The sequence below is a fragment of the Treponema medium genome, from assembly GCF_017161265.1.
In the GTDB taxonomy this organism is placed as follows: Bacteria; Spirochaetota; Spirochaetia; order Treponematales; family Treponemataceae; genus Treponema; species Treponema medium.
This window is the reverse complement of record NZ_CP031393.1, coordinates 288,358-346,028: the sequence shown is the minus strand read 5'-3', so window position 1 is coordinate 346,028 and position 57,671 is coordinate 288,358. Positions and strand designations below refer to the sequence as shown.

The window sequence follows — 57,671 nt, the reverse complement described above, 5'->3', positions numbered from 1 at the left end:
ATACAAGCCGACAGGCTACTAAACCGTCGCAGACAGATAAACCGGTAAACTTTTTCATAAAATCATTATAGAAAAAATGATGAGGTTTGCATATATAACGGAACAGTACGGGTAAAAAGAGAACCGGTCCCTACGGGAATCGAACCCGTCTTTTAAGATTGAGAATCTCATGTCCTAACCGATAGACGAAGGGACCAAAACAGAGCATCGGTTGCTCTACTAAGCGAAAACCTCTAAAAATAATCATTTTTAGAGGTTTTCGGAGTATTCCCCAGGGAGGATTCGAACCCCCACAAGCAGAACCAGAATCTGCGGTGCTACCATTACACAACCGGGGAAAGTTGACGAAAGAAATACTATCATATATTGCTATTCCGTGTCAAGAATACGCATTGCATCACATTAAATCTAATCGAAAAAGATGTATTCGCTCTGATTCGCTCTTACATAGAACAAACTGCATCTTATTGCGTTTTTTATTAAAAATCGGTATCGTTATCGTGAAGAGATAAGGCCGGCCGGCAGTAATATCGACAAACTGACGCTGATGCGCAGTTTTAAAAGCCGAATCAACAATCTCGACGCAGAGCGTTCCTATGTAACTGCTTATCCACAGAGCACATCTCTTAACAGCGGTACAATTGAATGAGCAAACTGATATTCAAAGATTCATACGTAATCGTAGAACCGTCGTATCGGAATACGGATTTTCACAAACACAGTATGCTGCACATATTTTTAAGTCGCAGTCCGCTGTCCCTTTTATCGGGTTTGGAGAGTTATACCGGCAATGTTATTTTTTTAAAAGACAATGTTTTGCATAAAAGTCCTGAAGGAACGATAAACTATATTTTCCTTGTCGATCCGACCTCTTCGATTGCAGACGATATACGAGCCTTAATTCCAACCGGACAAACCGGCGTTTCCTTTCAAAAAGATATTGTACCTTCTGATTTTTTCGAACCGCATACAAATGACAGAATCGCCTTAAAGCTTGAAAGTTGTTTATCGGATATGGGAATTCATTTTTCCGGCAAAAAGATTATGGATAAACGAATTGAAAACCTTATTCTTGAAATTAAAACTTTTAAGCACTTGGGTAAACAAGTCAGCGATATCGCAAAAGAAAAACAGTATTCGGAAAGCTGGCTCACCCATCTATTTAAAAGAGAAGCGGGCATTTCGCTTAAAGGTTATCTTTTAATGAGACAGCTTGAGTATGCATGGAAGTTAATTTATTCCGGTCAAAGCATAACGACAGCATCCCTTGATTCAGGATTTTCCAGCCCCTCGCACTTTGCTTCGGTATGTAAGCGGATGACAGGAATATCCATTTCAAATGCATTATAAAGCAGATTTTTGAAAGCGTCGTATTTGAAAGCCTGATATACTAAATTGAAAATCATAAAGGAGGCATGATAAAAAACGGCGCCTGTTATAGCGTCGCCGCTTTTTATATCGAGTTTGCGTTGCAAACTCGTCAATTTTATGCGCTTTCTCAACCGGTGTTTGCGAAAGCGCGACTAAAAACTTTTTCGGAAGCGCAAGCTTCCTGCAAAAGTTTTTATAGGAGGCGCTTATATGAAACTGATGTATTTATTTGACAATAAAATAAAACCGTATCTGTCGAGAGGAAAAAAATATTGCAATCCTGCACATACGGGAGTTTTGCCGGATGGAATAAGCTGTATCAAAGAAAGCGATGTCAACATCTGGTTTTATACAAAAGACGGCGTTAGCATTGCCGTTGATTCGGGGCATTTGAATTTTCCGGACATTCAGGCACGTTTTGATAAGATCGGCATAAACCCGAATAATATACGGCATGTTTTTATTACTCATGCCGACGTTGACCACTGCGGAGGAATTGATTCAACGGGTACAAATATATTCCCGAATGCCCAAGTTTATTTGGGAAGCCAAGAAGAAGCGTATCTGAATAGATCCGTTTATAGAATAAAAAAGTTCGGCATTAAAATCAAAAATTGTGTTCAACTTGATAAAGGCTATAGAAAGCTTGAAGACAGGGAAATCGTAACGGCAGGCACTATAAAGGTGCAAGCATTTCACATTCCGGGGCATACGATAGGACATATGTGTTATATTGTCGATGATTTTATATTGTTCAGCGGGGACTGTCTTGCTGTTAACGATGACGGCGGCTATAGTTTCTTTGATTTTTTCACGCAGTATCCCGATATGAACAAGCGCTCGTTAATCAAACTTAAAAATATTGTAAAAGACAGTCACATAAAATACGTGTGCACGGGACACAGCGGAATACGAACGAACATTGAAAAGGTATTTAGTCATATTGACAAATCGGCAACATTCAGCAAAAAGCACCCGTTTGATGAAAAGGCGCCATGGGATTTTAGAGACAGTTAATCAACATACCCGGAAGCAGAGCGTTCGTCAAAACTATACATCCGTGTATAGTTTTGACTGCAATGATGTGGCTCTGTTACACCATTGCTACCGCGTGGAACAACCGCTATCCGTGATAGAACAAACTGCATCTTATTGCGTTTTTTATCAAAAACTGTTATTGTGTGCAAACAAAAGAAGTCTCATCAGTAAAACTGACGGCGGATTTTAAGTATGACGATAAGCGAGGTACTATATGTTTTCAAATAAATGGGTTGCATTCGGTGTAGGCGTTGCAGCAGGATTTGCTGCTGCGGCTCTTGTTCGGACTCCGGCATTCCGCAAGGCCTGTGTAGCAGTTACGGAAAAGGGTTTGCAGCTCAAACAGGATGCGGTTGCCTTTATGGAAGCGGTGAAAGAGGACGCACAGGATATCGCAGCCGAAGCTGCATATAACCAATCGCAAAACGCATAAGAACTTTTTATCAATTCATCGATGAACGTAACTGTTAAACACTCTCTCCCCGGCAGAATAAGACTGCATTACAGTGCCGCTGAAATTTTGCCGCAGCAAGCCGTTCTTGCACAAACCCTCATCGCGGTACAAGACGGCATAATCGACATTCAAGTTAATCCCAAAGTTTGTTCCTTCTTGGTTTACTACGACGTAAAAACGCTTGCAGAAGCTGAGGTGCTCGCCTTATTCCGAGTACTCTCCGATAAATACCTGTCTGATGAAAGTCTGCTCGCATCCGTTGCAAAAATTCCTGCACCCGAAAGCATATTTGACGTGTTAGCATCTACGCTCTTTGACGTTACCGTACGATCGCTTCTCCCGATGCCGATACGCAATCTGTTGCTCTACAAAAGGATTGTACCGCGCATCATGAAAGCGGCACAGTCTATTTTTGCAGGAAAATTCTTTAGCACGGATTTACTGGATGCAACGGCGCTGACAGTTGCCGTTCTTGACGGTAAGGCGCAGACTGCTCGCTTTGTCGCAACATTGCTCGATATGGGGGAAGAAATTGAAGAACTGACCCGTCGGCAATCGTACAATAATCTGGCACAAACGCTTTTGATTTCAAACGAGCCGGTACATCTTATCGAAGCTGATCAAGAACGGACAATCCCTCCTTCCGCACTTAAAAAAGACGATCTTATCGTTGTCCGTGCCGGCAGCCAAATTCCCGCAGACGGGAATGTTGAACGGGGAGAAGGGCTTGTAAACCAAGCGAGCATTACCGGGGAATCGTTGCCGGTAGAAAAAAAAAGCGGAACCACGGTCTTTGCAGGTACCATCCTTTTAGAGGGAGAACTGTATATCCGCGTGCGCACGGTCGGGTCGGAAACAAAAGTGAATAATATCATCGCGATGATCGATCGCTCGCAATCTTTAAAGGCAGCTGCTCAAAAGCGGTCGGAACGTATCGCAGAAAAAGTAGTCCCCTTCAATTTTTTGCTGACCGGTTTAACGTACTTATTCACACGGGATATCACCAAGACTATTTCAACATTGATGGTCGATTATTCCTGCGCGATGAAACTGGCTGCGCCGATTGCCGTTCTTTCCGCAATGAAGGAAGCGGCGGAGCACGGTATTTCGATAAAAGGCGGAAAATATTTGGAAGCGGCGGCGCTTGCCGATACCGTCATTTTCGATAAAACGGGAACTCTTACCTATGCGGAACCGGTCTTAGCTGGAGTCCATCCGTTTGGCGCTTTTACAAAGGATGAAGTGTTGCGGCTTGCCGCCTGCCTTGAAGAGCATTTTCCACATCCGCTCGGGAGAGCCGTTGTACAAGCCGCCCAAGAGCAAAATCTTGTACATCCCGAACGCCACGCAAAGGTTGAATATATTGTCGCACACGGTATTGCTTCTTCGTTAGAGGGCAAACGGCTCTGTATCGGAAGCGCTCATTTTATTTTTGAAGATGAAAAGGTTCCGACCACCAAAGCAATAGCCCGCGTGCAGAAGTCTGCCGAAAAGTCCGGTTATTCGTTACTCTACTTGGCGGTTGATGGACAGCTTGCCGGTATTTTGACTATTGGAGATCCCGCTCGGGAAGGCTCAGCGGAAACCGTTTCCGAGCTAAAACGCTTGGGTGTGCGTAATTGCGTTATGATTACCGGAGATGCCGAACAAGCGGCGGCAAAGGTTGCGTCGCAGGCCGGTATTACGGAATATCATGCGCAAACGCTGCCGGAAGATAAGGTGCGGTATGTTCAGGAAGCTCGAGATGCTGGACACAAGGTGATTATGATCGGTGACGGAATCAACGACGCGCCTGCACTTTCCGCCGCGGATGTTGGCATTGCAATGGATAACTGTTCTTCCATTGCAGGCGACACCGCCGATATTGTACTGGCCGACGATGGACTTTCCGGTTTAATTACGGTGCGGAGGCTCGGTCAAAAAACGCTGTCACGGATAGATAAAAACAACAAGTTGATTATCGGCGGCAATTCACTGCTCTTGTTTGCCGGTATGTTCGGTCTTATCCCGCCCGCACTCGCGGCGACGCTGCATAATTCGCTGACCATTGCCGTCAGTATCGAATCCATGCAAAAGCTGTTAAAGGAGGCGCGATGATTACCGGCTTTTTCCCCGGCCGCATACGGCTGCGGGCGCCTGTCTTTAAAGACACCGCAATCACCGAACGGGCATTATCCATTCTGAAAGCTCCGGCGCTTTCATCAATCGTCAAAGATATTGAGCATAATCCCGTTACCGGAAGCGTATTGATAAAGTACCATCCGACCAAGGTTCCCATAGCAAAGTTGACTTCATTGCTTCCATTTTTTAAAAAGCTGGAGAAAGAAGCTGAAAATTATTCTGAAAAAAATAAAACCGTCATTCTTGCAATGCTTGATGAGCTGGAAGGATATGTAAAAAACTGGGAAACGGCTTAACTGCTTTGGCAGCATTTAGAACACAGGGCAACCGCATTAAAAGTATTTTGAGCGGTTGCCCTCGTGTGTGTGAAAAAACTGTAGGGTTGGTTTAATAAATAGCGGCAGTTCCTTTTATCACGACACCTGTTTTTCCGTTCAGCGTGATAATATCGCCTGTTTTTAATACAGTCGTTGCTTCTGAGGCTCCAACGATGGTAGGCTTCGATAAGTTCATCCCCATCAGGGCGGCATGTCCGCTTAAATTTCCGTTTTCGGTAATGACGGCTCCTGCCCGTTCGATAAAGGAATTCATTAAATCGTTGGTCGCTTGGGTTACGATAATATCTCCGTCTGCAAAGTCGGTCAGCAAGTCTTGTTCGGTACGGATGACCTTTACTCGTCCGGTTACAACCGAGTGAACTCCGGTGCCCTTGCCTTTCAGCAATATCTTTCCGACGGTTTCAACCTTCAACAAGTTTGTCGAACCGGCAAGTCCGATTGGAACGCCCGCTGTCAGCACGGCAAGTTCTCCCTCTTGTACAAACCCTTGTTCTTTTGCAACGTTGATACACTGTTCGAACATCTCGTCGGTTGATTTAAAATAGGATGTTACAATCGGGTAGACACCCCAGTTAAGCGATAACCGGCGTGCAGTTGCTTCAAAGGGGGTTACTGCAACAATCGGCGCCTTGGGTTTGTATTTTGAAAGCGCCCGCGGCGTTTCCCCCGAAGACGTTGCAGTAACGATAACCTGTGCATTCATTTCCAACGCCATAGAACAGGTCGCGTGCGCGATGGCATTCGTAATGGTCAAAGAATGCTCCCGTGCAACCGCCCCCATAATCTTGTCGTAGTTCAACGAGTTTTCGGTTGTAACGGCGATGCGGTGCATCATCTTGACGGTTTCCACCGGATATTTTCCCGCAGCTGTTTCTCCGGAAAGCATAATGGCGCTCGTTCCGTCAAAGATAGCGTTTGCAACATCGGTAACCTCCGCCCGCGTCGGACGCGGATTATGCGTCATCGATTCGAGCATTTGGGTTGCCGTGATTGCCGGTTTGCTTGCTCGCAGTGTTTTACGGATAATCATCTTTTGCACGAGCGGAATTTCTTCCGGCGGAATTTCGATACCTAAATCGCCGCGGGCAACCATAATACCGTCGGCAACTTCAAGGATTTTGTCGATGGCATCGACGCCCTCTTGGTTTTCGATTTTCGCAATAATATGGATGTTGTTCCCGTTCTCTTCCTCCAAGACCTTGCGGATACTTAAAATATCCGCCGGGCCGCGGGTAAACGAGGTCGCCACAAAATCGACCTCGTTTTGAGCACCGAATTTTAAATCGGAAATATCCTGTTCGCTCAGGAATGGGAGATTGATTTTTACTCCGGGAATATTGATGCCTTTGTGATTCGATACGGGGCCGTCGCTGAGGACGGTACAGATAATATCGGTACCATCCGCAATCCGCTCGACACGCAGTTCGATTAAGCCGTCATCTATAAGAATCCGATTTTTAGGCTGTACTTCCTGTGCAAGGTTCTTATAGGTTACGCTACATATTTTTTCATCGCCGACAATATCGCGTGTGGTGAGTGTAAACTCCTGCCCCTTACTCAGCTGTACGGAATTGCAGCCGAAATTTTTTAGCCGTATTTCCGGTCCTTTGGTGTCCAGCATAATTGCAATCGGCAAGTTAAGTTCCTGTCTAATCTTTTTGATACGGTCGATACGGATCTGGTGCTCTTCATGCGTACCGTGCGAAAAATTAAGGCGGCATACGTTGAGCCCTGCCTTAAATAATTCGCGCAGTATTTCTTCCGAGTCGGAAGCGGGACCGATAGTACAGACAATTTTTGTCTTTTTCATATTTTCTCCTATCGAATGAAAGACCTATCGTTACTCCTTCTTTTTATCCTTCGAGATGGCGTCAACCAGAATAGCGATTGCACCGTCTCCGGTTACGTTACATGCGGTTCCGAAGCTGTCCTGTGCAATATAAAGTGCGATAATCAATGAACACATCGTGTCGTTAAAGCCGAGAATTGACTGCACAAAGCCGAGCGCTGCCATAACTGCGCCGCCGGGAATACCGGGTGCGGCAACCATTGCAACACCCAAGATCGCGATAAACGGAAGCATAACGCCGGCGCTTGCTGTTTGTCCGTGAAGAATCAAGATAGCCATTGCACAACTGGTAAGGGTGATGGTACTTCCTGCAAGGTGAATGGTCGCGCAGAGCGGAATAACAAAGTCCGCAATTTTTTCTTGAATACCGATTTTCTTCGCAGAAGCAAGGGTAACCGGTATGGTCGCCGCAGAAGATTGCGTTCCCAATGCGGTAACATACGCCGGCAGCATTGTTTTAATCGATGTAAAGGGATTTCGTTTTGCAATGGTACAGGCAATTATATACTGGATGAGTATCATTATGATGTGCAGCGCAATAACGATCGCAAATACTTTGATAAATACCTTGAGAATGAGCCCGACTTGTCCTGCATGGGTCATGTTGGTAAATACACCCAAAATATGGATAGGTAAAAGCGGAATAATGACAACTTCGATAACTTTTGTAACGATGCTCTGAAATTCGCGGGCGACATTTTTTAATGTTTCCGAACGGGTTACCGCAATACCGATACCGAGAACAAAGCTCAGTATTAAAGCGGTCATAACACCCATCAGCGGAGGCATATCGATACCGAATAAGCCGGGTAGAAGTGCATCTTCGGGGTTCGCATGAGAGAAAATATCCGCATGGGAACTTAAAAAGAGCGGGAAGAACATCGTGTCGGTTAGAAAGGCTAACGTACCGGCAAGTAGCGTTGAACCGTAGGCGATACCGGCAGTGATGGCAAGCAGCTTCCCTGCATCGGCGCCCAAATCCGCAATACCCGGAATAACGAATCCGAGGATGATGAGCGGAATAATGAAGCTCAGGAAGTTTCCGAATATTCCGTTAAAGGTTGCCAAAATCTGAACAGGCAACGGCAAATGGGTGGAGCGCGTCAGGGTACCGAGTAAAATACCGGCAACGATTGCAATAATGAGACGCGGCAAGAGACCTAATTTTTTTGTACTCACAATTAACTCCTTCTTAAAAGTATCCGGGCATCTCTAAAAGCTGACCGTTTTTTTAGAGATGCCCATCTTTCTCTTTATAGTGTAACTGACTTTCTGACAGTTGTCCAGTTTTTTTTAATATTCTGAAACCGGCGGCTCCTCTTCTACAATCTTCTTCAATAGTATATACTGCTCCATCTGATGAAAATTCAATAAGAAGGTACACTATGGAACTCACGTATAAAGCAAAAACGGCATGGGAAAATCTTACCGAAAACGAACTTGCTGAAATGCAAACGCTTTCTCAACACTACATCTCGTTTTTAAACACCGGAAAGACCGAACGCGAATGCGCCGCTCATATCATACGGCAGGCAAAAGAAGCCGGTTTTAAACCGCTTGAAGAGGTTATAAAGAGCGGTGCGGCGCCGGCGGGGACAAAGGTATATCTCAACAATAAGGATAAGTCCGTTGTGATGATGGTGCTTGGCGAGGATATCATGCAAGGGATGAATATTGTCGGCGCTCATATCGACAGCCCGCGCCTTGATGTCAAGCAGATGCCGCTCTATGAAGATTCAAACCTCGTGTTTTTAAAGACCCATTATTACGGCGGTATTAAAAAGTATCAGTGGACTGCAATTCCGCTCGCTATTCACGGGGTCATCTTTACAAAAGAGGGCAAGAAGGTTGAAATATGTATCGGTGAAGATGAAAACGATCCGGTGCTCTTTATCAATGACCTGCTCATCCACCTTTCAAAAAAGCAGCTGCAGGAAACTTTAGCGGAAGGCATTACCGCCGAGCAGCTTAACGTACTGGTCGGTAATATGAAACCGGCAACGCCGGATGAATCGGATGATAAGAAAAAAGACAAATCTAAAGAGGATAAAAAAGGAGATAAGGCATCTCCGGTTAAAGAAAATATCTTAAAAATCTTGAATCAAAAATACGGCATTACCGAAGAAGATTTCCGCGTTGCGGAGCTTGAAATTGTCCCCGCAGGAAAAGCGCGGAATGTCGGGCTTGATAACTCGATGATTGCAGGGCACGGCCATGATGACCGCGTATGCACATATACCACACTGAAAGCGATGCTCGAAGTTTCGGGGATTCCTGCAAAGACCGCTGTCGCCCTCTTTGCCGATAAAGAAGAGATCGGTTCGGTCGGTAATACCGGCATGACAGCGCTCTACTTTGAAAACATGGTCGCGGAGATTGCCGCCCTGCAAAAAGCTCCCTGCGATTTAGGCGTGCGCCGCGCATTTGCCAATTCCTGTATGCTGTCTGCCGATGTGTCCGCCGGTTATGACCCCGCGTTTACGTCCGTATTTGAAAAGCTCAATTCGGCGTTTATCGGCAACGGTATCTGCATCAACAAATACACCGGCTCCGGCGGCAAGGGCGGCTCAAATGATGCAAACGCCGAATATCTCCAAAAGATCAGGCATTTATTCGATACCAACAATGTTGTCTGGCAGACGGCGGAACTTGGTATGACCGACGCCGGTGGAGGAGGCACGATAGCCTACATCCTTGCCAAGTACGGAACGGAAGTCGTGGACTGCGGCGTACCGGTATTGTCGATGCACGCCCCCATCGAATTGATCAGTAAAGCGGATCTTTTGATGGCATACCGAGCATACAAGGCGTTTTTAAAAGGCTGAGTATCTCTAAAAAGCCGGTTAGATTTTTAAATTAATCGATTTTGGGATGGAGAATATATGAATACGGCATACCCTGAATTACAGCAGGCTTTTGAAAAGATGATCCTATCGGCGTCGGGTTGGCGGAAAGTTTTTGCACAATCCGGAAACGAAAACGACGGAACTCCGGAGATTTCCGCCGCTGACTGCGATATCGTCTTTCTTGCCGCGCAATCTTTTGCGGAGTTCTTACACGCGGAATTCCCGGCAATCCGCACGGTAATCGTAGCGCGCGACAGCCGCCCCACCGGAGCCGCGCTGTTAAAAGAGGCGGTAACGGCGCTTGCAGCTTCCGCCGCAGCAGGTTCAACAGCCATTACGGTGCAATCCGCCGGAATAACCGCAGCGCCGGAAATTATGGCTTATGCACGCACTATCGGGGCGGCTTTTATGTATATTTCTGCAAGCCACAACCCCATCGGGCATAACGGCTTTAAGTTCGGGCTGGATAGCGGCGGCGTACTGGACGGGAACCAATCAGCGCGGCTGATAGCCCTCTTTACACAGAAGTGCAAGGCTGCGCACCCGGATGCCGTAAACCTCTTGCGTAAAGATGCCGATCCGGCACAACTGCGCACGGTGTTTGAATCGGAGGCGGCGCACAAGCAAGCGGCGCTTACGGCCTACAAAAACTTTTTACGGGAAGTTATTGCCGATTCACAAGACACGACGGAACAAGCACGTTTTTTTGCCAGCCTTAAACAGCAATGCGCCGCGCTGGCCGAAGCGGGTAAACCGTTCACGCTGGTTGCGGACTTTAACGGCAGCGCCCGCGCCGCCTCGGTAGACAGGATATTCTTTGAACAATTAGATATGCAGCTTACCGGCATCGCGGAAAAAGCCGGGACCATTGTCCACGGCATTATTCCCGAAGGGGGGAACCTCGCAACTTGTGCTGCAAAGATCGAAGAACTGCACCGGAGCAATCCCGCACAGGCGGAGAATACGTTGTTCGGCTATATGCCCGACTGCGACGGAGACCGCGGCAATATCATTTACTGGGATGAGGTACAGCAAAAAGCGCTGATCCTTGAAGCGCAGGAAGTCTTTGCCCTGTCGGTCATCGCGGAACTGAGTTATCTGCACTACAGCGGTAACATCAGCGCGCCTCTCGCGGTTACCGTCAACGGGCCGACATCGCTCCGCATTAACGAAATCGCAAAAGCCTTGGAAGCGGAAGTGTTTTATGCGGAGGTAGGCGAAGCCAATGTAGTGAACCGAGCGGAAGATGCGCGCCGGTACGGTTACAAAGTACGCATACTCGGCGAAGGCTCCAACGGGGGGAATATCACGTACCCCGCCGCCGTGCGTGACCCGCTGAATACGCTCTTTGCAATCAGCAAGCTCTTGCTCATAAAAGATACCCCTGACCGCTCCTGCCCGTTCCGTATCTGGTGCGAGCGGTCGGGGCAAACGGCAAAGTACCGGAAAGACTTTACTTTTGCGGATATTATCGCAACACTTCCCCGCTATTGGACTACCCCGACGCAGGAAGCACGGGCGCTGATGCACATCCATACTACCGACCATACCGCATTGAAATCGGCATATCAGAAGATTTTTATGCAGGAATGGGCGGATAAAAAACAGCTGCTGAAAGACCGGTTCGGTATAGTAGCCTGTAAAGTATTTGCGTATAATGGAACGGTTTGCTCAGAAAACCTCAGGGATTTTGCGGTTTCCGCAAAGGGCGGTCTCAAGGTGCAGTTCTATAATGCAAGCCATACGCCGATTGCCTTTATCTGGATGCGCGGTTCCGGTACCGAACCGGTATTCCGCATTATGGCGGACATCAAAGGCTATGATCAGGCAGTGGAAGAATATCTGGTTCAGTGGCAGGGAGATATGGTACGCAAAGCCGATGCGGTGGTATCGGCAAAAAATTAAGGGAAGGTGGTATAACTTCGGCAGCCGCAGTAAGGCTGCCTCGTTAACCGTCAAGTTTTCTTTCGAAAACTTGCTTATTGATATGTGCGCTTTTCGCGCACGAATTCGCCTGCCTCCAAAATTGATATTTTGTTCGGCTGTCGAATTTATGGGAAGGATAACAGAATGGGAATTCGAGGAGAATTATTTACCACTCAAATTCCGGTAGAGAACCGGACATATTTTTTTAATGTGAAAGAGAATCGGCTGGGCGATGTGTTCTTGCAGATTGTTGAAAGCAAAAACACCGACGGCGCCGGTTTTGACCGCCATGCAATCGTCGTATTTCAAGATGAAATGCAGACCTTTTTGCAGGGGCTTAACGAAAGCCTCGAATTTATCGAAAAAAAGCGGAAAGAGCAGCTCAAAGCAAAACGAGAGAAAAAACAGCGAACTATTTCCGCGGAGACAGCTGACGGAGAAAAAAAGAAAATCATCAATAAACGGAACACAAGCACAAAATCGGCGCGAAAGGTACGCATCGTCAAAAAAGACGATGCAGAATAGGAAGTTTCTAAAAATCTCAGTTTTTTAGAAGTTTACCTCGATGGCTTTGTTCCTTTATTCGTTTATTAAAGAAAAGAGCTGGGAATATCGAGCGCATAGTTTGCATCTTGCATTTAGCCTGTACTTAGTGTATATTTCCATCGTTTCGGTTATCAGCTTTATGCGGAATGGAGCCTGTTTCGGCGGCACAGAAAGCAGCGGCGGTCATTTTTGTTGATTGGTATACTGCATATTTAAAATTGAGAGCAGTTGTGTGAATGGGTGAGGTGTGTTCTCATCTCTTTACGGAGGCTTTAATAATGTCGTTAGAAAAATTTATGACCTATACTATGCGGTGTATATCAATTTGTATCGCTGTTGTTATATTTCTCCTTTCTGCGCAGTCAAAGCTGCCTATTCCGGAGACCGTTTCTTTTCCCGGACTGGATAAGTTCTTACATGCGTGTGCTTTCGGGAGCCTCGCTTTTACGCTTTCTTATTGGTTTTCTACCGATAAGTGGCTTGGAGAACCGCTCAAATACTGTACGATTGTCTGCTGTATTGTTGCTTGCTACGGTATTTCCGACGAAATACACCAAATCTTTGTTCCCGGGCGTGATGCTTCTCTATATGACTGGTTTGCCGACTGTACCGGTGCGGTTTTAGCGATATTTGTACGTTTGGGGATGGTAAAATTCTACGTGAAAACTTGATTTTTAGGAAAAAAAGGGCGTGAATGAATACCGCAATTATAGAAAAGCTTACTGCCTTTTTTGACGCTAAGCCCGAAGTTATCCTTGCAATGCTGTATGGTTCGTACTCTCGCGGAACTGAAACTGACAAAAGCGATGTTGATATTGCCGTAGCGATGTCTGAAGCTTTGCATCTCGATGATCGGTTATCGTTACAGTTGGAGCTTTCCTTGCTTTTGCAGCGAGAGGTTGATCTGGTCGATATACGGAAGATAGCGGGATTGCTGCATTATAAGGTGTTTACGGAAGGCGTATGTGTAAAAAAGAAGCAAGGTGAAGGAAACGCTTTGCTGCATAGGCATGCTATGACTGCCCTTTACTGGTATGAAGATTATTATCCCATCTATAAACGCGGACAAAGGTATATTCTTGAACATGCTTTTAAACAAAATCTTATCGGTAATGTACAATGAGCATTGATAAAAAGGTAATCGGTGAAAAACTGTTGTCTCTTAACCGATGTTTAGAGCGTGTAAAACTGCACACGCCTGCAAATGTTGAGGCGTTGCAAAGCGATTTTGACACACAAGATATTATTTGTTTGAATATACAGCGTGCGGTACAAATTTCAGTTGATATTGCCGCTCATATTTTGGCTGAACAATTGCATGAACAAACACCGACAATGGCTGAAACTTTTTTAGCGCTTTCTCGACACGGATTGCTTGATAGTCAGCTTGCTTCACGTTTAGCAAAAGCAGTCGGTTTTAGGAATATCGCCGTGCATGAGTATAATACACTTGATATGAATATACTGTATTCAATTATTACAAAAGAAATAGGGTGCTTTTACGAATTTTCGGATGCGGTGTTAAGAATAGTCAGTTGATACTGTGAAAAAGGAGATGGAGTTCTGCGTTCCTTTGGCGTCTAATGTAGCATACTGTCGGTTATGCTATTATGATCGACATATATATGCTAATAGTGTTGACATATTATACCGGTTATTGATATATTCTTCTTACAATGTTACAGGCGGAATTAAAGAAAATATATCTTACACAACTTGAAAAATTGCGGAAAACCGATGACGGCATATATCGAGATGCATTAGCTGATATCCCCGATATAACAACCCATGCGTTTGTGGTATGCGGCGTTCGGCGGTGCGGGAAAAGCACCCTGTTACAGCAGTTTGTAAAAAAACTCAATAAGCCGTTTTTTTATCTGAATTTTGACGATTTACGGCTATTGGAATTCTCCGTTTCCGATTATGCAATACTGGATGCGGTTATTGAGGAATCGAAAAGCCGTCTTATTTTTTTTGATGAAATACAAGCCGCAGCGCATTGGGAGCTGTATGTGCGGCAAAAGCTGGATCAAGGCTTTCAAGTTGTATTAACAGGCTCTAATGCTTCTCTTTTAAGCCGCGAACTTGGAACAAAACTGACCGGACGGCATATCGCTAAAGAGCTGTTTCCGTTTTCTTATTCCGAGTATCTGCGTTTTGCAGATACACAAAAAGGTATTCAATCGTTTGAAAGCTATTTTCAAACAGGCGGTTTTCCCGAATATCTCAAGCTGAATAATGCCGAAGTTGTTATGCAGCTTCAAAAGGATATATTATATCGGGATATAGCAGTGCGCTACAATGTCAGCGATGATAAATCGCTGCAGCGGCTGTATGTGTATCTTGCTTCCAATGCCGCATCACTGATTTCTCCTAGTAAGTTAAAAACAGTCGCCGGAGTAAAGTCGCATACGACTATTCTTGATTATTTTTCATATTTTGAGAATGCGTATTTGTTGAGCTTAGTGCCGAAATTTGCGTGGTCGCAAAAAGCACAGAGCCTTGCCCCAAAAAAAGTTTATTTTACCGATATCGGATTGATACGAACGGCAGGACTTACGTTTAGCGAAAATGCAGGTCATATTTTAGAAAATTTTGTGTTTAACGAACTCCGCCGAAAGTACGGAACTTTTGACGATAAGCAAATCTACTATTATAGTGATGATACGTGCGAGTGCGATTTTGTCGTTAATCCACTTTTTGCACCGCAATGCATTCAGGTGTGCTTAGACTTGAACCTCGATAACACTGAACGGGAGTTGAATGGTCTTTTGGCAGCGATGGACTTCTTTAAGGTGCAGGAAGGGCTTATCCTTACGAGGAATGCTTACGATCTTTTTGTGAAAGAAGATAAAAAGATAACCATAATGCCTGCATGGGATTGTTTTGGGTGATAATGCGCCTATCTAATAGTACTGAAAGCTGTCGTTTTGAAGATTTGAAGAAAATTTTACTGTTTTATTTTATGAATGATACGGGTGCGGTAAATCATAAAAATGAGAGGTATATGAAATGAAATATAAGATTGCGTTAATCGGCTGCGGCCGAATTAGTTTTAAGCATATTGAAGCCTTTGTTGCGATGCAGGATAAGGTTGACTTAGTTGCTGTCTGCGATCCTGTGGCGGAACGGGCAGAAGAAAAAAGAGCTGAGTACACTAAAGCAGTGCCGGATGCTTCGGTAAAAGTTTTTTCCGACTATAAAGAAATGCTTGAGACATGTAAACCGGAGATTGTAACGATTGCAACCGAGTCTGGTAAGCATAAGGATATTGCGGTACATTGTTTGCAAAATGGCTCGCATGTAATCTGCGAAAAGCCGATGGCTCTTTCTACGGCTGATGCACAGCAGATGATCGATACAGCAAAGCAGTACGGTAAAACATTGGCAGTGTGCTTTCAGAACCGCTTTAATGCACCGGTTGTAAAAGCTCGTGAAGCATATCAAAAAGGCCGTTTCGGTAAAATGTTACACGGAATGATCCAAGTGCGTTGGAATCGGAATAAAAGTTATTATGATCAGGCAAAGTGGCGCGGTACTTGGGAGCAGGACGGCGGTACCTTGATGAACCAGTGTACGCACGGGATAGACCTTTTGCAGTGGATGATGGGCGAAGATGCCGTCCGTGTGCAGGCGCAAACTCGCCGGTTTATCCGTCCGATTGATGCGGAGGATTTTGGCTGCGCTATTGTAGAATTTGCCTCTGGTGCTGTCGGTATAATAGAAGGAACTGCCGATGTATATCCGAAAAATTTAAACGAAACATTGAGTTTATTCGGTTCCGAGGGGTCTGTTGTGATTGGCGGGCTTGCTGTTAATAAAATGGAAACATGGCGTTTTGCCGATGCGGAACAGGTTGGCGATACGGAAGAGAAGGTGCTCAATCCCAATGAAAAAGACCCACCGACGGTGTACGGCTTTGGGCATACGGCTCTTTTTAGAGATGTTATCGATGCAATCGAGCATAATCGTGAACCGCTTGTTTCGGGTGAAAAAGGTAAGAAAGCCTTAGAGATTATCTTGGCTATTTATAAATCCCAAAAAACCGGATTGCCGGTAACGCTGCCCTGCGATTTTTCAACGCTGGAAATGAAGGGGATTTTTAATTAATGAGGAGAGAAAAATAATGGATGTACCTTTTTATACGGCAACGAGAGAATATAAGAATCTGAAAAATGAATTTGATACTGCTTTATCCTCCGTGCTTGAAACGGGTGACTTTATTTTGGGGAAAGCCGTTGCAGATTTAGAAGAAGGAATAAAACAGTATACCGGTGCAAAATATGCGGTCGGCGTTGCTAACGGCAGTGATGCGCTGGTGATTGCTTCCGATATCCTCGGGTTTAAAGACGGTGCAGAGGTTATAACCCCTGCTTTTACATTTTTTGCGTCAACCTCCTGTATTGCCCGCTTAGGCGGTAAGCCTGTCTTTTGCGACATTGATGAAGATACCTTTTGTATGGATATGCGGGACGTGGAAAAACGTATAACAAAAAATACGGTCGGACTATTGCCCGTGCATTTGTTTTTGCAGACGGCAGATATGGAAGCTTGCATGACGCTTGCAAAAAAGCATAATCTCCGAGTGTTGGAAGATGCCGCAGAAGCCTTTGGTATGCAGGATGTGTATAGCGGCGCTTTGCATCAGTCCGGGACTATCGGTGATATGGGGATTTATTCATTTTTTCCGACCAAGACACTCGGCGGCTATGGTGACGGCGGTATGATAGTCACGAATAGTGAAGAATATTATTTACAAGCGAAAAGTTTGCGTGTCCACGGAGCAACAAAAAAGTACCACCATGACTATATCGGCTATAACTCTCGGCTTGACAGTTTGCAGGCTGCCGTTTTGAATGTTAAACTCAAACATATTGATGAGGCTATTGCAAAGCGAGCGGCACATGCAGCTCAATATCGGACTTTGTTAAAAGATATCGGACAGGTGAAACTCCCTGTCGTAAAAACGAAAGGAAAAGAAGTGTACTATGTGTTCAATATCCTTGCCGAGAAACGAGATGAACTGCAAGCATATCTCGCCGAAAAAGGTATAGGTACAACGGTGTATTACCCCAAGTGTTTGCATGAGCAGGAGTGCTTTAAGTATCTCGGCTACAAGAAAGGTGATTTCCCTGTTGCAGAAAAACTCTGTGCTTCCGTACTTGCTCTACCGATGTATCCTGAGCTGACTCAAGATGAAATTACCTATACCTGCGACGCAATAAAGGCGTTTTATAAGCGGTAGAGCGATTCTTTAAAAAAAGATGCCGCACTGCTTGCATCAGATTGCTTTGAAGAATAATGCGTTTAACCGAAGAAAAAGATATAATACTTTTATGCTTATACCTATAAAAATACTGTTTTTTTTCTGAGTTTTATAGCTATGGCTATAAAAACTTGTTTCTGTATTGACTTCTTATGCTTATATCTTTAAATTTATTTCAATAATTGAGGGAATTATGGATGTAAGCGCAAAAAATACAGTTAGACGATTGGATTATCTGCAGGAGATGTCTCCTTTTATCGGAAAGCCTTTTATAAAGGTCTTATCGGGGGTGCGCCGCTGTGGAAAGTCCAGCATTTTATCTTTACTGCGCGATGAGCTTATTGCTCAAGGTGCCGAAGCGGCGCATATTATTTTTATCAATTTTGAAAGCTTTGCCTTTTCTACGCTTAAAACCGCTGAGGATTTGTACCGGTATATTGTTGAACGGGTTCAGCCGAAACAGCGTGTTTATTTGTTGTTTGATGAGATTCAAGAAGTAGAGGGCTGGGAAAAGTGTCTCAATTCCTGTCTTGTAGACTTTGATGCGGATATTTATATTACCGGTTCCAATGCACGGCTTTTATCCTCGGAATTGGCGACCTATCTTGCCGGTCGGTATATTGAAATTCCGATATATACGTTGTCATTTGCGGAATATTTGCAGTTTCAAAACTGTTATTTTCCACAGCGGGATGTAACGCAGCGGGACGCTTTTTTCGCCTATTTGCGGAAAGGCGGTTTCCCAGTTATCCATACCGCGGATTACGGAGAGCAGGAAGCGTATAAGATTGTGGCAGACATTTACGCTTCGGTACTGCTCCGCGATACTATCCAACGGTTTAATATTCGTGATATTGAACTGCTGGAGCGGGTGGTAAAATATACCTTTGATAATATCGGCAATAGCTTTTCCGGTAAAAATGTTGCTGACTATTTTAAAAATCAGAAGCGTAAGCTTGATGTGAATACAATATATAATTACTTGAATGCGCTTGAAGCGGCATTTGTTTTGTATCGGACTTCCCGTTATGACATAAAGGGAAAAGAGCTGCTCAAAACACAGGAGAAATTTTATTTAAGTGATGTATCGCTCTTGTATGCTATTTTAGGATATACCGATCAAAAAATTTCCGGCATATTGGAAAATATCGTTTTTTTGGAATTAAAGCGTAGGCGATATAATGTATATATCGGTAAGCTCGGTGCAAAAGAGATTGATTTTATTGCAGGAAAACACGGCGCAAAGCTCTATATCCAAGTTGCATATAAATTAGAAAGTCAAGAGACCGTCAGCCGTGAGTTTTCTCCTCTTTTGGAAATCCGCGATCAATATCCTAAATTTGTCGTAACCATGGATGAGTTTTGGCAAGAAAATGTAGAAGGTGTGAGGCATTTTTACATTGCTGATTTTTTATTGAGTAAGGAATATTAAAGATTAATGGAAAAGAATTATTTTGTGCACGAATCAAGTTATGTTGATGAAGGTGCGGAGATAGGTGAGGGTACCAAAGTTTGGCATTTCACGCATATTATGAGCGGCGCTAAGGTTGGTAAAAAGTGTTCGATCGGGCAAAATGTCAATATTGGGGGTAAGGCAATTATCGGTAATGGTGTAAAGATTCAAAATAATGTTTCGCTATACGATGATGTTGTAATAGAAGATGATGTGTTCTGCGGCCCCTCCTGTGTGTTTACCAATGTCATAAATCCTCGTGCCTTTATTGAACGCAAACACGAATACAAACAAACTTTGATCAAAAAAGGTGCATCCATCGGTGCAAATGCTACGATTGTCTGCGGGGTAACCGTTGGCGAATATGCGTTAATCGGTGCAGGCAGTGTGGTGACGAAGGATGTTCCGCCGTATGCGCTTGTTTATGGTAACCCTGCACGGATGCATGGCACGGTGAATGAGGCGGGGGAGAAGGAGTAGAGGGGGAGAATGAAAGGAATTATTTTAGCAGGCGGTAGTGGTACTCGATTAAACCCGTTGACAAGATCTATCTCAAAACAGATATTGCCGCTTTATGATAAGCCCATGATATACTATCCGTTGTCTACGCTTATGTTGGCGCGTATCCGCGAGATTCTTATTATATCGACGCCGCGGGATATACATCTATTTAAAGAATTACTTGGTGATGGCAGCTGGCTTGGTATGCAGTTTGAGTATGCTGTACAGGAGAGTCCCCGCGGTCTTGCTGATGCTTTCATTGTTGGAGAAAAATTTATCGATAATGACTCTTGCGCATTAGTTTTAGGTGATAATGTTTTTTACGGACAAGGTTTTGGAAGCACTCTCGTGAACGCTGCTTCTGTCGTCTCTCAAGATTCCGGGGCTATGATTTTTGGCTATTATGTGCGTGATCCTTATTCTTATGGAATAGTTGAGTTTGATGAGAGTGGAAAAGCAATTTCAATCGAAGAGAAGCCCAAGCAGCCTAAGTCAAATTATGCGGTACCGGGATTATATTTTTATGACAATGATGTGATTGAAATTGCGAAAAATGTAAAGCCTTCACTTCGGGGTGAGATAGAAATAACGTCTGTTAATACTGCTTATTTAGCTGCTAAAAAACTAAGGGTAGAAAAACTTGGGCGCGGGTTGGCTTGGCTTGATACGGGTACCTTTGATGGTCTATTAAATGCCGCTAATTTTATTGCTACCATACAAAAGAGACAAGGTTTGTATGTGTCATGCGTTGAAGAAATTGCTTATCGGCGAGGCTGGATTACGGCATCGCAGTTATTCAGTCTTGCCGATTTATATAACAACGAATATGGCGAGTATCTAAAATACCTTGCCGAAACAGCAAATTAGGCTTATATGAATTTATTTTAACAGGAGAATAATGTTATGATTAGTTTTAATGTACCTCCCTATGTTGAGAAATCAGTAGATTATATAAAAAAAGCTATCGCTAATAGGAAAATATGCGGCGATGGAGAGTTCACTAAGCTCTGTTCTCAATGGTTTGAACAGAAAATTAAAGCTCCAAGGGTTTTGCTTACCACATCGGGGACAACAGCATTGGAGATGGCCGCAATTTTATGTGATATTCAACCCGGTGACGAAGTGATTATGCCTTCCTATACTTTTTGCTCGACGGCCAATGCTTTTGTACAGCGAGGTGCTAAAATTGTTTTTGTTGATATTCGCCCTGATACAATGAATATTGATGAAACTAAAATTGAGGCAGCTATTACTGAGAAAACAAAAGCCATCGTACCTGTCCATTATGCTGGTGTTTCATGCGAAATGGATAAAATTACAGCTATTGCAAAAAAATATAGTCTTTTTGTGGTAGAAGATGCTGCACAGGGTGTGATGTCTGCTTATAAAGATAAACCTTTAGGGACAATAAGCAATTTTGGGTGTTACAGCTTTCACGAAACAAAAAATTATAGTATGGGGGAAGGTGGGGCTATTGTAATAAACAATCCTAAGTACATTGAAAAAGCTGAAATAATCCGTGAAAAGGGTACCAACCGTAGTCAGTTTTGGCGCGGGCAAGTAGATAAATATACTTGGGTAGAATACGGTTCATCTTTTTTGCCGAGTGAGCTGAATGCTGCGTATTTATGGGGACAGCTTGAAGTTGCGGAAGAAATAAACAATAACCGGCTTGCAAATTGGAATATCTATTATACTAAGCTCAAACCTTTGCAAGATAACGGTTTGATTGAATTACCTGTTGTACCGGCTGATTGTATACACAATGCTCATATGTTTTATGTAAAAGCCAAAGACATAGAGGAGCGAACCGATCTAATCGCATTTTTAAAATCAAAAAATATCGGTTCTGTGTTTCATTATGTGCCTTTACATTCGGCACCCGCAGGATTAAAGTACGGTATGTTTAGTGGTGAAGATGTATATACGACAAAAGAAAGTGAGCGTTTACTACGATTGCCAATGTATTATGGTTTAACAAGCGCTGAGGTTGATTATGTTTGTGATTGTGTCTTTGAGTTTTATTCGAAGTAAATTTGATGCGGTAATTTTGAGGAGGATGGTTGAAGTATAACTGGCTGAAATATAATGATTTATGTAAAAATTATTTGATATGAAGATAGTTGCTTAAAACTGGATAACGAGTTTTCTGGGTGTGGTGTTAGATTGTACTAAATTCAAGGCGGTTGATATGAAAGAGAAATTGGTTATTATTGGTGCAAATGATTTTCAAGCACAGCTTATAAAAAAAGCAAAAGACTTAGGATATGAAACGCATGTGTTTGCGTGGGAAGATGGTGCTGTTGGGAAAACTATAGCGGACTATTTTTATCCGATTAGCATTGTTAATAAGGATGAAATTTTAGCAATTTGTAAAAAAATAAAACCAAGTGGCGTGTGTTCTATTGCGTCTGAAGTCGCAAATATTACGGTTAATTATCTTGCACAGAACTTAGGCTTGGTATGTAATTCTGCTGAATGTGTATTATTATCTACCAATAAGCACGAAATGCGTAAGGCTTTTGAGCGGAATGGTGATCCTTCCCCTAAAAGCTTTCTTGTTGATCAAACAACAGACTTAACGGTATTGCCGCTCGAATTTCCTGTTTTGGTGAAGCCGACCGACCGATCCGGTAGTAGAGGTATTACAAAGGTTTTATGTAGTGCTGATCTTGAAAATGCTGTTGTGTTCGCTTGTGAAGAATCTTTTGAAAAAAAAGCTCTTGTGGAAGAATTTGTTGAAGGTAAAGAATATAGCGTTGAGTTTATTTCTTATAAAGGGCAACACACTTTTTTGGCATTAACGGAAAAATTTACAACAGGTTCTCAGTATATTGAATATGCCCATAAAGAACCTGCAATAGTAAGTGAGCTAATGCTTAATAAGATTAAAAATATAATTTGTAAGGCTCTTACAAGTCTGCAAATACAGTACAGTGCATCCCATTCTGAAGTTAAAGTAGATAAAAATGGTAATGTTAAAATCATTGAGATAGGATCCCGTATGGGAGGTGCCTGTATTGGCTCAGATTTGGTGCCTTTATCGACTGGATATGATTTTATGAAAATGGTGATAGATATTAGTGTTGGTAAAACTCCTGATTTTTCGATTAAACCTCATTATAAACACGCCCTTATCCGATTTATTGTATCTAAAAATGATTTTAAGAGAATGTGTGATTATAAAATGCGGCATAGTGGTGCTGTGATTAGAGATGCAGTTATTCTTGATGAATTTCCAGATAACATAAAGGATAATTCTGGGCGCTATGGGTATACGATTTTTGGGTTTGATTCTGAAGCTATTGATCAAAGTATTTTTGGTGTGGACTAGGAAATATAATGCGGGAATACGGTGGATATTTACCATTGGAATTAACGCCGCTGCATAGTGATTTAGCATCTCTATGGAACGGTGTCAAGTCTGATAATATTTTAGCATTGAATAGTGGACGGGCTGCCATATATTATGCGCTACAAATGATGAAGCCAGAAAAAGTATATGTTCCGCACTATATTTGTAAAACAGTCGTTGATGTTGTAGAGAGATTGGGGATACCATATAAAAAATATTATATAGCAGAAGATTTGCGATGTCCATCTTTATCTCTTAAAGAAAATGAATGTATTTTAGTTGTAAATTATTTTGGAATATTGGATTCGTATATCGCTGAGTATATACGGCAATATAAAAATATTATCATCGATAATACACAAGCTTTATTTTGCCCTCCTGTTTTAAAAGATGGAGTGTATAATGTATATTCTTATAGAAAATTTGTTGGAGTATCTGATGGAGGCGCTTTAGTTGCTTCCTGTTTGAGACCGCTTGCCAATCTACAAAAAGATACTTCATATTCAAGAATAAATTTTTTAATAAAAGCTATTGAGTGTGGAACAAATGCTGCGTATATGGATTATCAAGCGGCTATAGCTTCTTTTGCCGATGAGTATCTTGAGATGTCTCTTTTTACACGCCGTTTGTTATTGTCCGTAAATTATAAATATGTAAAAACGACGCGAATGCAAAACTATGCAGCACTTCATACATTCCTCCAACAATATAATAGATTAAAATGTAGTGAACTTGGAAAAAATACCGCGGCTTGCTGGTATCCGTTATTATTAGCAGAGGATATAAGTGCTGCTATGATTAAAAATAAAGTATATGTGCCAAGACTATGGAAAGAGCTTTTAAATGAGCATTTCACCGGTACCTTCGAATATGAATGTTCATCACATTTACTGTTGCTTCCGATTGATCAGCGGTATACGATTGCGGATATGCAATATATAGCTTCATTGGTTAAAAGGTATATTGTTGCTGCGATGAAGGAGTAATATTTGTCGAGCTTAAATAAACAAGTCTACAGTGGTGTCCAATGGATAACCCTTTCGACTATTACTCTTGTAATAACGCAGATGGTTTCAACTGCCGTTTTAGTGCGTTTGCTTGATAAGAGCGACTTTGGCTTGATGGCGCTCGTGATGGTTGTAAAAGGTTTCGCCGATATTTTTATGGACTTTGGCATCACCGTTGCTATTCTGCATAAACAAGATATGTCGCAAAACCAATATAGCAGCTTATATTGGTTAAATATGTTTGCCGGTATTATTATTTATGTAGTGATCTGCTTAATTTCGCCGCTTATCGCATCGTTTTATCATGAAATTGCGCTATTAAAATTAATTCCTTTGATGTGTTTGGCTATTCCGTTTTCTTCGATCGGACGGCAGCAAAAGACGCTCTTGCAAAAAGAATTGTATTTTAGAGCAATTGCAGTTGTCGATATCATATCTGCTTTAATGGGGTTATGTGCGGCTCTTTATTTTGCTTATACCGGCTGGGGTGTTTATGCGTTAGTATTTTCTAATCTGGCTCGATATACTGTTGGCAATATTATTTATTTTTTTGTGGGGGTAAAAATTGTTCCAATAAAATTGCATTTTAAGTTGTCCGAAACACTCTCTTCTTTGAAAATAGGGGGATATCATACCGTATCACAGGTTATAAATTATTTTACCGGTAGTTTTGATGTTTTGATTATAGGGAAACTGCTTGGGGCTGAAGGTCTTGGTATTTATAATTTAGCGAAAGATTTAGTGACAAAGCCTTCCGCCCTTGTGGCGCCTATTGCATCAAAGGTTGCAACGCCTATTTTTTCTAAAATGCAAGATGATTCCGAACAGATGAACCGAAGTTTTTTTTCTGTGCAAAAAATTGTTTCGTATTTGAACGGTTTTGTCTATCTTGGCGTATTTGCATTAGCAGAGCCTTTTGTCGCTTTTTATTATGGTGAAAAATATCTGGTATGTGTGCCTCTTATTCATGTATTGGCAATTTACTATTTTATACGTCAGTATGGAGACACAATCGGGATGGTGTGTATTGCAAAAGGAAGAACAGATATAGATATGTGGTGGAATATTATTGTAGTGTGCTTTACGCCTTTAGTATTATGGATTGGTGCGCAATATTCTATTTTGGTTGTTACTTTTGCCTTGTTACTATCTCAACTTGTTTTAACATATCCAGGTTGGTATATGTATTCAAATAAATTATTAGGAATACCGTTTATACGCTATTATAATAACTTTCTAAAAACGGTGGGTGTATTCATTTTGCCAATTATAGTTTCGTTACTTTTAATTCGGTTTTTATCGTTTCCTGCCATTGTAGTGTTTTTAATTACAGGAGCTGTGTTTACGGTCATAACGTTTGTTTTATTGTTGGTGTTTGAAAATTCTTTAGTTAATAAGATAGTGAGGCGCTAGTGTGATTTATCATTTTTTGCCGCAAGGGAATTATGCAGATCAATTTCTTTCTTTTATGCGTCTTAATAAAAAAAACTTCTCAGATGAGCATAAGTTTTTATTTTTATCCTATGGTGAAAATACGGAAAATAAGTCTTTCTGTAGTGATGATTCTAAGGATACCTTTGATTTTTTATCAATACTAAAAATATTTTTGTGTTTAAAGAAACATGATGCTGTTATTATTCATAATTATTCTCACCCCTATTTGTATCTCGCTTGTGCTTGCGTATGGTGGAAACTCGATAGGGTCGTTTGGAAAGTATGGGGCGGTGATTTATACTGGCATACTGAAGTCAAAAAAGGTAAATATAAAATTTATGAGTTTTTGCGGGCTTTTACAATAAAACGATTTGGTTATGTGAGTACTGATCATTCCGAGTTTGAACTCATAAAAAAATATTATAATACAGGTGCTAAAAATATATATACCACTTATCCGCGAGCGTTTTTTGAATTTCCTGCACACGCACCTCAAGATTATGTTTCTATTCTCGTAGGTAATTCGCGGGATCCTTCAAATGAGCATATAGATGCATTGCGATTGCTGTCGCGTTTTAAAGATGAAAACATTAAAGTGTATGTAATACTTTCTTATGGGGATTGTCCTGCCGGTTATGTTGATAATATAAATCGGATAGGGAAGACTTATTTTGGAGATAAATATATCCCTATCGCTGAGATGATGGACTTAAAGACGTATCAACAATTTTTATCGAATGTTGATATTATGGTTTGTAACCATCGAAGACAACAGGCGTGGGGGAACCTACTGGTAATGTTAAAATATGGAAAAAAAGTCTTTATCCGTTCTGGTATATCAACCGAAGAGGATTTTAATGAATATGGTTTAAAATTTTTCTTGACAGACGATATTGAATCTATGTCTTTTAGCTCATTTGTTGGCTTTCCTGAATCAGAGGCTAAGCAAAATGATACTATTCTGACAAAGATGTTCTCAAATGAAACTCTGTTCTCTCTTTGGGATAATTTATTTAAAACAATAACCTCTGTATCTGCGTTATAGGGAGTATAAATCTATGAAAGAATTTGATATTTCACTTGATAATGCCGTTTTTACGTATGTGCTACATACTAAAAAACATAAGGACTTGTCACAATTTATTTATATTGAAAAATATGGTCTTTATCTTAGTTATAGCAAAAAAACCGAAGTTTTAACCTTTCAAAATGCTCATGGCTTTGTGTATATCGTCGGATTATGTGTTGACTCTTTTGGGGAGATAGAGCGATGTGATATACCTGAGTTCTTATTACGATCTTCTAACATTATTACCGATATTATAAAAGTAGCGGCACGGTTTGCCGGAAACTATGTTATCTTTATATCTCTCAATAATAATTTTTATGCCTTTTCTGATGCTACCGCTTGTATGCAGATAAATTATGCTCTTGATGAAATATGCCTTTCGTCATTTGACCATGTTGTTGCAGCTACCTTAGCTTTGCCTATAGACAATAGAACTCTTCGCATTCGAATGAGCTCTGACTTTGTGGCAGCTATGCCAAATGATATAACTATTTATAAAAGAGTAAAAACAGTACTCGCAGATCACTATATCAATATAACAAATAGAACAACTACTAGGTATTACCCCTATGGTGAATTACAGTATTTTGAGAATCCTCATGACGTTTTGAAACGTCAGGTGGATTTAATTGATAATATCGTCAAAGAATATGCAAAATATTATAAGATTGTCTGTCCTTTAACCAGTGGTTGGGATTCTCGCGTGGTTTTCTCGTTTCTTTTAAAAAATATTGAAGAGTTATCGTCATATATTTTCGTGCATAAGTACTTTACGGAAACTACTGATGATTTGCGTATTTCACGGCAAATCTGTAGCCACTTAAAAACACCTCATAGAGAAATTCCTGATTTGGTGCCGGATGAAGCTTTTATTAATGCAGTGTATAATGTTATCGGTAAATACTATTATAGGGATGATATTGCAATGGCTTATACCTATAAGAAAACATTCGGTGAAGCTGCTACCATAAATGGGAATATTATAGATCATCTTGGGAAAAGTTCTTTAGTTAATTTATTACCTACATGGTGTGCAACATCAGCCTATTTTACAACAAAAGAACGTAAAATTTCTATGGACTCTAAACTTGAGGTAGAAAACTATTTAAAATCAATGAGAAATGATAATGTTTCCCCAGACTATGTGTATGATTTATTTGGAATTGAAGATCAATGCGGACGTCTATGCGGATATTTCCAAAATATTTATGCTGCGGCAGGTATTACTTTGCTGAATATATTTAATTCCCATGCTATTATCGATGATTGGGTTAGGATTAAGCATAAAGATAGAAAGCAGCATTGTATTCATTTATATTTCTTAAATACTAATCATAAAGATTTGCTGCAATTTCCTTTTAATCCTGATGAAAAGTTTAAATTTATAGGTAATTCTAAAGTGTTGTTTTTTTGTGCTACCTATATTAGGCATTTTATACGAATGTTACGGAAGCCTCATCTAAAGCAAAATAGAGGGTATTAGTGTGATTTTCCCCTATTTTATTCCGCCTGCGTTGGCGTTTGTAGCAGCGGTTGTAGAAAAAGGAATGAAGCTCAATGTAAAAAGAAATATTTATAGATTGGTTTTGCTATCTGCTATTGTGATATATTGTTGTGTTTACCTAAATGGAAGTGATTGGCCGAATTATGAGATGTTTTTTGAGAAGGTGACGTGGCATAATTGGCTAGAGGAGTCGAAAGATGTAGGGTTTGAACTGGGTTTTAGTTTGTGTCTGTTGTCACTAAAAGTAATAGGCTGTAATTTTATGATGACGTTGATAATAATGAAGGTTTTTTCATTGATTATTATCTCTCATTGTTTTTATAAATTTTCTTTATCAAAATATGCGTATGGCGATGCAAGAAATGTTTTTTTATTATTGTTTATTTTTTATACAACAAATGGTATGTATTTGTATGTTGAAACAATAATTAGATTTTCAATAGCGCTTGCAATTGTTTTTAAAAGCTTTGAATATCTTATTACCCGTAAGTTTGCTCCATTTTTACTTCTTGTATTGCTTGCCTCGTTATTTCATAGAACTTCTTTGGTTGTAGTTCCGTTGTATTTTGTGAGAGATATTAAACTGTCTAGTTTTTGGCTGTTCGTATTGGTGGTGGTTGTTTATGCCTTTTTTACTCCACAGATGTTGTTGATTGTTTTTAGATTCATAAATGGCTATGGTAATAATATATTTATTGCAAAGCTTGTTGCATATCTTGAATTGACAATACGTTTACAACAAACTAATCCTTTGGCAATTGGCAATATTGTACATTTTCTGTTTTTTATTTTAATACTGGTATTTCGTAAGGACATTGAAGGTAAGTCAAAATGTGGTCAACATTTGTTTGCTGCATCAGTAGTGTTTTTTATTGTTTATTTTGTTACGCTTTATATGGGGCCTATTTCTCGAATTAGGCTGTTTTATAACTTCTTTTTTATTATTGTGCTAACAGAACTATTTTCTCTAACATATATAAACCGTGGAATTATATTTATAATGGCTGCTGTTTTTTTTGTATGGGGTATGTATTTATCAATAGAGAATAATTTTTGTTTTAAATACTACACTAATTATATCACAGCTGCTATAGAAGGCAAGGCTGATCTGACTCTGTATGAGAAATTTAGCATTTATCGGTCATGGTCTGTCGAGCAATAATTTTATGATGTTGATCGATAATATGAAGGATACTATATGAAAGTTTGCCATGTAATATCTGTCCACACAGCTAAGGATGACAGGATATTTTATAGCGAATGTCTTTCGCTGGTAAACGCCGGATATACAGTTTTTGAAATTGCCCCTAATGTACCGGATGAAGTATGTAACGGTATCCATATATACGGCACAAAAATTCTGCATAACATAAGGAATTAAACTATGAAGTTTCTAAAATTAATGTTGTGTCCTTATCGTATCGAAGCACGATCTCGTAGAGAAATAGAGGTTGTGAAAGATCTGATTGGTGCTGCCAATACAGCTGTTGTTGAATTAGGTGATAAGGAATGTAAAACAGAAATAGATGGTAGTACAATATATACGTATCCTATGAGATTTTCAGGAGGGGTCTTTGCCCGATTGCCTAATTTTTTTAGATTAGCAATGAATATAAGACGATTGAGTGCTGAAGTCATCAGTTGTTATGATATATCTGCATTGACAATTGCATGGATATCTACATTATTTTTACCTAAAAAGAGTAAGCCTTATCTTGTGTATGATTCTCATGAATTTGAACTAGGCAGGAATAGTAGTAGGAGTAAGTTTGATTTTTTTTGTGTAAAAATGATGGAAAACTTTTTGATAAAAAAGTCTGTATTCTCAATTATGGTAAATGATACTATTGCTGATGAAGTGATGCGAATCTATAAGTTAAAAGAACGTCCGATAGTAGTTCGTAATGTACAAGATTATGTTGAAGTGGATAAGAATGTAATTCGAGAATATCGTGAAATGTTTTATTTGAAATATGATATTAAACCTTCCGATTTTATTGTAATGTATCACGGGGCTATAATGAATGGTAGAGGTATCGAAACCATTATTGAAGCTGTTAAAAGTTTAGATGATGTTAAGGTTATTATTTTAGGTTTTGGTAGGCAAGACTATATAAATAATTTATTTGAAATGGTTGAAGATCTTCAACTGAGTACAAAGGTCTTTTTTCATGAAGCAGTTGATCAAACTGAGCTTTGGAAGTATGTAGGGGCAAGTGATGCTGGTATAGTTGCTATTAACAATATCTGTTTAAGTTATTATTATTCATTACCAAATAAATTTTTTCAAAATGTTCAGGCCCACACTCCAATTATTGGTGTTGATTTTCCTGAAATAAAAAGAATGATTGAAAAGTATAATATTGGATTAGTATGTAATTCTGACTCTCCAGATGATTTACGATATTCTATATTAAAGTTGAAAGATGATAAAAAGTTATATAGTATTTTTAAATTAAATCTAGAGACAGTCGCAAAAGAATTATGCTGGGAAAAAGAAAAAATTAAACTTACTAATGCATATAGAGGAATATTGTTAGGGTAAGTTATACATTCGGAAAATATCTATGCAGATAATCATTTCACATGATGTTGATCATCTTTATCCTTCAGACCATTTTTTGCGGGATTTAATTTTTCCTAAATTATGGGTAAGAAGTTTTATTCAGCTTTGTAAGAGACAAATTAGCTTTTCTTCTTTTTGGTATCGGTTGATTTCTATTTTTGATAAGCGTTTAAATAGAATTCCTGAAATTATAGAGTTTGATAAACAGCACGGTGTAAAATCTACATTTTTTTTCGGTATGGATAATATACTTGGTCTCTCTTATAAAAAAGAAAAGGCAGAGCACTGGATTAAGTATGTCTTAGAGAACGGTTTTGATGCAGGAGTTCACGGTATTGAAATTTCCGATATTGAAAAGATGAAAAAAGAGTTCAATGATTTTAAAAAGATTTCAGGCCTTTCCTCATTTGGCATTAGAACTCACTATGTCCGATATGATGATCAAACATTTTCTAAAATGGAAAAAATAGGTTATATTTTTGATACATCGGAATTTAATAAGGAGAGAATAGAATTAAAATCGGATTATCAAATAGGAAAGATGAGAGAATTTCCATTACATATTATGGACGGTTATATTATTCATAATGATCTTGAAAAAGCAAAAACAATTGCAATGGAGACTTTGAAGGCGGCAGAGAACAAAAATATAAGGTATTTTACCTTTTTATTCCATGATTATATGTACAATAATAAAACTTATCCGATTGATAAAGCTTTTTATGAATGGTTTATAAATTATTGTACTGAAAATAATTATAAATTTCTTTCTTATAAAGATTTGATTGGTAATGTAAAATATGAATAATATTATAGGTTGGTAATATATTTAAACGGCTAAATATTCTATATAATTTGCCGATTATATAAAGCCCAAAATAAAGCATATTTTAGGTTATAAAATATAAGGAATACTTTTATGCACATTCTTACAATTATAGGCGCTCGTCCGCAATTTATTAAAGCGGCGGTATTAAGTCGTTATATTAAAAATAATCCTCAACTTGGTGTAAGAGAAACAATCGTTCATACCGGTCAGCATTATGATCAAAATATGAGTGATATATTTTTTACCGAAATGGATATTCCGCAGCCCGATTATAATTTGCATATAGGTTCCGGTTCTCACGGTAAAATGACCGGTCTTATGCTTGAAAAGATTGAAGAATTGCTTTTAGGACTAAAACCTGATGCCGTGCTTGTATACGGTGACACCAATTCTACATTAGCAGGCGCTTTAGCCGCAAGTAAGCTGCATATTCCGGTAGCTCATGTGGAAGCTGGTTTGCGTTCTTTTATGATGACGATGCCTGAAGAACAAAACCGTCGTCTTACCGATCACCTTTCGACATGGCTTTTTTGCCCGACAGAGACAGCTATAGAAAACCTCAAAAAAGAGGGAATTGTTTCTGCTGATGGTGTACCTTCATCAGACAATAAGGTAGTGTGTAAAACGGGTGATATTATGTATGATGCCTCGCTTTATTACCGTCAGAAAAGTAGTCCGTTGCAAACACCGAGTAATTTTATATTGTTGACCATTCACAGGGCAGAAAATACTGACAATCCGGTACGGTTAAAAAATATTGTAGATGCTGTTAATTCACTTTCTGAAAAGCGGTTCGTTTTCCCCGTGCATCCCCGTACAAAGAAAATACTGGCGGAACATGGATTGCATTTTGGAAGCCACGTTACGCTTATAGAACCTGTCGGTTATTTGGAAATGCTTAAATATGAAGAAGCTTGTACTGCCGTGCTTACGGACTCAGGTGGTGTACAAAAAGAGGCATTTTTCTTTCAAAAACCGTGCATCACCATGCGTGACACCACTGAATGGGTTGAACTTGTAACTTCCGGCTGGAATACGCTTACCGGCGCTGATACTAAAAGAATCGTATCTTCGATCCGGAATATTCGTACTCCGAAAGATTACCCGCAACTTTATGGTGATGGGCATACGGCAGAAAAAATCATAGAGGTGTTACAAGAATAAGTATGAGTAAAATCAGGATAAAAGATTTTGGACCTATTCATTCAGGTTTTCAGAAAGATAATTTTTTTGATATTAAAAAGCTCACTTTGTTTGTAGGACATCAAGGTGCAGGTAAGAGTTCCGTTGCAAAATTGGTTTCTTCTTTTGAGTGGCTGGAAAAGGCTCTTTTACGGCGGGATTTACCTTCAAAAATACTTTCAGAAAATACTGTACGGACAAGTAGTTTTTTTAAAGAGTTGTTTAACTACCATAATATTTTATCCTATTTTTCAGATAAAACGGAAATAGATTATATAGGTCAATATTGTCATTTTACTATCCGAGGGAAGAATTTAACTTTAGAAAACAAAAAAACGGAAGATTCTATTTATGAAATGCCTAAGATTATATATATACCTTCGGAAAGAAGTTTTATTTCTTCGGTTGAGTCTCCTGAAACAATATCAGGTATTGCTCCCGCTTTACATACTTTTCTTGAAGAAAGCCTTAAAGCCGGAAGGAATCTTGACGGTATGAAATTTAAGTTGCCCATTAAAAATATTTTTTTGCAATATAATAAAGACAAAAAAGAATTTTTTATTATGGACAATAATGCAAAATACAAAATTAACTTGACAGAATCTGCAAGCGGCTTTCAGTCATCGTCATTATTGTCTCTCGTAAGTACATATCTTTCCGGTTGTATTGATAAACCTGATTTTGATTCAAAACGAAAAATGCCTGTTGAATTACAGGAAAATGTAATTGCAAAATATAATAAGTTGTTAAGTGTTATGGGAGTAGCAGCTTCTTTTTTAGGAGTTGTTTTGTCTAGTTCTTTTTTAATACCCGCCGGTTTAATGGCTATACTTACAGCGGCCGGTATTAGCTTACCTCCTAATAAAAAAAAGCAATCCGGTGATGATAAACTGGCTTCTACAGTAAAAAAATATTTTGAGGGAGTAATGCCTCTCTATTTTTTTAATATTGTGGAAGAGCCTGAACAAAATTTGTTCCCTAACTCTCAAAAGGATGTAGTTTTTCATCTATTGAAATGTTTGAATAAAAATACAAACAACAAGTTACTTGTTACTACCCATAGTCCCTATGTGCTTGAAACTTTCAATAATTGTATTTATGCAGGAACACTGCAGAAAAGAGGTGTTGATGTAAAAAATATTATTGCTTTGCCGTATCAAATCCAGTATGATGACGTTGCCGCTTATGCAATAAAAAAAGGAAGCATTATTGATATAAAACGAAACGATTTATATCAAATCGATCCTGCTGAGATTGATTTATATTCTTCTGAGATTAATGAAGTGTATACTAAACTATTGGATGCCGATTATGAAAGGACTGATGAAAAAAATACCTGATGAGTGTTGTGAATACTATGGTAATGATAAAATATTGGTATGTCAGGAGAACAAGCGAAAATTTGTAATGCACAATAACTCCGGCAGAAACCTTCTCAAAATTCGTGTTGACGGTTGCTTGATTACTTCAGGTACTCGATGTGATTTTGCTGTAGATGATAATAGTACGGATGTGTATTTGATAGAGCTAAAAGGTAAAGATTTACGGAAGGCTTGTATTCAGTTAAAAAACTCATATAAGTATTTTAAGAAGAATTTTAGTTATAAAACTATACATTGCCGTGTGGTTCTATCAAAAATCTCGAGCCCGGCGGTGGCCTCATGTGAATTAAAAGAAATGTTAAAAATGGTTAAAGAAGAAAAAATATCCTTTAAATATAAAAATGATCGTTTAGACGAAATTCTTGAATAGATGAAAATATATTCTTGAAATTGCTTGTTTTAGCATGCACAATAAACTTTTAGGGAGTTCGCTATGTCAAACTTTGAAACAATCATCAGAAAAATCGAAAGCAATGCCGAAGTTGTCGGTATTATCGGTTTAGGTTATGTCGGCTTGCCGCTTGCTGTATCTTTTGCAAAAAAAGATGTACAAGTCTTAGGCTTTGAGAAAAGCTCTAAAAAAGTAGAATTGGTGAATACTGGAAAAAACTATATCGGTGATATAAAAGATGAAGATTTAAGCCGTGTAGTAAAAGAAACAACAAAGCTTTCTGCAACAACTGATTTTTCTCGAATTAAAGAATGCGATGCGGTCATTATCTGCGTTCCGACACCACTCGACCATTTTAAAAAACCCGATATGAAGTTTATCGAACAATCTTGCATCGATATCGGCAAAAATATGAAAGCAGGTACTTTTATTTCGCTTGAAAGCACTACCTATCCGACAACCACCGAAGATTTTATGAAGCCGATTATCGAAAAAGAATCAGGCTTAAAAGAAAGTAAAGATTTTTGGCTTTGTTTTAGTCCCGAACGGGTTGATCCGGGGAATAAAGATTATAAGACTGATAATACGCCGAAAGTAGTTGGTGCTTTAGGCGAAGATGCTCAGAAAATTGCGATTGCTCTCTACAGCAAGGCGATTCAGCATCTCTATCCTGTCTCAAGTCCCCGCGTGGCGGAAATGGTTAAAATACTTGAAAATACCTATCGGCTTATCAATATTTCACTTATCAATGAACTGGCTCTTTTAGCGGGTAAAATGGATATTAATATTTGGGAAGTGATAGACGCTGCAAAATCGAAACCCTACGGTTTTCAGGCCTTTTATCCCGGTCCCGGTATCGGCGGACACTGTATCCCGCTTGATCCGTTCTATCTTGAGCATATTGCAAAAGGCTTTAATTTCGATTTAACAATGATAAATACTGCCGGCAATATCAACAATCAGATGCCGCATAAAATGATGAATAAGATTATGTATGCGCTTAATCGCAAGCAAAAAGCAATGAATGGTGCAACAATTCTATTCCTTGGTGTTGCATATAAGCCGGATATTGATGACCCTCGTGAAAGCCCTGCCTTACTTGTTATGGAGGAATGTGCTAAAAAAAGAGCAAATGTCCTGTATCATGATCCGTATATCCCTGAATGTATTGACGATCACGGAAAAAAATGGGTCGGTACGGATTTAACTGATGCCCTATTATCTAAAGCAGATTGCGTTGTATTTACAACCAATCATTCATGTTTTGATATTGAGCATATTGTAGCAAAATCGAGCTTAGTGGTGGATTTACGCAATGCGGTAAAAAGTGTCCACATTGAAGATGATAAAGTATTTAAGCTGTAATATCCTTTAATGGAACTTGAATGAATATTCTATTTATAAGCCATTATGCAGGTTCTCCAGAAATGGGAATGGTGTTTCGTCCCTATTATTTTGCAAAAGAATGGATAAAACAAGGGTATGCCGTTACTATTATTGCAGCCTCTTTTACTCATATACGAAAAAAGAATCCAGATGTAGTGGATGATTTTCAAGAAGTTTCTATTGATGGTATTAAATATGTGTGGATAAAAACACCGCAATACCGAAATATATTTCAACGTGTTTTGAATATCTATACTTTTGTGTCTAAATTGAACCGTAAGGCTAAAAATATCGTTCAGCGCTATAAACCCGATATTGTTATTTCTTCCTCAACCTATAATTTTGATATTTATCCTGCAATTAAAATTGCGCGATATGCAGAGGCAAAATTAGTATATGAGGTGCGTGATTTATGGCCGCTAACCCCGATTGAATTGGGTGGTTATTCTAAATACCATCCTTTTATTATGGCAATGCAAAAAGCTGAAAATGTTGCGTACAGAAAAGCTGATTCTGTGATTTCTGTGTTGCCATGCGTTCATAGCTATATGCATCAGCATGGCTTAAACTTAAAGAAGTTGGCTATTATTCCGAATGGAATACCAAAGGAAGATTGGGATAAAGAAAATATAAAGGCATTGAGTAACAATGAGTTGTCTTCGTTTATAGCCCAGGAAAAGGCAAAAGGTAAAATTATCATTGGCTTTACAGGAGCTCACGGGCAGGCAAATGCCTTACAATATTTGCTTGATTCCGCCCTATTAGTAAACAATAGGGGGTTTACTATTATTTTATTAGGTGATGGTCGTGATAAGAAATCTTTGCAAAAATACGCTAAAGATAAGATGATTCAGAATGTATTTTTCTATTCCCCGGTTTCAAAGCAAGAAATTCCTTCTTTTTTAAATTTATGTGATATTTTGTATATTGGCTTGGTTGCAAAGTCTCTTTTTCGGTTTGGTATTAGTCCTAATAAAATAATGGACTATATGATGGCTGCCAAACCGATTATTAGTGCTATCAGTGCCGGTAATGATCCTATTTCAGAGGCTCAATGTGGTATAACTGTTGAACCGGAAAATCCACAGGCTATTGCTGACGGTATTTTAAAACTTGCTGCTTTGTCCGAAGAAGAGCGTGAAGTAATGGGAAAAAGAGGGCGCGATTACATCCTAAAGAATCAAACCTATGATATTTTAGCAAAAAGATTTTTAGATTTTGTAACAAGATAGTTATAAGAGAGTGTGTTCGAAAATAAGTGTGGTATATTTTTAAAGCCTTTCATTATATCTCAAGGAGTTGCTCTAAGTGCGTAGTTTTAACAATATTCTTATCACAGGTGGAGCCGGTTTTATCGGGTCAAATTTTATCCGTACCTTATTAAAAAAAGATTCCACATTTACAGGACGTATTATAAACCTTGATGCATTAACTTATGCCGGTAATGCGGCAAGTCTTTCTGATATAGAAGCTGAATTCGGTGGCAGCGCTGCCGATGCGCGATATGTCTTTATTCATGGTAATATTTGCGATAAAGAGCTTGTCGCAAATATTTTTGGAAAATATAACATCGATACTGTGGTACACTTTGCGGCAGAAAGCCATGTAGACCGTTCTATCTTGGGACCGGAAGTTTTTTTACAGACAAACATACTCGGTACTTTCACACTGTTGGAGGCAGCAAAAAAGGCATGGCAAAAGAGCGATGGTTCCATGCGGGATGATGTGCTGTTCCACCATATAAGTACCGATGAAGTGTACGGATCGCTTGGAGCGGAAGGCTATTTTCAAGAAACTACGCCGTATGATCCCCGTTCCCCTTATTCGGCAAGTAAGGCGTCAAGCGATCATTTGGTAAAGGCGTATTTTCATACATACGGGTTGCCTATCACCGTGTCTAATTGTTCCAATAATTATGGACCGTTTCAGTTCCCGGAAAAGCTCATTCCGCTGATGATTTTGAATATGCTGGATGGAAAGCCGCTACCTGTTTATGGCGACGGGATGCAGATACGTGACTGGATTCATGTTGAAGATCATAACCGTGCAGTACAGCTTATTATGCAAAAGGGACGGGTAGGGGAAACCTATAATATCGGTGGTGAAAATGAATGGGAAAATATCAAGCTGTTACATAAGCTAATCGATATTGTTTCTGAAAAAACAGGACTAAATAAAGAAAAAATTACGGCTCTCATAACGCATGTAACCGATCGGCTCGGGCATGACCGGCGCTATGCTATCGATTGTACAAAGCTTAAAACAGAGCTGGGCTGGAAGCGTATGTTTGATTTTGAAACAGGTCTTGCACATACTGTTGATTGGTATTTGCAAAATAACGTTTGGATAGAAAATGTCCGTTCCGGCGAATACCGTAACTGGATTGAAAAGAACTATAGCGGTCGATAATATATTTGAAATGCAAAAAATACATAGGCTGGAACTTTCTAAAAATTAACAGGATCGAATAAGCTCTAAGGAGATTATAGTGGAACATGATATAAATAATAATTCTGACGAAATATCTTTGTTAGATTTAGTTGCTGTATTATGGCGCTGGAGATGGCTGATTGTTGCGCTAACGGGTATAGTTTCAATAGGTGTTTTTACCTATGTTCTTATTGGTAAAAAAATGGATCCCCAAAAGTCATATATGCCGGATGTATACACCAGTACAGCCTTTATGCGCATACAAAGCAGTACAAGTTCTTCCGGTGGAGCTTTAGCGTCGATGCTGCAGCAAAATGGTCTCGGTAATCTAGCAGGATTGTCCGGCGGCGGAGATAATACGCAGCAGTTAGCGCTCTATATTGCCGGCAGTAATTCTTTTCTCGATACTATTGCAGATGAATTGCATATTGCCGAAAAATATAAGATTAAAAAATTCCTCAAAACCGAGACTCGAACCATAGTCAAGGGTTTACTTAAAGCAAAAATAGATGAAAAAAGCGGAGTGTTTTCATTAGCTGCGACGCATATTGAGCCTGAGTTTGCTCAGAAAGCTGTCTTGGTTGCTGTTGAGTATTATGAAAAACGGTTTGCAGAGCTTGGTCTTGATAGAAAAGTCAACGAAAAAGAAAATTTAGAGAAAAGTTTGAAACAATCATTTGATGAAATAAAACGTTTAGAGCGGGAAGCAGGCAATTTGGAAAATAAAATAGCTCAATCAGGTGGGATGAGAGGTACCGCTCTTACGATAGAACAAATCAAGCGTGAAATTTCTATTCAAGAAAAGATATACGGGCAATTAAAAGCTCAGTATGAACTCTTGAAAGTAGAAATGGCGGGCGAAACTCCGGTATTTCAAATATTGGATATGCCCGAAGTACCCGAAAAAAAATCCGGACCGTCGCGCGCAAAACTATGTATCGTTGCTTTTGCTGCAGGATTATTCTTTTCGATTTTTCTTGCTTTCCTTTTGAATGCTGTGCAGGAGATATATCGCGATCCTGAAGTGCAGGCAAAGTTCTTACGGAAAAAGGACAAGCAACATGAAGTATAAAACTATTTCACTCGTCTGTGTATGTTTTATTGCAGCTTTTTCATTATGTGCAGCTTCAAATTCCGATGCGGAAACTGAGTCAAAGCGATTAGCTCAACAAGCAATGGCGAATCCCGATTATCGTGTTTTGCCGGGGGATATATATCAACTTGGTTATACGATTGGGCAAAATGCTGTGAGTTATCAGATCGTTGTGGACTCAAGCGGCATTATCCGTGTTTCTAATTTAGGTTCGGTGAATACAAACGGTAAGACCTTTATGGCTGTTAAAAAACAAGTTGAAACACTGGTTTCACAAAATTATCCACTGAGTGTGGTTCAGTTTGTACTTACTGCCCCCAGTACTTTTACCGTAACGGTGAAGGGGGAAGTGAATAAAACAACAGAAGTAAAAGCATGGGGACTTATGCGCGCATCTCAAGCTATTACCGGTCTATTAACGGATTTCGCTTCAAGTCGTTATCTCTCTATTACAGGACGTTCCGGAAAAACAATTGATTATGATTTTTTCCAGGCAATACGTTTTGGGGATCTTACTCAAGACCCGTATTTATCACCCGGTGATGTAATCTCTATCCCGCGTGTTAAGCGGCGTGTTACACTTTCCGGAGCAGTTGAGCGTCCCGGAACGTATGAATTGGCAGAAACAGAAACGCTTGCTCAGCTGATTGACGTTTACGGCAGTGGATATACCGCCGGAGCCAATAGAACACAGGTTAAAATAACCCGTACAACAAACACAGAAGACGGAAGTACAAAGTTTGATTCTTTTTTTATTGCGCTCAGTGAGCAATCAGGGGGAAGTGAACCGTTACGGCATTTGGATAAAGTCTATATTGATACTCAAAAAACACTGCGTCCTTTTGTGTATCTTGACATTCCGCTCGATGTTGAAACACGACGTACGATTTTAGCAGATAGTCAAAAAGGTAATACAAATGGAATTTCTTCAACCCAGAATGATACAAGTACAATAAATAAAGACGGTGATCTTAAAATTGTTGCTACGACTATTCCAATTCCTTTTAATGAAGGTGATGATCTTATTTCTATTGTTCGCGAGCGCTTGCCGCTTTTTACTAAGCCATGGGTTGATGCAGCCGGTGCGTATATCTTTCGGCAAGGAAAACAGATACCGGCAAATTTAAGTCCGCTGTTGTTTGATCAATCCTATCACGAAGTTATTCCAATCGAGGCAGGAGACCGACTGATTGTTCCGGAGATTAAACAAACTGTAACCGTGGCTGGTGCTGTAACGAGTCCCGGTGCGTATCCGTATACGCCCGGTCGCAAAGCCGACTTTTATATTGCATTAGCTGGAGGTTTTGACTATCAGCGGAATACCGGTGGAGCTGTTGTAATTAAAGATGTATATGGCAAAAAACTTGCCAAGGATTCGGTTATCGGTCCGAATACGATTATTACGGCAAAAAGCAATGCCTTTATGTATAATTTTAATATGTATGTTCCGCTCATTACGGTAACAGCAACGATTATTACTGCAACAATAACAATTCTGACTTTTATTTATAAAAAATAACGGATGTATGATGGCAATATGGGCTGCAAATATTCCATATCGCCTGTGCAGGGCAACCGTTCAAAAAGCATTTGATGCGGTTGCCCCGACTCTTATATTCTCCCTTCCTCTTTAAAAATTCAACAAAATAGTATATGCTTCCTTCATGAACAATACAAAAACCGACGGTGATTTTCTCTTTGCGCTTGATTATATATTGAATAAAGCGAATCTACGCGAGATTGAAGCATTTGCCGCAGCGGTTGAACGCCGGCAAGGTCAGCTTGAGGGAGCGATAAACGGTAGCATCCCGTTTACTCCGGAAGAAGCAGCCAAGAAAATGTCGGAATCGATCTACGCTTCTATTGATGCAAGTATGGACGGCGTTCGGCATACTTTTCGGGATTATGCCACTGATATCTTGCAAAAAGAAGCACCTGAACTTTCCAAGCAGCAGATCGTCGATCTGGTTGATTCATGGATTCCGCAATCAAGTGGTTCACGCGGAAAAAATCGTCGTGCCTCTTTGGCAAAGAACGGTTCGGTGCAAGGTGTTCCTGCCGATCTGTTATACGAAATGGTTATACAGTTCGTTTCGTACAGTTTGGGCGAAATGCCGGTTGAAACACAGCGCAGCCTTACCGCTGCAATGCATGATTGGACAGGCTCTTATTGGCGGCGCTTTCCTACCGGTATAAAGCAGGAGATAAAAACTTTTTTGAATGGAGAGACAACATCCGGTGAGTTTCAAGGTCGTCTGCGCGAGATGTTGGGGTTAGCATAAGGAGATTTACATGCAGGAAAACGAACAGCCGTTCGAGGCGTGGACCGGATATTATAAAATAGAATATCTTGATGAAGAACCGAAAGTGACGGAAAAAGAGCTCTTTGATACGGTATTTGCCAAGTTGGAAAAAATACAAAAGCAGGCGATACTTGAAAAAATCAAAAGAGCAGAAGCTCAGCTTATAAGTCTAGGAGAAGAACTGGATATATTTTTAGCGAAAAAGTGATGAGAGCCTGTGCTTTAAGTTTTTTCTAATAATGTAAGTAGTATGCACCTATCTCCAGTACCTTTTGAAAATAGACTGTTAAGCAGTTGTACATTCACACCCAAGAATATACGTCCGTGTATATTCTTGGGCTGCGAGTTTTGCCTAATGCCTAAACTTGTTACTGATTTATGCCACCACCATCCGTGGCACGTTCAAAAATTGACCTCTTTGTCAATTTTTGACTGCGAGTTTTTTACAAAGCAAAAAACTCGTTTCTGTTTGGAACCACTGGAATTCGTGCCGGCTCGCACACACAGTGCGAAACATTGAGCAATACTCACAAGCCGCGTCGGGGTTGTCGATTCTGTTTTTTATCCAATCCTTTCTTCTATGGAATCTACTAAATTATCTGCAATCGTCAACATCATTTTCAAATAAAATGAGAGAACTTCTCAATGTCAATCTCATTTCAGGGCTTTATTCTAGGTATTTTTTGTGATATGCTATATCTGTTTTTAAAGTCAGGCATTCCTGAAAAAACAACTGAGTTTTTCGAGATGTCCATCAGACATTTTTCACCGGCGTTGCCGGAGGGTACTGTCCGAGATACCTCTTTCCGGGCAGTAGGTTTTACAAAATGGTCTATATAGGAGCCATAGTATGAAGAAAATCGGTGTTGTAGGCGCAGGCACGATGGGGCAAGGGATTGCCGCATCATTTGCTTCAAACGGGTATCAGGTTACGGTATGCGACATAAAAATCGAATGGGCGCAATCGGGAATAGATAAAATTGCAGCTAATTATGATAAATTGGCAGCGAAAGGCAAAATAACGGCAGAAGCGGTTGCTACCATAAAGGGAAATTTAAAGACCGGCGTATATAAAGATTTGGCTGATAGCGATTTAATTATCGAAGCCATATTGGAAACCAGCGAAGCTAAAAAAACGCTTTTTACCGAACTGGACAATATTTGCAAAGAAACGACAATTTTTGCAACAAATACCTCTTCTCTGTCCGTTACCGAAATTGCCAAGGGCATTAAACACCCCGTTATTGGGATGCACTTCTTTAATCCTGCCGATAGAATGAAGTTGGTAGAAGTTATTTCAGGAATCAATACGCCTGTTGAAGTAAAAAATACTATTATAGAAATCGCTAAGAGTTTAGGAAAAACACCTGTTGAGGTACACGAAGGCCCCGGCTTTGTTGTAAACCGGATTCTTATTCCCATGATTAACGAAGCTGCTTTTATTCTGCAGGAAGGCATTGCAACTGCCGAACATATCGATACGGCAATGCAGCTGGGCGCAAACCATCCGATGGGACCGCTTGCGCTTGGTGATTTAGTTGGTCTTGATGTTGTATTGGCTATTATGGACGTATTGTACCGTGAAACGGGAGATAGTAAATATCGCTGCTGTACGCTTATCCGCAAAATGGTGCGCGGCGGATTACTCGGGCGCAAAACCGGAAAAGGTTTTTACGACTATTCAAAGTAAAAGCGGAGGTGTGACAGATGAATACGGTACTGTTTCATATCGATGGACATATTGCAACGATAACCATTAATAAACCGCAAGTTTTAAATGCGCTCAGCACAGAGGTTTTGACCGATCTTAATCAGGCGTTGGATGAGGTTGAAAAAGTACAAAATATTTACGCGGTGATTCTTACCGGTGCCGGTGAAAAAAGCTTTGTAGCAGGCGCTGACATTGCTGAGATGAAGAGTATGGATGCACAGCAAGCGACTCAGTATGCACAGTTTGCGGACAACATATTTTTCCGTATAGAAAACTTCCATTGCCCGGTCATTGCCGCGGTGAACGGTTTCGCGTTGGGCGGCGGCTGCGAGCTTGCGATGGCGTGTGATATCCGTATCGCTTCGGAAACCGCCCGCTTTGCACAGCCTGAAACCGGTTTGGGTATTACGCCGGGATTCGGTGGGACGCAGCGGCTGGCACGGCTTGTTGGCGCCGGACGCGCAAAAGAACTCATATATACCGGCCGTACTGTAAAAGCGGAAGAAGCATTCACGATCGGTCTCGTCAATAAGGTAACAAAACCGGAGAATTTAATGGCGGAAACCGTTGCTATGGCGCAACTCATTTGCCAAAAAGCCCCCTTCGCTGTTAAAAAGGCAAAAGAAGCTATCAACAGAGGTTTGCAGGTAAGTATCGACAAAGCAGTTGCTGTTGAAACGGAAGAATTTGCGCAATGTTTTGCAACGGAAGATCAAAAAATGGCTATGGATGCTTTTGTCAAAAAAGAAAAAATTGAAAAATTCAATAATCGTTAGGAATAGTCATGGATTATAGTTCGTTATACAAACAAAAACTGACCTCAGCGGAAAAGGCCGCACAGGTAGTCAAGTCGGGAGACTGGCTAGACTTCGGATGGGGGAATAATACCCCTGTCGCATTCGACAAGGCATTGGCAGCGCGGCTGCCGGAGCTTGAAGACGTCAATATCCGAGGCGGTGTGGTGCTGCGGGAACTTGAAGTCTTTAAAATAAAAGATCCTGCGGCTCATCTTACGTGGAATTCTTGGCACATGTCAGGCTATGGACGTAAAACCATTGCCGCAGGTTTCGGCTATTATGCACCGCTCCGCTATTCTGAATTGCCGCGTTGGTATTACGAAAACATTAAGCGCCTTAACGTATCGGTTTTCCAAACGGCGCCGATGGATAAGGACGGTTTTTTCAATTTCGGATTGAATGCTTCTCACCTCAAAGCGGTTACGGATTGTGCAGATATCGTCATTGTAGAAGTCAATACCAATATGCCGAACTGCATAAACGGTATGGATGATAAGATTCACATTTCCGATGTTGATATGATCATCGAAGGCGGTAATCCGCCGATAGACGCACTTGTTGATAAGGGAGAACCGACCGAAGTGGATAAGGCTGTCGCAAAGCTCATCATCGAAGAAATTCCAGACGGAGCCTGTTTGCAGCTCGGTATCGGCGGTATGCCTAATACGCTCGGCGCGATGATTGCAAAGTCCGATTTAAAAGATCTCGGCGTACACACGGAAATGTATGTCGATGCCTTTGTCGATATTGCCAAAGCAGGAAAAATCACCGGCGCAAAGAAAGCAATCGATACGGGGAGACAGGTATTCGCATTTGCCGCTGGGACAAAAAAGCTCTATGACTATGTACATAACAATCCCGCATGTATGGCGGCTCCCGTCTCTTACACGAACGACGCGCGGGTGATTGCGCAAATCGATAACTTTATGTCCATCAACAATGCTGTGGATATCGACCTGTTCGGTCAAGTGAATGCCGAAACATCGGGAACCAAACATATTTCAGGAGCGGGCGGACAGCTTGACTTCGTGTTGGGCGCCTATCTATCCAATGGCGGAAAAAGCTTTATTTGCTGTTCTTCCACCTTTAAGGATAAAACAGGGGCGCTTACCTCCCGTATCCGGCCGACGCTTGCGCCGGGTTCCGTTGTTACGGACACAAGAACCAATGTCCATTGGTTCGTTACCGAATACGGAAAGGTCAACTTAAAGGGCTTATCGACATGGCAGCGGGCAGAAGCCTTAATTTCGGTCGCACATCCCGATTTTAGAGATTCGCTCATTGCCGAAGCGGAAAAGCTCCATATCTGGAAGCGCTCCAATCAACAACCCTGACGCGAGCGTCGGGGTATTAAACCCTCCGCACGAATAAACGGTAGGACACTTTCGAACTTCCATCTTTCAACAGCCTTATATACCGTCTTTAAGGCAGGGCAACGAGACAACGGTCTTTAAGGCTGTCGCTCTCAGGGATATGCTGCATTATAAACACGGGAAGATTGCCTCTATAGATTCTCTTACAGCCCTTATAATGCGGAATCCTCCTGTATTTATGCGTAAGATTGACAGTAGAATATGGGAGTGTTAGAATATATTTTGATTGAAGTGAGGGAGCGATGAAACAAAAGACAATAACTTTTGCATTATGCATAGTTTGTCTTACTGCCGTCTTGCTTTCATGTCCCATGTACAGGATGGCAGGGCCCGAAGATTATGAAAAGATTTTTACAAAGATAGATTACGGCCCTCTTGAATGGAAAGATTCGTATATCCTTTCTGCAAGTAATTACTTACCGCAGGTACAGGTGTGGGACAGCGCGAGCGGAAAACTGATAAAGGTGTATGAATTATTTGTGAAAGACGATAAAAAAAAGTTCTATGCGGATTTATGGATTACCGGTATTGCAGAGTTTCACGGTAGTATTTGGATTTGTTCAGCCACTATCGGTAATCATATTGCCCGTCTTGATCCTGCCAGCGGAAAAATGTCTTTTATCGATCTTGATTGCCATCCCGAAACAGTTATTGCTTTTAATGATACCGAAGGAGGAAAAGGAGCGTTATGGATTGCAACGTATAGCGCCCGGGGTATTGGGTGTGCAATTCGCCGTCTTGACCAAAGCGGAACAATCGTAAAAAAGTGTAATATTACCACAGAAGATATTGAGATAACTGGTGTGAACCGAATGCATTACAGAGAGGGCAAATATCAGTTATTAGCAGATTCACATAAAGACCTTTATCCCGCTAAGGAAAATAAAGGAGTGTACTGGCTTGTGAATCTCAGTGCAGACAATGGGGAATATGTACAAGAAATACCGTACCATGCTGTTTTCCCCACCGGTTTCTTTAGTGATAACAAGATAGCACCTGTTCCGGAAGAGTTTATAACATCGCTTGAATTGACGAATCAGTATGCCGATGCAAAAAATGTCTATTGCAAGGTAAATGTAGTAGGTGGTGAAACATGTCATCGGCTGTTATACAAGGTACATAGTTTGAATCCGCTAAAACTTGAATATACACATATTATTTACAGTAAACCTGATGCACGTTCAATATTTAATGTGGTTGAAAATGATACGAATATTTTTATTACAGGTAGAATACTGTGTGATGTTCCGGGTGAGGCATCTTTTACCGGGCTTGAAATAGGAGCTTATCCAATAGAGGGCGGCGGGCAACTGAAGCGTATCCGATTGGCTCGTGGAAACCAACTATACCAGACAACGAGAGATGGAAAAACATGGTTTTGCAGGGATGTGTATGAGCAGGATGAAGCAACCCTTACATGGCATTTTAAAACTCCCCCTCAAATTTATATGCTTGAACATGCAACCGGAAAAGCATATAAATATTCCCATGACGGTTCTCGTATTGAACTGGAGCCTGAAAACTGATAGAGGTATATGAAGAGCGAGTTTTCTCGATAGGACGTACTCCCGCTGCATGAAGCGTTATGCATGCGGAGGGGTTCATTCTCCGATGCTCTGCGCCGGGGGATGATTGCTAAAAACTTTACGCAATTTTTCAAAAAAGGATAAAGAGTATGCAACCAATTAAAAATATAAAAGCGGTTTTTTTTAGCCCTACCGGCAATACCAAGCGGGTAGTTGAACAGCTGTCCGCGCAGTTTTCACAAAAACTTTCCGCGCCAGTTGAAGTTGATGACTTTACGCTGCCTGCTGCCCATATCGACACCAGAACGTATTCGTCTGAAGATTTGGTTATCTTCGGTGTGCCGACGTATGCGGGGCGCATTCCGAATAAGGTATTGCCCTTTGTGCAAACCCTGTTTAAAGGGAATCAAACACGCACAATAGCGGTGGTTACCTTCGGAAACCGCAGTTTTGACAATTCTTTGAGCGAGCTTCACATGGAGTTGGAAAAGAATAATTTTTCGGTAATCGGCGCCGGTGCGGTAGTGTGCAAGCATGCGTTTGCCGAGGTAGGCATTGGACGGCCGGATGCTGCCGATGAGGAGCGTATAACTGCTTTTGCCGATACCATTTTTAAAAAACTTCAACAATCAGGGAGGCCTCTCTCCAATGCCTCGATAAAAAGAAACGAAGAACTCTCCGCCTACTATGTGCCGCTCGGAATCGACGGAAAGCCGGTCAATTTTTTAAAGGCAAAACCGGTTACCGATAAGGCAAAATGCGACAACTGCGGCGTTTGCGCGGCCGTATGCCCGATGGGTTCCATCGACAAAAACGATGTTTCGTTAGTCCCCGGCATCTGCATAAAGTGTCAGGCCTGTATTGTTCATTGCCACACAAAAGCAAAATCATTCGACGACCCGCTGTTCCTGTCGCATAAAGCTATGCTGGAACAAAACTATACGCGCCCGGCGGCTTCGGAATTCTTTGTGTAATATCTCCCTGCATCCTTGTATATCGGTAGAGGACGAGTTTGGTTCCAAAACTTGTTTCTGATTTATGCCACCGCCATCCGTGGCAAGTTCAAAAATTGACCTCCTTGTCTATTTTTGAACGCGAATTTTTGCTACGCAAAAACATTGCTTCTGCTTGGAACCACGCCCGTCCTTGGGCGTTCTGATACGTTGAGCATTTTCAGAAGCCGCATTCGGTTATAACTTTTCCGTAAGCCTTTTGAAATAGACTGCTAAGCAGTTGTACATCCGTGTACAACTGCTTAACGACGAGATTTGTGTACAACACAAATCTCGCTACTGCTTATAACCACGGACATCCTTGTCCGTTCTGCAATGCTAGGAGCGCACAAAAAACACCCGCAAACACTTTACTGCTTGGAACCAGCGGCATCCGTGCAGCTTCTGAAACATCGAGGACTGTTTTTGTTAAGCGACACCGCAGATGCACCTGCCGTAAGCCTTTTGAAATAGACGGCGCAGATACGAGGCGCAAGCACAAATTAACCGCAGGCGTATCTTTGATACGTTGAGGATTAATTTGTGCGCAGCAACGAAGTAGATGTGCCGTCTATTTCAAAAGGTGTGGGGGAAGGCACATTGTATAACCTCCTCCATCCTAGTAACGGGGTGGAACTGAATGCCTTTCTTTACGTGCTCGGGAATTTTTTCGAGGTCGCGGATATTCGCGGCGGGGATGATAATCTCCTTGATGCCGTTGCGGCGGGCGGCGATGGTTTTTTCTTTTAAGCCGCCGATCGGGAGTACCTGACCGGTCAGAGAGAGTTCGCCGGTCATGGCGAGTTTCGGTTTAATGACCTTACCGGACAACAGCGAAAGCAGCGCAACAGTCATCGTGATGCCGGCGGAGGGACCGTCTTTGGGTGTTGCGCCTTCCGGAATGTGCAGGTGGATAACGTGGCTTTCAAACCACTTAACGCTTGCAATGCCATGTGCGTCGGCAAAGTGGCGCACCCATGTCCATGCAATCGAGGCGGACTCCTTCATCACATTGCCCATCTGACCGGTCAGGCGGAACTGCCCCTTGCCCTTATTCGATAAGGCTTCTATCAGCAGCGTATCGCCGCCCATACTCGTCCATGCAAGCCCGATTGCCGTGCCGGGAACTTTCGCGTATTTGATATCATCATCGCGGAAAATGGGTTTGCCGAGCATCTTTTCGATTTCGGCAGCATCGGGCGCAAACACATCTTTTTCGCCGCGCTCGCCGGTAACCAGTTCAACGGCGATTTTCCGGTGGAGCTTATCGAGGTTCTTTTCAAAGTTGCGTACTCCCGCCTCCCGCGCATAGCCGTTCGCAATATGCAGCAGTATCTGCTTGGAATATTTCACCTGCGCTTTCTTTAAGCCGTTTTTCTCAAGACTTTTCGGCAACAGGTAGTTTTTTGCGATTTCTACTTTTTCAGAATCGATATAACCCGCGAGTTGAATAACTTCGGCGCGGTCGAGTAGCGGGCGCGGAATACCGTCAAGAGTGTTCGCCGTCAGGATAAATACGATATGCGACAGGTCAAACGGCAGATCGAGGTAGTGGTCGCGGAACGAGACATTCTGTTCGGGGTCGAGCACTTCAAGCAAAGCGCTGGAAGGGTCGCCCTGATAGCTTTGCCCCATCTTATCGATCTCGTCAATCATAAAGACCGGCGCCTTTGTTTTCACGATTTTTAATCCCTGCAAAATTTTGCCGGGCATCGCACCGATGTACGTTCTGCGGTGTCCTTTAATTTCAGCCTCATCCCGCATACCGCCCACCGAGAACCGGAAAAACGGTTTATTCATCGCACGGGCAATCGACTTGCCGACACTCGTTTTACCGACACCGGGCGGCCCAACCAATAAAACAATCGAGCCTTTCGTATCGTTTTTCAGTTTCCGTACTGCAAGGTATTCGATAATCCGCTTCTTTACATCCTCCAGCCCGTAATGATCCGCGTCCAAAACTTTTTTCGCTTCTTCTATATTATACGCTTCCGGTTCGGGAGGATTCCATGGGAGCGTCAGCGCGGTTTCAAGATAATTCCGTCCGACAATGTACTCAGGCGAATTCGGTTCGAGGAACTTGAATTTTTCAAACTCGGCTTCTATCGTCTCTTTTACTTCACCTTCAAAATGGAACGAGTCGATCAGCTTGCGGAATTTCTCTTCATCGGCATCCTTCGGATCGGAGCTCAAGCCCAGCTCTTTTTTGATGCTTTTAAGTTCTTCATGCAGAAAGTATTCGCGCTGATTTTTTTCAATCCGCGTATTCAAATCGGCCTGAATCTTCCGCTGGACATCGAGCAGCTCTTTTTCTTTTTTGATATGAACAAAAACTTTTTCCATCCGTTCACGGACGTTGATAGTTTCCAGTATTTTTTGCTGCTCCTCTTTCGGAATATTCAAAATGCTGGCAGTAAAGTCCGCAATCTTTCCCGGATGGTCGATATTGACGATGTTGAGCCGCATCTCTTCCGTAAAAAGCGGATTGTTTTCGGAAAGTTCTTTCATCTCTCCGATCAGTCCGCGGAGCATCGCCTTTACCTCAACCGTATTCTCTTCTTCATCTTCAAGGTACTGAACCGCTACGACAATCGGTTTTTTCTCATTGACAACTTTGCGGATTTTGAACCGCTTTAGGGTTGAAATAAGAATATTGATACCGCCGTCAGGCAAGTTGATTTTTTTGATAATCCGCGCAGCGGCTCCGATTTGATACACATCGGAGGCTCCCGGCTCTTCCGTCTCGTTTTTTAACAGCGAAAGACCGATAAAACCGGTGCTACTATAAGCTTCTTCGACAGAGCGGATATCGTCGGCATCGTTTATCAAAAGCGGGGTAAAAATCCCCGGATAAATAGGTCGACCGTTCAGCGGAATAAGATTGATTTTTTTAGGCAAAAGTTCTTCGATTGGAATAACCGCCTTTGCGTCTTTTTGAGTTGACGTATCCGCCGCGTTCGGCGTATCTAAAGTCTTTGAAGTATCTGAATCCATAGCTTTAAATATCGTCATTATTCAGCGAAAAGTCAATAAATGCCTTTTGGGAACCACTAAAAACTTGAGTTTTTAGTGGTTTTCCTTAATCTTATTTGCGATGTTTTAATTTAAGTCATTATTATATAAAGACTTAAATTAAAACTCGTCGGGGATATCTAAAAATCTAACCGAGTTTTTAGATATCCCCTTTTATCTATTGGGAAAATGCGATATACTGCCCCGTATGGGGAAAAGTATCGTTTTTGTTAATCAAAAAGGCGGGGTAGGGAAAACTACTTCAGCTGTCAATATCGGCGCATACTTTGCACAGGCGGGAAGAAAAACGCTGCTTGTGGACTTTGATCCGCAGGGAAATATGTCGTCGGGCGTCGGTATTTCCAAAAAACAGCCGAGTATTTATGATGCGATTGCCGGAAAAATTCCTATCCAAAAAACGGTCAGACCGACGGCGGTTAAGGACTTGTATGCAATCCCCGCCGATATCAATTTATCGGGTGCGACCATCGAATTGGTTGATCAGCAATCTCGAGAATTTTTTCTTCGCAACAATCTTGCGCTTCTTAAAGAAGAATACGAATATATTTTAATTGATTGCCCTCCGTCATTGGGGATTTTAACGCTGAACGGGCTTGCCGCCGCGGATGAAGTGTTTATTCCGTTGCAGTGTGAGTATTTTGCGCTTGAGGGCTTAACGCTTCTTTTACAAACCGTTAAAAGAGTACAGGAAAAAATCAATCCTCGTCTTAAAATCGGCGGTATCTTTTTTACGATGTACGATTCCCGCACAAAGCTCGCGCAGGAAGTTGTGCAGCAGGTTACGGCTTATTTTAAAGACCGCGTATGCAGCACGATTATCCCGCGTAATGTCCGCCTCTCCGAAGCTCCCTCCCACGGGTTGCCCATCTGCAAGTATGATTCCTCCTGTATCGGCGCCCGCAGCTACGAAAAACTCGCTCAGGAGGTGCTTGACCGTGCCTAAATCTGCACTGGGCAAAGGGCTCGACTCCTTGCTTTCTCCCGATATCACGGATTTGTGCTCAAACGATGCTGCTGCACAATCTTCGGATGTACAATCGGATAGCGGTTTGTCTGTAATGCCGCAGCAGAATGTGATGCGAGGAGAAGCGGCGCAACAAGCTGGTACTCAAAATCGCGCCGATACTGTCGGTTCCGCTCCGGTTGAGCTTGACCCCGCGCTATTAAAACCCAATCCGTTTCAACCCCGTCGTACTTTTAATGAAGATAGTTTGCAGGAGCTTGCCGCTTCCATCAAAGAACACGGTATTATTCAGCCGATTATCGCGGAAAAAAACGGCGATGAATACTATATCATTGCGGGAGAGCGGAGAACGAGGGCGGCGCTTTTAGCGGGGCTTACGCGGGTTCCGGTCATCTTCCGTGAATTTGAAAACAGCAAAAAGCTTGAAATTGCGCTTATCGAAAATATTCAGCGGGAAAACCTCAATCCGATTGAAGAGGCTAAGGCATATCAGGAGATTATGCAGCTGTCCAACCTCAATCAGGAGGAGACCGCCAAGCGAGTAGGGAAGAGCCGATCGGCGGTTGCCAATGCGATGAGATTGCTGCAACTGCCCGACGACATGCAGACGGCGCTGGAAAAAGGCTCTATCACCGCAGGTCATGCGCGGGCAATTCTCTCGCTTATCAATCCGGCGGATCAAACGCTGCTGTTTACCCGCATTACGGAGCAGGCTCTTTCGGTGCGTGACGCGGAGATGCAGGCGGCTCAGTTGAAAAACGGTAGCCGTACCGGACAGAAAAAATCAGCGCCGCAGTCGGTAAAACAGCTGGAAACGGATGATGCGCAGCTTGCGGTCAAAGATATTGAGCAGCAATTTATCGATGCTCTGGGTACAAAGGTGGAAATTAAAGGCGACCTTGAAAAAGGTATCGTGCATATTTCATACTTTTCGCAGGCGGATCTTGACGCGCTATATAATAAAATTGCTGCAAAATAACATTGCAGGAACATAACCTTCGATGGCAAACCTTTCCGATTATGTGCTCTGGCGCGGCGATCTTCCCTTTGAGGTGCGCCCGTTCAATGCGGTAGACGCGCTGGTACTGTGTCAACTTTCTTACCTTAACTTTTCCGATATTGTTCCTGCTCAATTTACCGATAGTATTACGCTGCGGGAAGCTGCCCGTATCTATGCCGCAGATTCTACGCGCGGAACTCCCGAAGAGTTCGGTGTATTTATCAATCCGCTCACCGCCGATTTGCTCAAAACTGCTGCGGAAACTGAGCGCTTCGGTTCCATTCTGTTAAAAGGCTTTGTAAATGAGATTGACCGCAATACGGATAAGCAGTTCGCAGCGATTACCGCCGTGCTTCCAACGGGGTGTGCCTGTGTTGTCTATCGGGGTACGGACGATAGCATAATCGGATGGAAAGAAGACTGCCTTTTGAGCCTTTCCACCCCTATCCCCTCTCATACTGCAGCGGCGGATTATCTTTCGGCGGCTGTGGAAGCTGCTATTACGTCCGGCATCGAAAAGCTCTCCATTGCGGGGCATTCCAAAGGTGGAAACCTTGCGCTCTATGCGGCTGGGACTGCCGCTGCTTCGGTACAGGAGCGGATTGAGCGGGTGTTCTGTTTTGACGGTCCCGGCTTTGCCTTTGATATCGAACAACGGAGCGGATTTCAAGCGATTATCCCTAAAACTGCTTCTTTTATTCCGCAGTCGTCCGTTGTCGGTGTGCTTTTATCCTATCTGCCGCATTATACCGTTATTGAAAGCTCCGAAACCAACACCTTCTGGCAGCATGATGCGTTTTCTTGGCAAATTAAACGAGATGAGTTTGTAACCTATCAGCAAGGGCGGACAAAGGAAAGCTATTTTGCGGAAAAAACCATGCGGGAATGGCTTTCTCATCTTAACGATACCGAGCGGAAAGAATTTATCGAAACGTTGTTTGCCGTTCTGTTCGGCACCGGTGCGGAAACGCTCAGTGAATTAACTGCCAACGGACTGGCTCATTCGCTGCATATTTTAAAAGAGCTGCATACGGTAGATTCCGACCGGCGGCGAGAGTTGTTCGCCGTCATCAAGGCATTCTTTGGGGCAGTTTATACACATTTTCCCTATCCGTAATTCTTAATTTCAAAAGCGAACATAAAGCGGATAAATTCTTCGTGACAGTTTTGAGTATCGTTTTTATACACTCTGTAGGACTTCTGTAGCAAATTGCAAGTCGTTAAAATCATGCTATTTTATCTATTTTGTCTAACCGGTTCCGTTTAGGCAAGGGGGATACCATCTCTCTTCTTTGAACAAGAAAAAGCATTTTTTTGCTTGACTTTTGAGGGGGGGGGGGGGTATTATAGAAGAAGATTTATTTATAGCGGATACCTGTACTTATCCGTTACAGAAGGAGAAATTTTATGAAAAAACACAGGCTGTTTTCAGTTGCTGTACTTGCTGCATTTTTTGCTGCAAGTGTCATTATAACAGCGTGCGGTGGATTAAATAATCCGTCCAAACCAGCCACCCCGTCCAATCCAGCCAGCCCGGATGAGCCAAAGCCGGAAGCGCTGCAGCAGCTGAAATCCGACCAATTCCCCACGACAGAGGATGGTAAATCTTATGACCGGTATAAAATTGAGTGGACTGATGCGCAGGGGAAGGAGCAGACAAAAACAGTTACCGTGGACGATATAAAAAATGGTATCGTACTGACCGGCGGTGTAAAAGAAGGCACAAAGCCGAAAGTAACCCCGTTAGTAAAAAATGCCGACGGTACCGAAACGGAAAAACCTGATGCAACACAGGAAGTAAATCCATCCTCCAGTACGGACTGGAAGCTCTATATCCAAGCAGGCATCGACGAGTTGAGCAAAGAGAAGCCTGATTATGACGCCGCCCTTGCAAAGTTTAGAGAAGCCTATAACGCCGAACAAAACAACACCACCAAGGCGTATTACGCAGTGGTACAGCTGGCAACCATCAGCATAAAACCGGAGACCGTCGATTTTATGCGGAACAAAATGGGCTTTGCAACCTATCCCGCAACGCTCAATGCCTTGGTAAATCTGGACTGGTTTAAAGAACAAACCTACAAGACACGAAGTTGGACTAATGCATATACGTATCTCTTTCTCGAAAAGACCGATGGATATTACTACCGTGTAAGCGGACATATTGCCTCAAGCCCTGACACCGCTAAAGTAAGCATTCGGCTTCCACAAAATAGAAACATCTATGAACGAGGAACATTCGCAGGACTCAATGGCAAGTGGGTAGAGCTTGGATACGATGAAGCATGGAAAAAGATCGACAGTATGCCCATAGCAGATAGAAAACGCTGGTATGACTATAATGGACCGGATCAATTACCGCATACGGGAGAATATTTTATTGTAGACAACTTTGACGAAAACGGTAACTACATGGTGTGGAATTCTCCGTACATCGAGTCTATGCAAGGAGCTGCAGTAGCAAAACGGTATGATCGAGAAATCGAGAAGTATATATCGTATTACTATGATGCACAAGGCTCTCTCTATGCCCCGGAAATGAAGCCCGCAGCAGACTGGTATAAAGAACTTAATCCGCTCTTGCAAATTCCTGCGTATATTATTGAACACAGTGACAGCGCAAAGGTTGATCAACTCATCGATGAACTGTATGGTATTCTGTTCGGTAAAGAATTTGCCAATGCGTCTACTGTTTTAAACAGCCTTGATGCAACTAAGTCGGTTACCATCGACAAGCAGCTCATCAAACGATTGGGTATGAGCGGCGAGGATCGTATATTCCCGAAAGATACTGATGTTGAACTGCAAAAAGAGCAGCTTTTAGGGCTTATCGGCAGTATGACCGTTGCCAAAGGAGCTTTTGAGCTTGTGCAGTCCTACTCATTCAACACCGACCTTAACATCCTCAAGTGGAACTGGGAAAAAGAAGATGAAATCTTAAAGAACCTTGGCAGCTATAACCAAAAGCAGGATCCCTTTAACAACGGTTTTCTGAAAGGCCGAAATCCACAAAAAATTGTTAATGCAAAGGATGATATCGTAAAAGGCGCTGACTTGCTGTTGGCTGCATACAAGAGCTTGACCGATTCGGAAACCCTTCCGGCTAAAGCAAAAGAAGAACTTGTAAAGAATATAGCCTTTATACAGGCAATGGTAAAAGAAATCCGGGATGCAGTAGCAGAAGGACGCAAGGCGAATATCTTAATTGGAGAAAACAATCCGCTTGCTAAACCGCCCGTATACCCTGAACCACTGCCGGGAGAGCCTCACCCAACACCAGTCTACCTGACTAAGTTTGAAATCGATATGGGCAAGGTCTTTACCTATGAATACTTCAAACTGTCCAATCTCTTTGAAATGGATGGTTCAAAACCGAAGATTTATGATGCAAACGGCAGCGTCCCGTATATGAATCTTACGCTCAAAAGATTTATGGATGATTTTGTAACGGTAAAATTTAATAACAATAGCGAGGTTTTTGTAGATTTCGGGATTCCGCTTAACGATGATGCCGGAAAGAAAATTATAAACTTCTACAAATAACACCGCCAAAACGGGACAATGAAAAAAGTTTTTTGCATAGCGCTGCTTATTATTCCGCTTGTGTGTACCGCTTATGCGGAACCTCAAGCGGAGGGAGGCGGCGCTCCTGCACTTGGGTATGGTAATGGTGCAGGAATTGTTATCAAAACGCAGCAGGGCAGCGCAGCCTTTTCGTGGAATCGGTTGGCTGCATCGCTCTCTTTTCGGTATGGCTGCGCTGCCGTAACCGGAGGGAGCGCTACGCTGCTTTCGGGTTTTTCCAACGCCAGTGCAGAATCGCTGCTTCGGCACGGCAGTGCAGCGGTGGAAGCCGGAACAGAAGATTCTCTGTGTGCTGTTGGATTTCGAGCAGGGTTGACGGAATGGGAGCTGAACCGACTGCGCATCCGACTCCCCAATACCGAATTGCGGGAGGATCATCTTGTACATCGGTTCTATAGCGCAGGCATTTCCTGCGGGGTACCCGCTTACCGTATCCGCTATGACGGGGCTTGGTATTGGGGACAGGCGGCAATCGGACTACATGATCTCAGCTTCTTAATTGCCCAACCATCTCTAGAGGCGATAGCCTCGATCCATCGATTTAGATTAACCCAATGGTACGAAGGCAGCATAGCGGCGCTCAAGCTGAAAGGCGTACTAACCAATAAAACAGGAGAATCGGTTGCATCAGGCGCCGCACGAGTATTTGCATTTCAAAATACCATCTATGTCCCGATTGCTGCGCATTCGGCGCTCTCTCTTTTCGCATCATATATCTATTTTTCGGGGACTTTTTCTATTCGGCTGACTGCGGCAAATCAAGGGTATTTTCTGTTCCCTTATCGCTTTTACAATCGCGATATAAGCATCAGCGGCTCCGTACTGGGATTCGGCGGCAGTTACCGCTATACGGCGGATAGGTTCCGATTCTACGGCGCAGTGCAATGTTATTCCGTTGTCAATGATACCGGTAGCGATGTACTTCATTCAAAAGAGAAAAAATCATTTCTGTTTAAGGGAAAAGAAGAAAAAAGCAGCACTCCGCTGCCGACCCTTACGGGGACATCTCTGCTGTTGTTGTACTTTTCTATTGGCTTTGCCGTTACACCG

51 protein-coding genes and 2 tRNA genes (2 of these 53 only partly in view) are annotated in these 57,671 nt (G+C 41.7%); 47 read left to right on the top strand and 6 right to left on the bottom strand.

Annotation, left to right across the window (positions count from 1 at the left end; genetic code table 11):
• From ptsP to DWB79_RS01490, 3 genes are all read right to left on the bottom strand, one after another.
• Window positions 1-58, bottom strand: partial view of a phosphoenolpyruvate--protein phosphotransferase gene (gene ptsP / locus DWB79_RS01500; RefSeq protein ID WP_016522297.1) — the 5' portion only. 1,700 nt of this gene lie to the left of the window's left edge; the window shows 58 of its 1,758 coding nt (coding positions 1-58); it begins with the start codon at window positions 56-58; its stop codon lies off the left edge, out of view.
• Between the two features lie 66 nt (window positions 59-124).
• A tRNA-Glu gene (locus DWB79_RS01495) sits at window positions 125-196 on the bottom strand.
• A gap of 71 nt (window positions 197-267) precedes the next feature.
• Window positions 268-338 (bottom strand) — tRNA-Gln (locus DWB79_RS01490).
• A gap of 307 nt (window positions 339-645) precedes the next feature.
• Between DWB79_RS01490 and DWB79_RS01485 the strand changes: the two genes are divergently transcribed.
• From DWB79_RS01485 to DWB79_RS01465, 5 genes are all read left to right on the top strand, one after another.
• On the top strand, window positions 646-1,350 hold the full coding sequence (locus DWB79_RS01485; RefSeq protein ID WP_016522296.1) for a helix-turn-helix transcriptional regulator: 705 nt from the start codon (window positions 646-648) through the stop codon (window positions 1,348-1,350).
• A 231-nt stretch (window positions 1,351-1,581) separates the two neighbouring features.
• Window positions 1,582-2,388 carry an MBL fold metallo-hydrolase gene (locus tag DWB79_RS01480; protein ID WP_016522295.1) on the top strand — a complete coding sequence of 269 codons (807 nt, stop codon included), beginning with the start codon at window positions 1,582-1,584 and terminating at the stop codon, window positions 2,386-2,388.
• 235 nt (window positions 2,389-2,623) lie between these two features.
• Window positions 2,624-2,842 (top strand): hypothetical protein, encoded by a 219-nt coding sequence (locus DWB79_RS01475; RefSeq protein ID WP_016522294.1) that lies wholly within the window; start codon window positions 2,624-2,626, stop codon window positions 2,840-2,842.
• 21 nt (window positions 2,843-2,863) lie between these two features.
• Window positions 2,864-4,960 (top strand): heavy metal translocating P-type ATPase, encoded by a 2,097-nt coding sequence (locus DWB79_RS01470; protein ID WP_016522293.1) that lies wholly within the window; start codon window positions 2,864-2,866, stop codon window positions 4,958-4,960.
• Complete coding sequence (locus tag DWB79_RS01465; protein WP_016522292.1) at window positions 4,957-5,280, top strand: HMA2 domain-containing protein; 324 nt, start codon at window positions 4,957-4,959, stop codon at window positions 5,278-5,280. The genes DWB79_RS01470 and DWB79_RS01465 overlap by 4 nt, the downstream gene beginning before the upstream one ends.
• 91 nt (window positions 5,281-5,371) lie before the next feature.
• Here DWB79_RS01465 and pyk read toward each other — a convergent pair whose 3' ends face one another.
• Window positions 5,372-7,132: a pyruvate kinase gene (gene pyk / locus DWB79_RS01460; RefSeq protein ID WP_016522291.1), complete on the bottom strand. Its 1,761-nt coding sequence runs from the start codon at window positions 7,130-7,132 to the stop codon at window positions 5,372-5,374.
• Between the two features lie 30 nt (window positions 7,133-7,162).
• Entirely contained in the window at window positions 7,163-8,350 is a 1,188-nt protein-coding gene (locus DWB79_RS01455) for a dicarboxylate/amino acid:cation symporter (RefSeq protein WP_016522290.1), read from the bottom strand.
• A 206-nt stretch (window positions 8,351-8,556) separates the two neighbouring features.
• On the opposite strand from DWB79_RS01455, the gene DWB79_RS01450 reads away from it, so the two are divergent.
• From DWB79_RS01450 to DWB79_RS01270, 37 genes are all read left to right on the top strand, one after another.
• Window positions 8,557-9,996 carry an aminopeptidase gene (locus DWB79_RS01450; protein ID WP_016522289.1) on the top strand — a complete coding sequence of 480 codons (1,440 nt, stop codon included), beginning with the start codon at window positions 8,557-8,559 and terminating at the stop codon, window positions 9,994-9,996.
• A gap of 57 nt (window positions 9,997-10,053) precedes the next feature.
• Window positions 10,054-11,922: a hypothetical protein gene (locus DWB79_RS01445; RefSeq protein WP_016522288.1), complete on the top strand. Its 1,869-nt coding sequence runs from the start codon at window positions 10,054-10,056 to the stop codon at window positions 11,920-11,922.
• 165 nt (window positions 11,923-12,087) lie between these two features.
• On the top strand, window positions 12,088-12,468 hold the full coding sequence (locus tag DWB79_RS01440; protein WP_016522287.1) for a PUR family DNA/RNA-binding protein: 381 nt from the start codon (window positions 12,088-12,090) through the stop codon (window positions 12,466-12,468).
• Between the two features lie 40 nt (window positions 12,469-12,508).
• On the top strand, window positions 12,509-12,685 hold the full coding sequence (locus DWB79_RS01435; protein ID WP_156831486.1) for a hypothetical protein: 177 nt from the start codon (window positions 12,509-12,511) through the stop codon (window positions 12,683-12,685).
• A gap of 82 nt (window positions 12,686-12,767) precedes the next feature.
• Window positions 12,768-13,160, top strand: a complete 393-nt coding sequence (locus DWB79_RS01430; protein ID WP_016522286.1) for a VanZ family protein — start codon at window positions 12,768-12,770, stop codon at window positions 13,158-13,160.
• Between the two features lie 23 nt (window positions 13,161-13,183).
• A complete protein-coding gene (mntA, locus tag DWB79_RS01425) occupies window positions 13,184-13,612 on the top strand; it encodes a type VII toxin-antitoxin system MntA family adenylyltransferase antitoxin (RefSeq protein WP_016522285.1) in 429 nt (142 codons plus the stop codon).
• A complete protein-coding gene (gene hepT, locus DWB79_RS01420; RefSeq protein ID WP_016522284.1) occupies window positions 13,609-14,028 on the top strand; it encodes a type VII toxin-antitoxin system HepT family RNase toxin in 420 nt (139 codons plus the stop codon). Before mntA ends, hepT begins: the two co-directional genes overlap by 4 nt.
• A gap of 137 nt (window positions 14,029-14,165) precedes the next feature.
• Window positions 14,166-15,383 (top strand): ATP-binding protein, encoded by a 1,218-nt coding sequence (locus tag DWB79_RS01415; protein WP_016522283.1) that lies wholly within the window; start codon window positions 14,166-14,168, stop codon window positions 15,381-15,383.
• Window positions 15,384-15,501: 118 nt separating this feature from the next.
• Window positions 15,502-16,599: a Gfo/Idh/MocA family protein gene (locus tag DWB79_RS01410; RefSeq protein WP_016522282.1), complete on the top strand. Its 1,098-nt coding sequence runs from the start codon at window positions 15,502-15,504 to the stop codon at window positions 16,597-16,599.
• A 16-nt stretch (window positions 16,600-16,615) separates the two neighbouring features.
• Window positions 16,616-17,734 (top strand): DegT/DnrJ/EryC1/StrS family aminotransferase, encoded by a 1,119-nt coding sequence (locus tag DWB79_RS01405; RefSeq protein ID WP_016522281.1) that lies wholly within the window; start codon window positions 16,616-16,618, stop codon window positions 17,732-17,734.
• Between the two features lie 214 nt (window positions 17,735-17,948).
• Window positions 17,949-19,187: an ATP-binding protein gene (locus DWB79_RS01400; protein WP_016522280.1), complete on the top strand. Its 1,239-nt coding sequence runs from the start codon at window positions 17,949-17,951 to the stop codon at window positions 19,185-19,187.
• 6 nt (window positions 19,188-19,193) lie between these two features.
• The gene (locus DWB79_RS12155; protein WP_016522279.1) at window positions 19,194-19,688 is read left to right on the top strand and encodes an acyltransferase; all 495 of its coding nucleotides are present in this window, start codon (window positions 19,194-19,196) and stop codon (window positions 19,686-19,688) included.
• A 9-nt stretch (window positions 19,689-19,697) separates the two neighbouring features.
• The gene (rfbA, locus tag DWB79_RS01390) at window positions 19,698-20,576 is read left to right on the top strand and encodes a glucose-1-phosphate thymidylyltransferase RfbA (RefSeq protein WP_016522278.1); all 879 of its coding nucleotides are present in this window, start codon (window positions 19,698-19,700) and stop codon (window positions 20,574-20,576) included.
• Between the two features lie 36 nt (window positions 20,577-20,612).
• Entirely contained in the window at window positions 20,613-21,743 is a 1,131-nt protein-coding gene (gene rffA, locus DWB79_RS01385) for a dTDP-4-amino-4,6-dideoxygalactose transaminase (RefSeq protein WP_016522277.1), read from the top strand.
• 157 nt (window positions 21,744-21,900) lie between these two features.
• Window positions 21,901-23,043 carry an ATP-grasp domain-containing protein gene (locus DWB79_RS01380; RefSeq protein WP_016522276.1) on the top strand — a complete coding sequence of 381 codons (1,143 nt, stop codon included), beginning with the start codon at window positions 21,901-21,903 and terminating at the stop codon, window positions 23,041-23,043.
• A gap of 8 nt (window positions 23,044-23,051) precedes the next feature.
• On the top strand, window positions 23,052-24,050 hold the full coding sequence (locus tag DWB79_RS01375) for a hypothetical protein (protein ID WP_016522275.1): 999 nt from the start codon (window positions 23,052-23,054) through the stop codon (window positions 24,048-24,050).
• Between the two features lie 3 nt (window positions 24,051-24,053).
• On the top strand, window positions 24,054-25,484 hold the full coding sequence (locus tag DWB79_RS01370) for an MOP flippase family protein (protein ID WP_016522274.1): 1,431 nt from the start codon (window positions 24,054-24,056) through the stop codon (window positions 25,482-25,484).
• A gap of 1 nt (window position 25,485) precedes the next feature.
• Window positions 25,486-26,550 (top strand): TDP-N-acetylfucosamine:lipid II N-acetylfucosaminyltransferase family protein, encoded by a 1,065-nt coding sequence (locus DWB79_RS01365; protein ID WP_016522273.1) that lies wholly within the window; start codon window positions 25,486-25,488, stop codon window positions 26,548-26,550.
• A gap of 13 nt (window positions 26,551-26,563) precedes the next feature.
• Complete coding sequence (locus DWB79_RS01360; RefSeq protein ID WP_016522272.1) at window positions 26,564-28,057, top strand: hypothetical protein; 1,494 nt, start codon at window positions 26,564-26,566, stop codon at window positions 28,055-28,057.
• A 1-nt stretch (window position 28,058) separates the two neighbouring features.
• A complete protein-coding gene (locus tag DWB79_RS01355; RefSeq protein ID WP_016522271.1) occupies window positions 28,059-29,240 on the top strand; it encodes an EpsG family protein in 1,182 nt (393 codons plus the stop codon).
• 222 nt (window positions 29,241-29,462) lie between these two features.
• Window positions 29,463-30,623 (top strand): glycosyltransferase, encoded by a 1,161-nt coding sequence (locus DWB79_RS01350; RefSeq protein ID WP_016522269.1) that lies wholly within the window; start codon window positions 29,463-29,465, stop codon window positions 30,621-30,623.
• A 22-nt stretch (window positions 30,624-30,645) separates the two neighbouring features.
• Entirely contained in the window at window positions 30,646-31,452 is an 807-nt protein-coding gene (locus DWB79_RS01345; RefSeq protein WP_016522268.1) for a polysaccharide deacetylase family protein, read from the top strand.
• 111 nt (window positions 31,453-31,563) lie between these two features.
• Entirely contained in the window at window positions 31,564-32,637 is a 1,074-nt protein-coding gene (gene wecB / locus DWB79_RS01340; protein WP_016522267.1) for a non-hydrolyzing UDP-N-acetylglucosamine 2-epimerase, read from the top strand.
• A gap of 2 nt (window positions 32,638-32,639) precedes the next feature.
• Window positions 32,640-33,995 (top strand): ATP-binding protein, encoded by a 1,356-nt coding sequence (locus tag DWB79_RS01335; RefSeq protein WP_016522266.1) that lies wholly within the window; start codon window positions 32,640-32,642, stop codon window positions 33,993-33,995.
• Window positions 33,967-34,407, top strand: a complete 441-nt coding sequence (locus DWB79_RS01330) for a hypothetical protein (RefSeq protein ID WP_016522265.1) — start codon at window positions 33,967-33,969, stop codon at window positions 34,405-34,407. Before DWB79_RS01335 ends, DWB79_RS01330 begins: the two co-directional genes overlap by 29 nt.
• Before the next feature lie 63 nt (window positions 34,408-34,470).
• Window positions 34,471-35,793 (top strand): nucleotide sugar dehydrogenase, encoded by a 1,323-nt coding sequence (locus tag DWB79_RS01325; RefSeq protein WP_016522264.1) that lies wholly within the window; start codon window positions 34,471-34,473, stop codon window positions 35,791-35,793.
• Between the two features lie 20 nt (window positions 35,794-35,813).
• A complete protein-coding gene (locus tag DWB79_RS01320; protein WP_016522263.1) occupies window positions 35,814-37,046 on the top strand; it encodes a glycosyltransferase family 4 protein in 1,233 nt (410 codons plus the stop codon).
• Between the two features lie 76 nt (window positions 37,047-37,122).
• Entirely contained in the window at window positions 37,123-38,223 is a 1,101-nt protein-coding gene (rfbB, locus tag DWB79_RS01315) for a dTDP-glucose 4,6-dehydratase (RefSeq protein WP_016522262.1), read from the top strand.
• Window positions 38,224-38,302: 79 nt separating this feature from the next.
• On the top strand, window positions 38,303-39,316 hold the full coding sequence (locus DWB79_RS01310; protein WP_016522261.1) for a GNVR domain-containing protein: 1,014 nt from the start codon (window positions 38,303-38,305) through the stop codon (window positions 39,314-39,316).
• Window positions 39,306-40,856: an SLBB domain-containing protein gene (locus DWB79_RS01305; protein WP_016522260.1), complete on the top strand. Its 1,551-nt coding sequence runs from the start codon at window positions 39,306-39,308 to the stop codon at window positions 40,854-40,856. The genes DWB79_RS01310 and DWB79_RS01305 overlap by 11 nt, the downstream gene beginning before the upstream one ends.
• A 145-nt stretch (window positions 40,857-41,001) precedes the next feature.
• Window positions 41,002-41,619 carry a hypothetical protein gene (locus tag DWB79_RS01300; RefSeq protein ID WP_016522259.1) on the top strand — a complete coding sequence of 206 codons (618 nt, stop codon included), beginning with the start codon at window positions 41,002-41,004 and terminating at the stop codon, window positions 41,617-41,619.
• 10 nt (window positions 41,620-41,629) lie between these two features.
• A complete protein-coding gene (locus DWB79_RS01295; RefSeq protein ID WP_016522258.1) occupies window positions 41,630-41,848 on the top strand; it encodes a hypothetical protein in 219 nt (72 codons plus the stop codon).
• 642 nt (window positions 41,849-42,490) lie between these two features.
• Window positions 42,491-43,330, top strand: coding sequence for a 3-hydroxyacyl-CoA dehydrogenase family protein (locus tag DWB79_RS01290; protein ID WP_016522256.1), 840 nt, complete (start codon window positions 42,491-42,493; stop codon window positions 43,328-43,330).
• A 17-nt stretch (window positions 43,331-43,347) separates the two neighbouring features.
• Window positions 43,348-44,127, top strand: a complete 780-nt coding sequence (locus DWB79_RS01285) for an enoyl-CoA hydratase-related protein (protein ID WP_016522255.1) — start codon at window positions 43,348-43,350, stop codon at window positions 44,125-44,127.
• An 8-nt stretch (window positions 44,128-44,135) separates the two neighbouring features.
• A complete protein-coding gene (locus tag DWB79_RS01280) occupies window positions 44,136-45,482 on the top strand; it encodes a butyryl-CoA:acetate CoA-transferase (protein ID WP_016522254.1) in 1,347 nt (448 codons plus the stop codon).
• A gap of 359 nt (window positions 45,483-45,841) precedes the next feature.
• Window positions 45,842-47,047, top strand: a complete 1,206-nt coding sequence (locus DWB79_RS01275) for an NHL repeat-containing protein (protein ID WP_206181030.1) — start codon at window positions 45,842-45,844, stop codon at window positions 47,045-47,047.
• 149 nt (window positions 47,048-47,196) lie between these two features.
• A complete protein-coding gene (locus DWB79_RS01270; RefSeq protein ID WP_016522252.1) occupies window positions 47,197-48,021 on the top strand; it encodes an EFR1 family ferrodoxin in 825 nt (274 codons plus the stop codon).
• A gap of 594 nt (window positions 48,022-48,615) precedes the next feature.
• Here DWB79_RS01270 and lon read toward each other — a convergent pair.
• Window positions 48,616-51,051: an endopeptidase La gene (lon, locus tag DWB79_RS01265; RefSeq protein WP_016522251.1), complete on the bottom strand. Its 2,436-nt coding sequence runs from the start codon at window positions 51,049-51,051 to the stop codon at window positions 48,616-48,618.
• 208 nt (window positions 51,052-51,259) lie between these two features.
• Here lon and DWB79_RS01260 point away from each other — a divergent pair, with 208 nt between their 5' ends.
• The 5 genes from DWB79_RS01260 to DWB79_RS01240 all read left to right on the top strand — a co-directional run.
• A complete protein-coding gene (locus tag DWB79_RS01260) occupies window positions 51,260-52,015 on the top strand; it encodes a ParA family protein (RefSeq protein WP_016522250.1) in 756 nt (251 codons plus the stop codon).
• A complete protein-coding gene (locus DWB79_RS01255; protein ID WP_016522249.1) occupies window positions 52,008-53,015 on the top strand; it encodes a ParB/RepB/Spo0J family partition protein in 1,008 nt (335 codons plus the stop codon). The genes DWB79_RS01260 and DWB79_RS01255 overlap by 8 nt, the downstream gene beginning before the upstream one ends.
• Before the next feature lie 22 nt (window positions 53,016-53,037).
• Window positions 53,038-54,153: an Mbeg1-like protein gene (locus DWB79_RS01250; protein ID WP_016522248.1), complete on the top strand. Its 1,116-nt coding sequence runs from the start codon at window positions 53,038-53,040 to the stop codon at window positions 54,151-54,153.
• 290 nt (window positions 54,154-54,443) lie between these two features.
• On the top strand, window positions 54,444-56,579 hold the full coding sequence (locus DWB79_RS01245; protein WP_016522247.1) for a hypothetical protein: 2,136 nt from the start codon (window positions 54,444-54,446) through the stop codon (window positions 56,577-56,579).
• 18 nt (window positions 56,580-56,597) lie between these two features.
• Window positions 56,598-57,671 carry the 5' portion of a hypothetical protein gene (locus DWB79_RS01240; RefSeq protein ID WP_016522246.1) on the top strand. The gene runs 153 nt beyond the window's last position, so only the first 1,074 of its 1,227 coding nucleotides appear in the window; its start codon is at window positions 56,598-56,600; its stop codon lies beyond the right edge, outside the window.

What these genes read in the sequence shown, in the direction of transcription:
- DWB79_RS01260 (WP_016522250.1), top strand. Translation starts at nt 51,260, where the DNA reads ATGGGGAAAAGTATCGTTTTTGTTAATCAAAAAGGCGGGGTAGGGAAA.
- DWB79_RS01380 (WP_016522276.1), top strand. Translation starts at nt 21,901, where the DNA reads ATGAAAGAGAAATTGGTTATTATTGGTGCAAATGATTTTCAAGCACAG.
- wecB (WP_016522267.1), top strand. Translation starts at nt 31,564, where the DNA reads ATGCACATTCTTACAATTATAGGCGCTCGTCCGCAATTTATTAAAGCG.
- rffA (WP_016522277.1), top strand. Translation starts at nt 20,613, where the DNA reads ATGATTAGTTTTAATGTACCTCCCTATGTTGAGAAATCAGTAGATTAT.
- DWB79_RS01465 (WP_016522292.1), top strand. Translation starts at nt 4,957, where the DNA reads ATGATTACCGGCTTTTTCCCCGGCCGCATACGGCTGCGGGCGCCTGTC.
- DWB79_RS01430 (WP_016522286.1), top strand. Translation starts at nt 12,768, where the DNA reads ATGTCGTTAGAAAAATTTATGACCTATACTATGCGGTGTATATCAATT.
- DWB79_RS01450 (WP_016522289.1), top strand. Translation starts at nt 8,557, where the DNA reads ATGGAACTCACGTATAAAGCAAAAACGGCATGGGAAAATCTTACCGAA.
- DWB79_RS01330 (WP_016522265.1), top strand. Translation starts at nt 33,967, where the DNA reads ATGAAAGGACTGATGAAAAAAATACCTGATGAGTGTTGTGAATACTAT.
- DWB79_RS01285 (WP_016522255.1), top strand. Translation starts at nt 43,348, where the DNA reads ATGAATACGGTACTGTTTCATATCGATGGACATATTGCAACGATAACC.
- DWB79_RS01250 (WP_016522248.1), top strand. Translation starts at nt 53,038, where the DNA reads ATGGCAAACCTTTCCGATTATGTGCTCTGGCGCGGCGATCTTCCCTTT.
- DWB79_RS01475 (WP_016522294.1), top strand. Translation starts at nt 2,624, where the DNA reads ATGTTTTCAAATAAATGGGTTGCATTCGGTGTAGGCGTTGCAGCAGGA.
- DWB79_RS01270 (WP_016522252.1), top strand. Translation starts at nt 47,197, where the DNA reads ATGCAACCAATTAAAAATATAAAAGCGGTTTTTTTTAGCCCTACCGGC.
- DWB79_RS01335 (WP_016522266.1), top strand. Translation starts at nt 32,640, where the DNA reads ATGAGTAAAATCAGGATAAAAGATTTTGGACCTATTCATTCAGGTTTT.
- DWB79_RS12155 (WP_016522279.1), top strand. Translation starts at nt 19,194, where the DNA reads ATGGAAAAGAATTATTTTGTGCACGAATCAAGTTATGTTGATGAAGGT.
- pyk (WP_016522291.1), bottom strand. Translation starts at nt 7,132, where the DNA reads ATGAAAAAGACAAAAATTGTCTGTACTATCGGTCCCGCTTCCGACTCG.
- DWB79_RS01295 (WP_016522258.1), top strand. Translation starts at nt 41,630, where the DNA reads ATGCAGGAAAACGAACAGCCGTTCGAGGCGTGGACCGGATATTATAAA.
- mntA (WP_016522285.1), top strand. Translation starts at nt 13,184, where the DNA reads ATGAATACCGCAATTATAGAAAAGCTTACTGCCTTTTTTGACGCTAAG.
- DWB79_RS01275 (WP_206181030.1), top strand. Translation starts at nt 45,842, where the DNA reads ATGGCAGGGCCCGAAGATTATGAAAAGATTTTTACAAAGATAGATTAC.
- DWB79_RS01405 (WP_016522281.1), top strand. Translation starts at nt 16,616, where the DNA reads ATGGATGTACCTTTTTATACGGCAACGAGAGAATATAAGAATCTGAAA.
- DWB79_RS01375 (WP_016522275.1), top strand. Translation starts at nt 23,052, where the DNA reads ATGCGGGAATACGGTGGATATTTACCATTGGAATTAACGCCGCTGCAT.
- DWB79_RS01280 (WP_016522254.1), top strand. Translation starts at nt 44,136, where the DNA reads ATGGATTATAGTTCGTTATACAAACAAAAACTGACCTCAGCGGAAAAG.
- DWB79_RS01470 (WP_016522293.1), top strand. Translation starts at nt 2,864, where the DNA reads ATGAACGTAACTGTTAAACACTCTCTCCCCGGCAGAATAAGACTGCAT.
- rfbA (WP_016522278.1), top strand. Translation starts at nt 19,698, where the DNA reads ATGAAAGGAATTATTTTAGCAGGCGGTAGTGGTACTCGATTAAACCCG.
- DWB79_RS01245 (WP_016522247.1), top strand. Translation starts at nt 54,444, where the DNA reads ATGAAAAAACACAGGCTGTTTTCAGTTGCTGTACTTGCTGCATTTTTT.
- hepT (WP_016522284.1), top strand. Translation starts at nt 13,609, where the DNA reads ATGAGCATTGATAAAAAGGTAATCGGTGAAAAACTGTTGTCTCTTAAC.
- DWB79_RS01485 (WP_016522296.1), top strand. Translation starts at nt 646, where the DNA reads ATGAGCAAACTGATATTCAAAGATTCATACGTAATCGTAGAACCGTCG.
- DWB79_RS01360 (WP_016522272.1), top strand. Translation starts at nt 26,564, where the DNA reads ATGAAAGAATTTGATATTTCACTTGATAATGCCGTTTTTACGTATGTG.
- DWB79_RS01325 (WP_016522264.1), top strand. Translation starts at nt 34,471, where the DNA reads ATGTCAAACTTTGAAACAATCATCAGAAAAATCGAAAGCAATGCCGAA.
- lon (WP_016522251.1), bottom strand. Translation starts at nt 51,051, where the DNA reads ATGACGATATTTAAAGCTATGGATTCAGATACTTCAAAGACTTTAGAT.
- DWB79_RS01345 (WP_016522268.1), top strand. Translation starts at nt 30,646, where the DNA reads ATGCAGATAATCATTTCACATGATGTTGATCATCTTTATCCTTCAGAC.
- DWB79_RS01415 (WP_016522283.1), top strand. Translation starts at nt 14,166, where the DNA reads ATGTTACAGGCGGAATTAAAGAAAATATATCTTACACAACTTGAAAAA.
- DWB79_RS01410 (WP_016522282.1), top strand. Translation starts at nt 15,502, where the DNA reads ATGAAATATAAGATTGCGTTAATCGGCTGCGGCCGAATTAGTTTTAAG.
- DWB79_RS01400 (WP_016522280.1), top strand. Translation starts at nt 17,949, where the DNA reads ATGGATGTAAGCGCAAAAAATACAGTTAGACGATTGGATTATCTGCAG.
- DWB79_RS01300 (WP_016522259.1), top strand. Translation starts at nt 41,002, where the DNA reads ATGAACAATACAAAAACCGACGGTGATTTTCTCTTTGCGCTTGATTAT.
- DWB79_RS01440 (WP_016522287.1), top strand. Translation starts at nt 12,088, where the DNA reads ATGGGAATTCGAGGAGAATTATTTACCACTCAAATTCCGGTAGAGAAC.
- DWB79_RS01350 (WP_016522269.1), top strand. Translation starts at nt 29,463, where the DNA reads ATGAAGTTTCTAAAATTAATGTTGTGTCCTTATCGTATCGAAGCACGA.
- DWB79_RS01290 (WP_016522256.1), top strand. Translation starts at nt 42,491, where the DNA reads ATGAAGAAAATCGGTGTTGTAGGCGCAGGCACGATGGGGCAAGGGATT.
- DWB79_RS01445 (WP_016522288.1), top strand. Translation starts at nt 10,054, where the DNA reads ATGAATACGGCATACCCTGAATTACAGCAGGCTTTTGAAAAGATGATC.
- DWB79_RS01435 (WP_156831486.1), top strand. Translation starts at nt 12,509, where the DNA reads ATGGCTTTGTTCCTTTATTCGTTTATTAAAGAAAAGAGCTGGGAATAT.
- DWB79_RS01305 (WP_016522260.1), top strand. Translation starts at nt 39,306, where the DNA reads ATGAAGTATAAAACTATTTCACTCGTCTGTGTATGTTTTATTGCAGCT.
- DWB79_RS01480 (WP_016522295.1), top strand. Translation starts at nt 1,582, where the DNA reads ATGAAACTGATGTATTTATTTGACAATAAAATAAAACCGTATCTGTCG.
- DWB79_RS01320 (WP_016522263.1), top strand. Translation starts at nt 35,814, where the DNA reads ATGAATATTCTATTTATAAGCCATTATGCAGGTTCTCCAGAAATGGGA.